The sequence below is a fragment of the Allobosea sp. 10L422 genome, from assembly GCF_056395345.1.
On record NZ_JBFTJI010000015.1, the window covers coordinates 109,643 to 165,290 of the forward strand.

49 protein-coding genes and 1 tRNA gene (1 of these 50 only partly in view) are annotated in these 55,648 nt (G+C 66.1%); 23 read left to right on the forward strand and 27 right to left on the reverse strand.

Annotated elements, in window-relative coordinates:
- Positions 1-1,978, forward strand: partial view of a dipeptide ABC transporter ATP-binding protein gene (locus tag AC1DEZ_RS23945; protein WP_441513665.1) — the 3' portion only. 14 nt of this gene lie to the left of the window's left edge; the window shows 1,978 of its 1,992 coding nt (coding positions 15-1,992); its start codon lies off the left edge, out of view; its stop codon occupies positions 1,976-1,978.
- Positions 1,979-2,223: 245 nt separating this feature from the next.
- Here AC1DEZ_RS23945 and AC1DEZ_RS23950 read toward each other — a convergent pair.
- The 3 genes from AC1DEZ_RS23950 to AC1DEZ_RS23960 form a co-directional block, all read right to left on the reverse strand.
- Positions 2,224-2,298, reverse strand: a tRNA-Thr gene (locus AC1DEZ_RS23950).
- Between the two features lie 109 nt (positions 2,299-2,407).
- Positions 2,408-3,070 carry a ligase-associated DNA damage response endonuclease PdeM gene (gene pdeM, locus AC1DEZ_RS23955; RefSeq protein ID WP_441513715.1) on the reverse strand — a complete coding sequence of 221 codons (663 nt, stop codon included), beginning with the start codon at positions 3,068-3,070 and terminating at the stop codon, positions 2,408-2,410.
- A 53-nt stretch (positions 3,071-3,123) separates the two neighbouring features.
- Complete coding sequence (locus AC1DEZ_RS23960) at positions 3,124-5,610, reverse strand: ligase-associated DNA damage response DEXH box helicase (RefSeq protein ID WP_441513666.1); 2,487 nt, start codon at positions 5,608-5,610, stop codon at positions 3,124-3,126.
- A gap of 565 nt (positions 5,611-6,175) precedes the next feature.
- Between AC1DEZ_RS23960 and AC1DEZ_RS23965 the strand changes: the two genes are divergently transcribed.
- Together AC1DEZ_RS23965 and AC1DEZ_RS23970 are read left to right on the forward strand one after the other, a co-directional pair.
- The gene (locus AC1DEZ_RS23965) at positions 6,176-6,496 is read left to right on the forward strand and encodes a hypothetical protein (RefSeq protein WP_441513667.1); all 321 of its coding nucleotides are present in this window, start codon (positions 6,176-6,178) and stop codon (positions 6,494-6,496) included.
- A 283-nt stretch (positions 6,497-6,779) separates the two neighbouring features.
- Positions 6,780-7,328, forward strand: a complete 549-nt coding sequence (locus AC1DEZ_RS23970; protein ID WP_441513668.1) for a YqhA family protein — start codon at positions 6,780-6,782, stop codon at positions 7,326-7,328.
- A 101-nt stretch (positions 7,329-7,429) separates the two neighbouring features.
- Here the strand turns inward: AC1DEZ_RS23970 and AC1DEZ_RS23975 are convergent, their stop codons facing one another.
- Positions 7,430-8,389: a class I SAM-dependent methyltransferase gene (locus AC1DEZ_RS23975; protein ID WP_441513669.1), complete on the reverse strand. Its 960-nt coding sequence runs from the start codon at positions 8,387-8,389 to the stop codon at positions 7,430-7,432.
- Positions 8,390-8,412: 23 nt separating this feature from the next.
- Between AC1DEZ_RS23975 and AC1DEZ_RS23980 the strand changes: the two genes are divergently transcribed.
- Positions 8,413-9,483: a ligase-associated DNA damage response exonuclease gene (locus AC1DEZ_RS23980; RefSeq protein WP_441513670.1), complete on the forward strand. Its 1,071-nt coding sequence runs from the start codon at positions 8,413-8,415 to the stop codon at positions 9,481-9,483.
- A gap of 139 nt (positions 9,484-9,622) precedes the next feature.
- Here the strand turns inward: AC1DEZ_RS23980 and AC1DEZ_RS23985 are convergent, their stop codons facing one another.
- The gene (locus AC1DEZ_RS23985) at positions 9,623-10,393 is read right to left on the reverse strand and encodes an SGNH/GDSL hydrolase family protein (protein WP_441513671.1); all 771 of its coding nucleotides are present in this window, start codon (positions 10,391-10,393) and stop codon (positions 9,623-9,625) included.
- Between the two features lie 113 nt (positions 10,394-10,506).
- Between AC1DEZ_RS23985 and AC1DEZ_RS23990 the strand changes: the two genes are divergently transcribed.
- The 3 genes from AC1DEZ_RS23990 to AC1DEZ_RS24000 all read left to right on the forward strand — a co-directional run bounded on the left by AC1DEZ_RS23990 (position 10,507) and on the right by AC1DEZ_RS24000 (position 13,442).
- Positions 10,507-12,144 carry a cisplatin damage response ATP-dependent DNA ligase gene (locus tag AC1DEZ_RS23990; RefSeq protein WP_476780900.1) on the forward strand — a complete coding sequence of 546 codons (1,638 nt, stop codon included), beginning with the start codon at positions 10,507-10,509 and terminating at the stop codon, positions 12,142-12,144.
- Positions 12,145-12,292: 148 nt separating this feature from the next.
- Positions 12,293-12,973 (forward strand): response regulator, encoded by a 681-nt coding sequence (locus tag AC1DEZ_RS23995; protein ID WP_441513673.1) that lies wholly within the window; start codon positions 12,293-12,295, stop codon positions 12,971-12,973.
- A 214-nt stretch (positions 12,974-13,187) separates the two neighbouring features.
- Entirely contained in the window at positions 13,188-13,442 is a 255-nt protein-coding gene (locus AC1DEZ_RS24000) for a DUF6460 domain-containing protein (RefSeq protein ID WP_441513674.1), read from the forward strand.
- A 95-nt stretch (positions 13,443-13,537) separates the two neighbouring features.
- On the opposite strand, the gene AC1DEZ_RS24005 is transcribed toward AC1DEZ_RS24000, so the two are convergent.
- Positions 13,538-14,626 (reverse strand): quinone-dependent dihydroorotate dehydrogenase, encoded by a 1,089-nt coding sequence (locus AC1DEZ_RS24005; protein ID WP_441513675.1) that lies wholly within the window; start codon positions 14,624-14,626, stop codon positions 13,538-13,540.
- Positions 14,623-14,967, reverse strand: coding sequence for a DUF952 domain-containing protein (locus AC1DEZ_RS24010; protein WP_441513716.1), 345 nt, complete (start codon positions 14,965-14,967; stop codon positions 14,623-14,625). The genes AC1DEZ_RS24005 and AC1DEZ_RS24010 overlap by 4 nt, the downstream gene beginning before the upstream one ends.
- Positions 14,968-15,133: 166 nt before the next feature.
- Between AC1DEZ_RS24010 and AC1DEZ_RS24015 the strand changes: the two genes are divergently transcribed.
- Entirely contained in the window at positions 15,134-15,763 is a 630-nt protein-coding gene (locus AC1DEZ_RS24015; RefSeq protein ID WP_441513676.1) for a S24 family peptidase, read from the forward strand.
- 20 nt (positions 15,764-15,783) lie between these two features.
- Here the strand turns inward: AC1DEZ_RS24015 and AC1DEZ_RS24020 are convergent, their stop codons facing one another.
- The 4 genes from AC1DEZ_RS24020 to AC1DEZ_RS24035 form a co-directional block, all read right to left on the reverse strand.
- Positions 15,784-17,241 (reverse strand): sensor histidine kinase, encoded by a 1,458-nt coding sequence (locus tag AC1DEZ_RS24020; protein WP_441513677.1) that lies wholly within the window; start codon positions 17,239-17,241, stop codon positions 15,784-15,786.
- Between the two features lie 11 nt (positions 17,242-17,252).
- Positions 17,253-18,704 (reverse strand): FAD-dependent oxidoreductase, encoded by a 1,452-nt coding sequence (locus AC1DEZ_RS24025; RefSeq protein WP_441513678.1) that lies wholly within the window; start codon positions 18,702-18,704, stop codon positions 17,253-17,255.
- 102 nt (positions 18,705-18,806) lie between these two features.
- Positions 18,807-21,137: a putative bifunctional diguanylate cyclase/phosphodiesterase gene (locus tag AC1DEZ_RS24030; protein WP_476780901.1), complete on the reverse strand. Its 2,331-nt coding sequence runs from the start codon at positions 21,135-21,137 to the stop codon at positions 18,807-18,809.
- 132 nt (positions 21,138-21,269) lie between these two features.
- Positions 21,270-22,211, reverse strand: coding sequence for an enoyl-CoA hydratase-related protein (locus AC1DEZ_RS24035; protein ID WP_441513680.1), 942 nt, complete (start codon positions 22,209-22,211; stop codon positions 21,270-21,272).
- 446 nt (positions 22,212-22,657) lie between these two features.
- On the opposite strand from AC1DEZ_RS24035, the gene AC1DEZ_RS24040 reads away from it, so the two are divergent.
- From AC1DEZ_RS24040 to AC1DEZ_RS24075, 8 genes are all read left to right on the forward strand, one after another.
- The gene (locus AC1DEZ_RS24040) at positions 22,658-22,819 is read left to right on the forward strand and encodes a hypothetical protein (protein WP_441513681.1); all 162 of its coding nucleotides are present in this window, start codon (positions 22,658-22,660) and stop codon (positions 22,817-22,819) included.
- Positions 22,820-22,874: 55 nt separating this feature from the next.
- Positions 22,875-24,164, forward strand: a complete 1,290-nt coding sequence (gene murA / locus AC1DEZ_RS24045) for a UDP-N-acetylglucosamine 1-carboxyvinyltransferase (RefSeq protein WP_441513682.1) — start codon at positions 22,875-22,877, stop codon at positions 24,162-24,164.
- Between the two features lie 45 nt (positions 24,165-24,209).
- The gene (locus AC1DEZ_RS24050; RefSeq protein WP_441513683.1) at positions 24,210-24,656 is read left to right on the forward strand and encodes a DUF2948 family protein; all 447 of its coding nucleotides are present in this window, start codon (positions 24,210-24,212) and stop codon (positions 24,654-24,656) included.
- 208 nt (positions 24,657-24,864) lie between these two features.
- Positions 24,865-26,157: a histidinol dehydrogenase gene (gene hisD / locus AC1DEZ_RS24055; protein WP_441513684.1), complete on the forward strand. Its 1,293-nt coding sequence runs from the start codon at positions 24,865-24,867 to the stop codon at positions 26,155-26,157.
- A 37-nt stretch (positions 26,158-26,194) separates the two neighbouring features.
- The gene (locus AC1DEZ_RS24060; RefSeq protein ID WP_441513685.1) at positions 26,195-26,683 is read left to right on the forward strand and encodes a UPF0262 family protein; all 489 of its coding nucleotides are present in this window, start codon (positions 26,195-26,197) and stop codon (positions 26,681-26,683) included.
- A gap of 101 nt (positions 26,684-26,784) precedes the next feature.
- Entirely contained in the window at positions 26,785-27,189 is a 405-nt protein-coding gene (locus tag AC1DEZ_RS24065; RefSeq protein ID WP_441513717.1) for an arsenate-mycothiol transferase ArsC, read from the forward strand.
- A 320-nt stretch (positions 27,190-27,509) separates the two neighbouring features.
- Positions 27,510-27,779, forward strand: a complete 270-nt coding sequence (locus tag AC1DEZ_RS24070; protein WP_441513686.1) for a hypothetical protein — start codon at positions 27,510-27,512, stop codon at positions 27,777-27,779.
- Positions 27,776-29,233 carry a methyl-accepting chemotaxis protein gene (locus AC1DEZ_RS24075; protein ID WP_441513687.1) on the forward strand — a complete coding sequence of 486 codons (1,458 nt, stop codon included), beginning with the start codon at positions 27,776-27,778 and terminating at the stop codon, positions 29,231-29,233. Before AC1DEZ_RS24070 ends, AC1DEZ_RS24075 begins: the two co-directional genes overlap by 4 nt.
- Here AC1DEZ_RS24075 and AC1DEZ_RS24080 read toward each other — a convergent pair whose 3' ends face one another.
- The 6 genes from AC1DEZ_RS24080 to AC1DEZ_RS24105 form a co-directional block, all read right to left on the reverse strand.
- Positions 29,234-30,451 carry a phosphopentomutase gene (locus AC1DEZ_RS24080; protein ID WP_441513688.1) on the reverse strand — a complete coding sequence of 406 codons (1,218 nt, stop codon included), beginning with the start codon at positions 30,449-30,451 and terminating at the stop codon, positions 29,234-29,236.
- A gap of 2 nt (positions 30,452-30,453) precedes the next feature.
- A complete protein-coding gene (locus tag AC1DEZ_RS24085; protein ID WP_441513689.1) occupies positions 30,454-32,082 on the reverse strand; it encodes an ABC transporter ATP-binding protein in 1,629 nt (542 codons plus the stop codon).
- Positions 32,079-33,254 carry an ABC transporter permease gene (locus AC1DEZ_RS24090; RefSeq protein ID WP_441513690.1) on the reverse strand — a complete coding sequence of 392 codons (1,176 nt, stop codon included), beginning with the start codon at positions 33,252-33,254 and terminating at the stop codon, positions 32,079-32,081. Before AC1DEZ_RS24090 ends, AC1DEZ_RS24085 begins: the two co-directional genes overlap by 4 nt.
- 2 nt (positions 33,255-33,256) lie before the next feature.
- Positions 33,257-34,342 carry a microcin C ABC transporter permease YejB gene (locus tag AC1DEZ_RS24095; RefSeq protein ID WP_441513691.1) on the reverse strand — a complete coding sequence of 362 codons (1,086 nt, stop codon included), beginning with the start codon at positions 34,340-34,342 and terminating at the stop codon, positions 33,257-33,259.
- Positions 34,343-34,349: 7 nt separating this feature from the next.
- Entirely contained in the window at positions 34,350-36,218 is a 1,869-nt protein-coding gene (locus tag AC1DEZ_RS24100; protein WP_441513692.1) for an extracellular solute-binding protein, read from the reverse strand.
- 188 nt (positions 36,219-36,406) lie between these two features.
- Entirely contained in the window at positions 36,407-36,949 is a 543-nt protein-coding gene (locus tag AC1DEZ_RS24105) for a c-type cytochrome (protein WP_441513693.1), read from the reverse strand.
- A gap of 202 nt (positions 36,950-37,151) precedes the next feature.
- Here AC1DEZ_RS24105 and AC1DEZ_RS24110 point away from each other — a divergent pair, with 202 nt between their 5' ends.
- Both AC1DEZ_RS24110 and AC1DEZ_RS24115 read left to right on the forward strand, forming a co-directional pair.
- Complete coding sequence (locus AC1DEZ_RS24110; RefSeq protein ID WP_441513694.1) at positions 37,152-37,886, forward strand: 3-deoxy-manno-octulosonate cytidylyltransferase; 735 nt, start codon at positions 37,152-37,154, stop codon at positions 37,884-37,886.
- Positions 37,887-37,966: 80 nt separating this feature from the next.
- Complete coding sequence (locus AC1DEZ_RS24115) at positions 37,967-38,821, forward strand: prephenate dehydratase (protein WP_441513695.1); 855 nt, start codon at positions 37,967-37,969, stop codon at positions 38,819-38,821.
- Between the two features lie 39 nt (positions 38,822-38,860).
- Here the strand turns inward: AC1DEZ_RS24115 and AC1DEZ_RS24120 are convergent, their stop codons facing one another.
- The 7 genes from AC1DEZ_RS24120 to AC1DEZ_RS24150 all read right to left on the reverse strand — a co-directional run bounded on the left by AC1DEZ_RS24120 (position 38,861) and on the right by AC1DEZ_RS24150 (position 45,686).
- The gene (locus tag AC1DEZ_RS24120; protein ID WP_441513718.1) at positions 38,861-39,088 is read right to left on the reverse strand and encodes a helix-turn-helix domain-containing protein; all 228 of its coding nucleotides are present in this window, start codon (positions 39,086-39,088) and stop codon (positions 38,861-38,863) included.
- A gap of 90 nt (positions 39,089-39,178) precedes the next feature.
- On the reverse strand, positions 39,179-39,583 hold the full coding sequence (hpxZ, locus tag AC1DEZ_RS24125; RefSeq protein WP_441513696.1) for an oxalurate catabolism protein HpxZ: 405 nt from the start codon (positions 39,581-39,583) through the stop codon (positions 39,179-39,181).
- Positions 39,580-40,752 (reverse strand): amidase, encoded by a 1,173-nt coding sequence (locus AC1DEZ_RS24130; RefSeq protein ID WP_441513697.1) that lies wholly within the window; start codon positions 40,750-40,752, stop codon positions 39,580-39,582. Before AC1DEZ_RS24130 ends, hpxZ begins: the two co-directional genes overlap by 4 nt.
- Positions 40,753-40,807: 55 nt before the next feature.
- The gene (gene nudC, locus AC1DEZ_RS24135) at positions 40,808-41,764 is read right to left on the reverse strand and encodes an NAD(+) diphosphatase (protein ID WP_441513698.1); all 957 of its coding nucleotides are present in this window, start codon (positions 41,762-41,764) and stop codon (positions 40,808-40,810) included.
- Positions 41,765-41,807: 43 nt separating this feature from the next.
- Positions 41,808-42,695 carry a 3-hydroxyisobutyrate dehydrogenase gene (mmsB, locus tag AC1DEZ_RS24140; protein ID WP_441513699.1) on the reverse strand — a complete coding sequence of 296 codons (888 nt, stop codon included), beginning with the start codon at positions 42,693-42,695 and terminating at the stop codon, positions 41,808-41,810.
- A gap of 117 nt (positions 42,696-42,812) precedes the next feature.
- Entirely contained in the window at positions 42,813-43,967 is a 1,155-nt protein-coding gene (locus tag AC1DEZ_RS24145; protein WP_441513700.1) for an isobutyryl-CoA dehydrogenase, read from the reverse strand.
- A 222-nt stretch (positions 43,968-44,189) separates the two neighbouring features.
- A complete protein-coding gene (locus AC1DEZ_RS24150; RefSeq protein WP_441513701.1) occupies positions 44,190-45,686 on the reverse strand; it encodes a CoA-acylating methylmalonate-semialdehyde dehydrogenase in 1,497 nt (498 codons plus the stop codon).
- Positions 45,687-45,809: 123 nt separating this feature from the next.
- On the opposite strand from AC1DEZ_RS24150, the gene AC1DEZ_RS24155 reads away from it, so the two are divergent.
- A complete protein-coding gene (locus tag AC1DEZ_RS24155) occupies positions 45,810-46,739 on the forward strand; it encodes a LysR family transcriptional regulator (RefSeq protein ID WP_441513702.1) in 930 nt (309 codons plus the stop codon).
- Between the two features lie 196 nt (positions 46,740-46,935).
- Here the strand turns inward: AC1DEZ_RS24155 and AC1DEZ_RS24160 are convergent, their stop codons facing one another.
- The 3 genes from AC1DEZ_RS24160 to AC1DEZ_RS24170 all read right to left on the reverse strand — a co-directional run bounded on the left by AC1DEZ_RS24160 (position 46,936) and on the right by AC1DEZ_RS24170 (position 50,995).
- Entirely contained in the window at positions 46,936-48,246 is a 1,311-nt protein-coding gene (locus AC1DEZ_RS24160; RefSeq protein WP_476780902.1) for a GGDEF domain-containing response regulator, read from the reverse strand.
- Between the two features lie 90 nt (positions 48,247-48,336).
- Positions 48,337-49,341 (reverse strand): ABC transporter permease, encoded by a 1,005-nt coding sequence (locus AC1DEZ_RS24165; protein WP_476780903.1) that lies wholly within the window; start codon positions 49,339-49,341, stop codon positions 48,337-48,339.
- A 673-nt stretch (positions 49,342-50,014) separates the two neighbouring features.
- Entirely contained in the window at positions 50,015-50,995 is a 981-nt protein-coding gene (locus tag AC1DEZ_RS24170) for an ABC transporter substrate-binding protein (RefSeq protein WP_441510726.1), read from the reverse strand.
- Positions 50,996-51,227: 232 nt separating this feature from the next.
- Between AC1DEZ_RS24170 and AC1DEZ_RS24175 the strand changes: the two genes are divergently transcribed.
- The 4 genes from AC1DEZ_RS24175 to tal all read left to right on the forward strand — a co-directional run bounded on the left by AC1DEZ_RS24175 (position 51,228) and on the right by tal (position 55,586).
- Complete coding sequence (locus AC1DEZ_RS24175; RefSeq protein WP_441510727.1) at positions 51,228-52,610, forward strand: ABC transporter substrate-binding protein; 1,383 nt, start codon at positions 51,228-51,230, stop codon at positions 52,608-52,610.
- A 182-nt stretch (positions 52,611-52,792) separates the two neighbouring features.
- Positions 52,793-53,593: a carbohydrate ABC transporter permease gene (locus AC1DEZ_RS24180; protein ID WP_441511181.1), complete on the forward strand. Its 801-nt coding sequence runs from the start codon at positions 52,793-52,795 to the stop codon at positions 53,591-53,593.
- Positions 53,590-54,426 (forward strand): carbohydrate ABC transporter permease, encoded by an 837-nt coding sequence (locus tag AC1DEZ_RS24185; protein WP_441510728.1) that lies wholly within the window; start codon positions 53,590-53,592, stop codon positions 54,424-54,426. Before AC1DEZ_RS24180 ends, AC1DEZ_RS24185 begins: the two co-directional genes overlap by 4 nt.
- A 203-nt stretch (positions 54,427-54,629) precedes the next feature.
- The gene (tal, locus tag AC1DEZ_RS24190) at positions 54,630-55,586 is read left to right on the forward strand and encodes a transaldolase (protein ID WP_441510729.1); all 957 of its coding nucleotides are present in this window, start codon (positions 54,630-54,632) and stop codon (positions 55,584-55,586) included.
- Positions 55,587-55,648 lie beyond the last annotated feature (62 nt).

Here is a 55,648-nt window from a genome sequence, read left to right on the forward strand (position 1 = left end):
CGCCGTCGACAATCTGTCGATCGCCTATGCGGGCCCGGCAGGATGGACGAATGTCGTCGAAGGCGTCTCCTTCGACATTGCGCGTGGAGAAGCCTTCGGGCTCGTCGGAGAATCCGGTTCGGGCAAGTCGACGGTGGCCTATCGGCTGCTCGGCTACCAGACGCCCGGCAGCCGGGTCCAGACGGGCCGGGTCCTTTTCGATGGGACCGATCTGCTGCAGCTGGATGCGCCATCGCTGGCCGCACTGCGCGGACGAAGGATTGCCTTCGTGCCGCAGAACCCCACCACGGCCTTGAGCCCGGGCATGCGCATCGGATCGCAGATACGCGAGATGATCTCGGCCCATCGGGCCCTGGCAGACGATGTCGCCATGGACGACCGGCTGCGGGAGCTCTTTGGCTTGGTGGGGCTTCCGGACGTTGGCCGGCGCTATCCCCACGAGCTCTCCGGCGGCCAGCAGCAGCGCGTCACCATCGCGATGGCGGTCGCCTGCAATCCCGATCTTCTCGTCCTGGACGAACCGACGACCGGTCTGGACGTCACGACCCAGCGTCAGATCGTCGGCTTGCTGTCAGCGCTCCGACGCCGGATCGGCATGGCAATGCTCTATGTTACCCATGATCTTGCCCTGCTGGCCCAGATCGCCGACCGGGTCGGCGTCATGTATGCGGGCAGATTGGTCGAGACCGCCGGTTGCGAAACCCTGCTGTCCCGGCCTCTGCACCCCTATTCGCGGGGGCTGATCGCCTCCATACCCACGATCCGGCACGCCACTCTCGGCGCCACAGGCCTCAAGGGAGTGTTGAGCCGCGACCAGATGCCGGATGGCTGCAAGTTCCAGCCGCGCTGCGATGCGGCCGTTGAAGCGTGCCGCTCGGCGCCTCAGTCCCTCAGAAATGTGGATGCCGGCCATGCCGTGGCCTGCATGCGCTGGAACGAGCTTGCGCCACCCGCGCCGCCGCCGCGGCTCGGCAAGGTCCCGGACGGCGCCGGCAGTGCGACCGGCAATCTGCTGTCGCTGCAGGATCTGACGCTCTCCTACGCACGGCCCGGCTGGCTGAAAACCCTGTTCGGCGGTGAGGAGAAAATCACCGCGCGCGAGATCGAGATCGAGCTGAATGCCGGCGAGATCGTGGCTCTGGTCGGCGAATCCGGCAGCGGCAAGTCGACGATCGCTCGCGCCATCAGCGGTCGATTGGCGCCCCTGTCAGGGTCGATATGCCTGTCCGGTGAACAGCTGGAGCCGGGGCTGTCCCGCCGTTCACGCGAGCAATTGCGGCAGATCCAGTACATTTTCCAGAACCCGGACGCATCGCTGAACCCGCGCCGCAGGGTTCGGGCCATCCTTGAGCGCCCGCTCGATCATTTCGGCATCGATTTCGATGCCGCGGCGCTCGAAAACGCCCTGGAAAGCGTCGGTCTTCACGCCAATTATCTGGAGCGCTTTCCCGAGCAATTGTCCGGCGGCGAACGCCAGCGCGTTGCGATCGCGCGCGCATTGCTCGTTAAGCCGCAGCTGTTGATCTGCGACGAGATTCTGTCTGCGCTCGACGTTTCCGTGCAGGCGAAGATTGTTGAGCTGCTGGCCTCCTTGAAGGCGCAGCATGCCGTTGCCATGCTGTTCATCTCGCATGATCTGGCCGTGGTGCGCCAATTGGCCGACCGTGTGGCCGTCCTCTATCTCGGCGAACTCATGCAGGTCAGCCGGACCGACGCCCTCTTCAGCTCGCCCTGGCACCCCTATACGGAAATGCTGCTGCGTGCCGCGCCGGATCTGCGCAGGGATGACTATCGGCCGATGCCCCCGGCGATGCCCCAATCCGTCGCTGTGCAAGGCAAGGGATGCGCCTTGGCGGGCCGCTGTCCGCGCCAGGTCGACGATCGATGCGCACAAAGCCGCCCGCCAGTTCAACGCATGGCAGATGGTTTCATCCGCTGCCACATACCTTCGGCTCAGCTCATGGCAGCGGCAGGCTAGCAGGTTCCATCGCAAGCAAGGCCAGGGCGCGCTGCCGGAGGCAGGGCGAGGTGCCGTCCGCAGCGAGCCCGCGCCATCTTGTGGTCCAGGACGCCGCAATCGCGGCGCTCCGCCCGGCGTTTGCCGTGGTCGAGAAAGAAGCTTGGGGCGCTCGCGCTTGGCGGCTTGAAGCGCTGTTCGTCTCGAAGCCGGGCCGGCGAGCCCTGGCGGCGCAACGATTTTCCGAAGTTTCGGATGCTTCAGGCTGGTGCTGCCAGAGAGGATCGAACTCTCGACCTCTCCCTTACCAAGGGAGTGCTCTACCACTGAGCTACGGCAGCAGGATCGTCAGCCAACCCGCGACGCTAGCCCGGAGGCGTTTGGCGGCGCGGCTTCGTTGCGAAGCGGCGCCCTGATGCCACAACCAGGTGACGGGCGCAACCCGCTCTTTCAATCCGGCAACAATAACCGTGGATCAATTCGGAAGAGCCGGCCGTCGCCGAGGAGATGCGCGCTCAAGCCATCGCGGAACAAGGGCCGGAATGCGATGTCGCGCAGGTTGAGACCGCCGGCATAGGCGCCCATCGCCGGCATCACGCAGCGGCGCGGCGACAAGGCGAAGCAGCGGCGCCGCAAAGCCCGTCCACGCAGCCGCACTTTCGCGGTCGGGTGGAGGTGCCCGGCGATCTCCGGCCCGGTCGCGGCGCTATCCGGCTCATGGCGGAGCGTTACGCCGGACAGCATGACCGTCTCGGCGCTGTTGCCGCCCATGGCGTGGCTGATCGCCGGGTCGTGGTTGCCGGTGATCCAGAGCCAGTCGCGGCCTCGTTGCAATTCGCGCAGCGAGGCGAGCGTTGCGTGGGCGAGCCTGGCTTCGGCCTTGCGGTCGTGGAAGCTGTCGCCGAGCGCGATGAGGCGCGCCGGCTGATGGCGCCGTACCACCGTGGCAAGGGCGGTCAGTGTCGCGGTCGAATCATAGGGGGGCAGCATCACGCCGCGCGCCGCATAGGCGGACCCCTTTTCGAGATGGAGGTCGGCGACGACGAGCGTGCGCTCCTCCGGCAGCCAGAGCGCGCCGGAGAGATCGGGCACGATCGCGAGCCGGCCCAGCATGAAGGCTTCGTTCGCCTTCGACAGCGCCCTGTCCAGCCCTGGAGCGGCAACCGTCACGCCATCGCCTCTTCGGTCAGCATCGCCTCCGCCTCCGCCAGGATCTCGTCCGCCGCCTCGCCAAACACCGCCTCGCGCCCGATCTCGAGCATCACCGAGACGCCGAGCGGCGAGACATGATCGAGCGGCTGATGCACGATTCGCCCGCTGATCCGTGTCAGCATCTCACCGAGACGGCGAATGTCGAGCAGGCCTGTCGCCGCATCGGCGCGGGTGGCCTTGAGCAGGATATGATCGGGCTCGTGCCGGCGCAGCACATCGTAGACGAGGTCGGTCGAGATCGTCACCTGCCGCCCGCTCTTCTCCTGTCCGGGGAAGCGGCGCTCGATCAGCCCGCCGATGATCGCGCAGGAGCGGAAGGTGCGCTTCAACAGCGCTGATTCCGCCAGCCAGTCTTCAAGGTCGTCGCCGAGCATGTCCTGTGCAAACAAATCATCGAGGCTGAGCGCTCCGCGCGCGATCGCCGCCGACATGTCGGCGAGCGTCCAGCAGGCCATGCCGTAGTCGTTGCAGACGAAGCCGAGCGGGCGCATCCGGGCGCGCTCCAGCCGCCGCGTCAGCAGCATGCCGAGCGTCTGATGGGCGAGGCGGCCCTCGAACGGGTAGGCGACGAGATAGAAGCGCCCGCCGCGCGGAAATGTCTCGACCAGGAGTTCGCCGGGCTTGGGCAGGCGCGATTTCCGCTTCTGCGCATGCAGCCACGCTGAAACCTCCTCCGGCAGCGTATGCCAGAGACTGGGCGAGGCCAGGATGGCGCGCACGCGCGCAGCGAGAAAGGTCGAGAGCGGGAACTTGCCGCCGTCATAGGAGGGGATCTTCGGATCGGTGCCGGCGGCGGCGCGTGAACAGACGGCCTCGTTCTCGACGATGCCCTCGAAGCGCAACACCTGCCCGGCGAAGACGAAGGTGTCGCCCGCCACCATGGTTTCGGCGAAATACTCCTCGATCTCGCCCAGCACGCGGCCGCCGCGCGTGATCGTGCCGCTCTGGCCGGGCTTGCCCGCTCTTGCCCGGCCGAGCCGGACCTTCAGCATCGTCGCCTCGACGATCGTGCCGACATTCATGCGGTATTGCTGGATGACGCGCGCATTGCTGGCGCGCCACAGGCCGGCCTTGTCCTGCCGGAGTTTGGCGAAGCGCTCATAGCTCTTCAGCGCATAGCCGCCGGTCGCGACGAAATTGACGACGGCGTCGAAATCGTCGCGGGCGAGACCGGCATAAGGGGAGGCGGTCCGGACCTCCTCGTAGAGCGCATCGGCTTCGAACCCATCGGAGCAGGCGACGCCGAGGACATGTTGGGCGAGCACGTCGAGCGCGCCGATGCGTGGGGGCGGCGTGTCCTGCGCGGCTTCGTGGACAGCTTCGAGCGCGGCGCGGCATTCCAGCAGTTCGAAGCGGTTGGAGGGCACCAATAGCGCCTCCGAGGGCTCGTCCATGCGGTGGTTGGAGCGGCCGATGCGTTGGATCAGCCGGCTTGCGCCCTTCGGTGCGCCGAGATTGACGACAAGGTCGACATCGCCCCAGTCGATGCCGAGATCGAGCGTCGCGGTGCAGACCACGGCCTTGAGGCGCCCATCCGCCATCGCCGCCTCGACCTTGCGGCGCTGCTGGGCGTCGAGCGAGCCGTGATGCAGCGCGATCGGCAGATTGTCGTCGTTGAGGTTCCACAGCGCCTGGAAGGCGAATTCCGCCTGCATGCGCGTGTTGACGAAGACGAGCGTCAGCTTGTGCGTGCGGATGGCCTGATAGACCTCGGCCATCGCATGCAGCGTGGTGTGGCCGGCGATCGGCAGGTTCCGCTCAGTGTCGAGAATGCCGATGCGCGGCTTCGCGCCACCCGCGACGGTGACGAGCCCGGCCGGCGTTTCGCTGCCGCCGAGATAGCGTTGCAGATCGGCCGGTTCGCGAACCGTCGCCGAGAGGCCGACCGCGGAGACTTGCGGCGCCAGCGCCTTGAGCCGCGCCAAATCGAGCGCAAGCAAATCGCCGCGCTTGGAGGTGACCAGCGCGTGCAGCTCGTCGAGCACGATGCGACGCAAGTTGGAGAAGAAGGGCGCGGCGTCGCGATGCGAGACCAGCAGAGCGAGCTGCTCCGGCGTCGTCAGCAGAATGTCGGGCGGGCGCTGGATCTGGCGCACCCGCTTGGCCGCCGAGGTGTCGCCGGTGCGCGTCTCGATGGTGATCGGTAGCCCCATCTCGCGCACGGGTGCTTCGAGATTGCGGGCGATGTCGACGGCCAGCGCCTTCAGCGGCGAGATATAGAGCGTGTGCAGCCCGTCATGCTTGCCGTCGCGTTCGGCGAGTTCGACCAGCGAGGGCAGGAAGCCGGCGAGCGTCTTGCCGGCGCCGGTCGGCGCGACCAAGAGCGTCGAGCGACCGGCGCGGGCTTCTTCCAGCAGCGCGAGCTGATGCGGCCGCACGCTCCAGCCGCGGCTGGCGAACCAGGCCTCGAAGGCGGAAGGGAGCGGGGAGGGCGCGGCCATACCGGTCGAAGATAGGGCGAGGCGAGGGGGAACGAAAGGGGAATAAAGAGGCTATCGCTGCTGCTGGCAGCGAAGCTGGCGCCGGTTCACTGAGAGAGGTCGGAATGGCTGGTTCCGCTCCGTAGCTGACGTCATCAAGCCTCAGCCTGTGACGCGTTCCGCGAATATAGCATATCGCGGAGAATTGTTCGTTTACGCTTCCGGGCTAGGCTTCGAGCGACACTTATGGAGTTCTCGACGTGCTTGCGATCTGGGATGCAATCGAGAAATTCTTCTGCGACGTCCATACCCTCGGGAGTGTCGTATTTCGTTCTCTTTTGGTCTGCGGCTTAGGTTGGGTATTATTGCTTTTCTGCGCCGCGTCTCAGTTCGATCAATTGGGAAGGGCGGTTATGTTCCTTCTGTTCCCATTGTCCATATTTGCTCCTTATTGGTTTTCTCATAGGTATCGAACGCAGACGAAGTCCTAACCCTAACGTGGCGGCAGTTCCCGTCCCGTTGCAGACACTCGCCCCACAGGCAGATTGGCTGCTCGTCATGTCGCTAACCTCCTCATGAGACAACCATGCAAGCCTCGCGCGGTTTTTCCTCCTTCCTGGTGATCAGCGCACTGGCATGGCTGGGTCTGGTAATGCCGCTGACCGCACTGGCACTGACCTTGGCTAATCTTATTTCAGTGTCCGATTCGATGCATTTCGTCAGATTGGGAGCGGTTTTGATGTGCAGCGGAATGTGGGCATCGCAATTCTTCCGCGTTCCAGTATGGAATATTCCGCTACCGCGATTTCGAAAAGACCCTCTCTTTACGCCTAAGAAGACATTTATTTCTGGTTTGTCTGCGCTTTTATTTGCTGCAAATTTCGTGCTCAGTATCATGGGCATTTAGGTCCGTTTCCGACCCGGAGCGCGCTCGGGGAAGGTCCGGTGTCGGGCAGTTTGGCAGGCTGGCCATTCCGGGCGTCGAGAGCGTCTGTTTTCAGAGCGCTCGGCCACACGGGGTACCAAATCTTTGTTGGCAGCGTGCGGGCTCGTGGGCGCTGCGACAAGCATGGTGACCCTGACGGCCGCATTCCATCGCAAATCACCTTGTGATTGGCGTGACCGGGCAATTCTGGCAATTTGAGCCTTCGCGAAGTCCGCCCGGGGTCAGAAGCCGCAGGGAGTTCGTCATGGATCGCTTGCGTTTGACGCTTGAAGCCATCATCGCAAATTCCCGTTGGTTCCTTGCTCCATTTCTCCTCGGTCTGATACTCACCCTCGCGGCGCTGCTCTTCAATTTCGCGATCAAGCTGTTCGAATTTTTCACGCGCGCACAGATTTCCGACCCGTCCGAAATCATCGTTGGCAGCTTGAAGCTGGTCGACATTGCCCTCACGGCGAACCTGATCGTCATCGTGATTTGCTCAAGCTACGAGAATTTCTTGGCGCCGATCAACGTGCAGCAACGCCCTGCATGGCCAATGAGTCTGGCAAATGTCGGATTTTCGGGCCTGAAGCAAAGGCTGCTTGCGTCGATCGTAGCGATCGCGGCGGTGAACGTCCTCGAATGGTTCCTGGATATCGAGAACAGCGCGGATAGCATCAAGCTCGGATGGCTCATCGCGATCATGTTGGGCTTTGCGCTGACCATGCTGCTCATGGCGATCGCGGATCGCGTCGGAGAGGTTGAGCCGCCAAAGGATGAAGGACGCGCGAAGATCACCGGAGAGCGGCCGTAATCCGCGCAAGGCACTCTACGGAGCCTTGTCGTTCGACATCGTCCGAAATCTGCCGAGGTGCGAAGCGAGCGGTCCGTTGGCGCCCCGCAGCAAACCTTCCCTTATCGCCGCTCCGCCACGACCAGCAGCCCCGGCACGGGGGCTCCGCGATCCTGCCGCGTGCTGGCGGGCTCGACGAGTAGCGGGACAAGACCTGCTTCATCCAGCCTCTGCCGCAGCCAGCCCTCCGCATGCGCGAACCTTCGATCATCGCCCACGACCACGCCCTCGCCGGGATGCGTCTGCACTGTGAAGGCGAGCAGGCCGCCCGGCTCCAGCACGCGCGCGCTCTGGGCGAAGCAGGGCGCGAGATCGCCGAGATAGACGAAGACATCGGCGGCGACGACGAGGTCGGCGGAAGCGTCCGGCCGGCTGGCCAGGAAGCTCGTCAGCCCCGCGACGGCGAGCTTGTCGTAGAGCGGCGTCCCGTCGGGAGCCATCTTGGCCCGCGCCCGTTCGATCATGCGCGGCGAGAGATCGCAGCCGGCGATGAAGCCGCTTTGCTCGTGGATCGCCTCGCCCATCAGCCCGGTGCCGCAGCCGAGATCGTAGACCGTGTCGAACCGGAAGGGCCGGCCGGCGTTGCTGCAGCAGCGCACGAGCGCCGCCTTCAGCAGGGCAGGGGCGTTGTATTGCAGGGTCTCGGTGAGATGGCTGTCGAAACGGTCGGCATAGGCGTCGAAGAGCGCGCCCGAGAAGTTCTCGGACGTCGCCTGTTCGGCCGGGATCGCTCCGATGCGGGCGAGGTCGAGCCGCGCCCCGAAATGATCGTTGGGGTCCAGGTCGAGGCATTGCCGCCAGGCCGTGGCGGCGTCCTCCTTGTGGCCGAGGGCTTCCTGCGCCAGCCCGTAGAGGTGCCAGGCGGCGGTGAAGTGGTAGGCCTGCGCCAGCGTCTGGTCGAGGATCTCGACGGCGGCTTGCGCGTCGCCCTCCTTCAGCGCAGCCTCGGCCCAGCCATAGCGGCGGTCGAGCACCGGGTCGCCGGAACTCGCGAAATACGTGGTCTGGCCCTTTTCGGTCATGATTGCGGGTCTAGCCGAGGAGCATGACGCTGGCCAGACAAAGCGCCCGCTGGCGCCCTTCCGAATTGCTGCTGCCGACGCCTGCGGGGCTCTACTGCCCGCCGGCCGATGTCCATATCGATCCCGTCCGCCCCGTGGCGCGGGCCCTCGTCACCCACGGCCATTCCGACCATGCCCGCGCCGGCCATGGTGCCGTGCTTGCGACACGCGAGACACTGGCCATCATGGCGTTGCGTTATGGCGAGGGCTTCGCCGGCTCGCAGCAGGTGGCGGTGCCCGGCGAGCCGATCCGCATGGGCGAGGTCGAGTTCCGCTTCGCCCCCGCAGGCCATGTCCTCGGCTCCGCCCAGATCGCGGTCGAGAGCCGGGGGCTCCGCATCGTCGCCTCCGGCGACTACAAGCGCGAACGCGACCCGACCTGCGCGCCCTTCGAGGTCGTGCCCTGCGATATCTTCATCACCGAGGCGACATTCGGCCTGCCGGTCTTCCGCCATCCACCTGCGGCGGGGGAGGTGGCCAAGCTGCTCGAATCCGTCAGCCTCTTCCCGGAGCGCACGCATATCGTCGGGGCCTACTCGCTCGGGAAGGCGCAGCGCGTCATGGCCCTGATCCGCGAGGCCGGTTACGAACGTCCGATCTACATCCACGGCGCCGTCGAGAAGATCACCGGGTTCTACCAGTCCGAAGGCATTCCGCTCGGGGAGATCCGCATGGTCGCCGACACCGACCGCAAGACGCTGGGCGGCGAGATTGTCCTCTGCCCGCCGAGCGCGACGCAGGATCTCTGGGCGCGCCGTTTTCCCGATCCCGTCACCGCCTTCGCCTCGGGCTGGATGCGGATACGAGCCCGGGCCCGCCAGAAGGGTGTCGAGCTGCCGCTCGTTATTTCCGACCATGCCGATTGGGACGATCTGCTGGCGACGATCCGCGAGGTCGAAGCCGGCGAGATCTGGGTGACGCATGGCGAGGCCGACGCCCTCGTCCACTGGTGCGGCACGGCTGGGCTGAAGGCTAGGCCGCTGCACCTCGTCGGCTATGGCGACGAGGGCGAGGCTGATCCGGCCGGGGAGGGCGCCGATGCGGCTGTCGGCTGATTGTGTCAGCCCTCATCCTGAGGAGCCGCGCAGCCGCGTCTCGAAGGATGCTCCAGGAGCTCCCGGAGGCGTCTGGAGCATCCCTCTAGACTCCATTTCTCGCGGAATGGCTCCTCAGGATGAGGGCTCGGACGGGGATTTAGCGCGACGACGCGACGACTTGGTGCGACGGAGCGGCCATGCCGACCATGGCGTTCGCCATGTCGCGCGCGAGGCAGTCATAGCCAGTATCGCTCATATGGAAGCCGTCCGTCCACAGCGCGGCCTTGAAGGCCTCGGCGTCGGTGCGGTGCCATTCGCGCATCGCCGCATAGCGGGCGAAGACGGGCACGGCCTCGCGCCGGGCTACATCACCAACCGCCTCGACATAGGCGCCATAGCGCTGTGGGTCGCGAAAGGAGGGGAAGTACTGGGGATCGAGGATGGCGAGCGCCGGGCCGGCCTCGCGCACCATCGCGATGCCGTCGGCGACCATCGTCCTGAAGGCGTCGAGATCGCCGCCGGTGACGGCGTCGTTGGTGCCGACCTGCCAGATCACGAGGTCGTAGCTGCGTGCGGTCAGCGCGGTCTTCAGGCGGGCGAGGGTCTGCGGTGCGGTCTCGCCGCCGATGCCGGCATTGACGATCTCGATCTGCGACTTCGGCCAGGCTTTGGCGAGCAGCGCCTGCAGGCGCGCGGGATAGGTCTTGTCCTTGGCGCTGGCGCCGATGCCTTCCGTCGAGGAGGAGCCGATGGCGAGGATCGCGAGAGACTGGCCCTGCGCAACCTTGGCGGAGAGCGAGGCGAGCGTGGCGTTCGAGCGCACGATCGGCGTCTCGCGGCAGGAGAAGCTCGCCGCCTGCGCGGGGGCTCCGGCCGAAAGCGTCGCAGCGATGACAGGCAAGGCAAGGAACCGCATCGCGGCACGCATCGGCGTCTATCTCCTGGCTACCTTGCTGCCGTTAAGGTTTGCTTCATGAACGGTGTCTGAACGATGCGGTGCAACACGACGAAACGGACGCATGGTGGCGGAGAAGCGACAGCATGAACCGCTTCGCCTGGCTGCTCGACCGCCTTGGCTATGAACCGCGCCGTAACGCGAAGCTGGCGCTGATCGCGGATTATTTGCGCACCACGCCCGATCCCGACCGCGGCTATGCGCTGGCGGCGATGACGGGCGGACTCGTCTTCCGTAACGCCAAGGCGGGGCTGATCCGCGCACTGATCACCGAGCGCACCGATCCCGTCCTGTTCGCACTGTCCTACGATTATGTCGGCGACCTCTCCGAGACGGTCGCGCTGATGTGGCCGGCTCGGCACGGCGCCAATGCGGTGCCGCATCTGCCGGAGGTGGTCGAAAGCCTGCGCGAGGCCGGCAAGACCGATCTGCCACGGCTCATTGCCTCCTGGCTCGACGCGCTCGACGAAACCGGCCGCTGGGCCCTGCTCAAGCTCATCACCGGCGCGCTGCGCATCGGCGTTTCAGCTCGCCTCGCCAAGACAGCCGCCGCGAGCCTCGGCGGCGTGCCGCCCGACGAGGTCGAGCAGGTCTGGCACGGGCTGGAGCCGCCCTATGCCGAGCTCTTCGCCTGGCTGGAGGGGCGGGGGCCGCGGCCCGAAGCGCGCGATCCCGCGCCCTTCCGCCCGGTCATGCTCTCGCACCCGATCGAGGGCGGCGATTTCGACAAGCTCGACCCGGCCGAATTCTCAGCCGAATGGAAATGGGACGGCATCCGCGTCCAGGCCGTCAGTGGCCGCAAGGCGGATGGGACACGCGTCACGCGGCTCTATTCACGGACCGGCGAGGACATCGCCGCTGCCTTTCCTGATCTCGTCGAGGGGTTGACGCAGGACGGAGCGCTCGACGGCGAGTTGCTGGTGATGCGCGAGAGCTCCGTGCTGAGCTTCAACACCCTGCAGCAGCGACTCAACCGCAAGACCGTCACCGCGAAGATGCTGGGCGAGTTCCCTGCCCATATTCGCGTCTACGACCTGCTCGTCGATGGCGAGGAGGATATCCGCCATCTGCCTTTTGAGGAGCGGCGGAAGCGTCTCGATGTTTTTCTTTCGCGCCTCGGCAGTGTCCGTTTCGACCTTTCGCCCACGATTCCCTTCGCTTCATGGGAAGAGCTGACGGCGGCTCGTGCCGATCCAGCCGCGGCGGGCGCCGGCGCCGATGCCGAGGCTGTCGAGGGCTGTATGATCAAGCGGCACGACTCGCCGTATCTGCCCGGCCGCCCCAAGGGCTATTGGTGGAAATGGAAGCGCGATGCGCGGCTCGTCGACTGCGTGCTGATGTATGCCCAGCGCGGCCACGGCAAGCGCTCATCCTTCTACTCCGACTACACATTCGGCGTCTGGCGCGTGGGCGAGGATGGCGGCGAGGAACTGGTGCCGGTCGGCAAGGCCTATTTCGGCTTCACCGACGAGGAACTCATCGAACTCGACAAATTCGTGCGCAAGAACACGGTAAACCGCTTCGGACCGGTGCGGGAGGTCACGCATGAAGCGCAGGCCGGCCTCGTCTTCGAGGTTGCGTTCGAGGGGCTGCAGCGCTCGACCCGCCACAAATCCGGTCTCGCCATGCGTTTTCCCCGGATCAACCGCATTCGCTGGGACAAGCCGCCGCGCGAGGCCGATCATATCGAGGTGCTGGAAGCGCTGTTGCCGACCAATGGCTGAGGCGCAACGGGTTGCGACCTTGCGCTCAGGGTGCTTGTGATCGCTTCCCCGCCTGAGGCAAAATGTCCGGGCCGGATAAGAGCATCGACCCGAAAAGCGGAATGCGGTTTTCGGACAGAGCCGATGCAGACATTAGGGAGTGGTGGCGATGAGCAAGCAGCCTTCGACGCGGATCGTCATCGCGGACGATCATCCGCTGTTTCGCGGCGCGCTGCGCCAGGCGGTCTCGCACGCGATCGGCGGCGCCGAGGTCAGCGAGGTCGGCTCCCTGGAAGCCCTGACCGAAGCGCTGGCCAGTGGCGGCGACGCCGATCTCGTATTGCTCGACCTCACCATGCCGGGGGTGCAGGGCTTCTCGGGCTTGCTCTTCCTGCGGGCCGACCATCCGGAAATCCCGGTGATCGTCGTCTCCGCGAATGACGATCCGGCGGTGATTCGCCGCTGCATCGAGTTTGGCGCGCTCGGTTTCCTGCCGAAGACGGCCGACGTCGCGCAGATGGGCGAGGCGATCCGCGCCGTGCTCGACGGCGGCGTCTGGACCCCGCCAGGTGTCGATTTGTCGGCGCCGGTCGATGCCGAGATCGCCGACATGGTCCGCCGTCTCTCGACGCTGACGCCCCAGCAGGTGCGTGTGCTGATGATGCTGTCCGAGGGACTTCTCAACAAGCAGATCGCCTATGAGCTCGGCGTCTCCGAGGCGACGGTCAAAGCCCATGTTTCGGCGATCCTGACCAAGCTCGACGTCGACAGTCGCACTCAGGCGGTCATCGCTGCCTCAAAGATCGCCGGCACGGCCTGGGCGACGGCGGGAGCCTCGGCCACGGCCTGATGAGCGCTTCCTCACAGGCCGAGCTGTCTCCGAGAACATCGACCGTCGGGATAGGTCGCGGATCTCCGCTTCCCTGACCCGCGTTTTATGCGGGCAAGCATGGCCTCAAACGAGGCAGCGTTCAGTCCCGGTTCAAGCGCAGCCTGTTTCAGGTTAAGACAGCGCGGAAGCGCCCCGGATCGACTTGGGGCGCAACAGGATGACGATTGCTTCCATGGAACGGTTTCTCGGCGGCTCGCCCCTCAGCGTCCTCGTCCGCCTGATCTTCATTTCGCTGCTGGTCGGGGCAGCGATGGCATTCCTCGGCCTGTCGCCGCAGAGCCTCTACGAGGCGGGGGCACGCTTCATCCGCTCGATCACCGGGCTCGGCTTCGGCGCGGTGCGCGAGGTCGGCCAGTGGATAATCGCCGGCGCCCTGATCGTCGTGCCCCTGTGGCTGCTGGTGCGGCTCTTCGCGGCGCGGAAGTAAGCTGCCTTCAATCTCGGGCGAAGCAACGCTTCGACCCGAGAATCGCATGACGAGAAGTCTCGGGTTTCCGAGATGTTCGGGGCGTTGACGTCTAGTTACAGACTCTCGCCGCGGGCGATCGCGGCCGCATCGCGCCCGATCAGGGCGGTGAGGCGGGTGAGGCCGGCGCGTCGCGCCTGGGCCGCAAGTCCGGCCTTGATCTCCTTCGCTAGCCCCGGCCCCTTGAAGACCATCGCGGAGTAGAATTGCACCAGCGTCGCGCCGGCGCGGATCTTGGCGAAGGCCGTCTCGGCCGAATCGACGCCGCCAACGCCGATCAGCGGGAACTGCCCTTCGACGCGCAGGAAGGCCTCGGCCAGGATGCGGGTCGAGGCGGTGAAGAGCGGCTTGCCGGAGAGCCCGCCGGTCTCGGCCTTGGCGGCGCTGCGCAAGCTCGCCGGGCGCGTGACCGTGGTGTTGGAGACGATCAACCCGTCGATGCCGCGCTTGCGGGCGACTGCGATCATGCCGTCGAGCTCGGGCATGGTCAGGTCAGGCGCGATCTTGACGAGGATCGGCGTGCGCCGGCCGCTGCCGGCTACGTCGTCCCGTGCTGCGAGCGTACGCGCCACGAGGTCGTCGAGCGCAGCTTCCGCCTGGAGGTCGCGCAGGCCGGGCGTGTTCGGCGAGGATACGTTGATCGTCAGGAAATCGGCGAGCGGTGCCAGCCTGCGAGCGAGCGTGGCATAGTCGGCCGCGCGGTCGGCCGATTCCTTGTTGGCACCGAGATTGACGCCGACGAGCCCGCCGCGGCCGCGCCTGGCCGTTAGCCGGGCGGCGACAGCCTCCATGCCCTCGCTGTTCAGGCCGTAGCGATTGATGACGGCCTCATCCTCGATCAGTCGGAAGACGCGGGGACGCGAATTGCCGGGCTGCGGCAGCGGCGTCACCCCGCCGACCTCGACGAAGCCGAAGCCCAGGCCCAGCGCGCCGTCAATCGCCTCGGCATTCTTGTCGAAGCCAGCCGCGAGCCCGACGGGGTTCGGGAAGGTCAGGCCGAATGCCTCCGTCGCCAGCACGGGGTCGTCCGATCCGGGCTTCAGCGCGGGGGCCGCGGCCAGCGCCGTGACGGCGAGCCGATGCGCCGTCTCCGCATCCATGCGGTGGATCAGCGGCCGGGCGAGGTTAAACAGGCTGCCGATCATGCCAGATCCTCCGGGATGGTGTGGCCGCCGTCGATCCCGAGCGGCAGCGGCGCTACCCAGCGCACGGCCTTCGGATCGAGGGCAGCGTAGAGATGTGGGAACAGCGCTCCGCCGCGAGAGGGCTCGTAGCGCAAGGCCGGGCCGAGGCGCGAATCTTCGACCGCGATGAGCAGGAGTCCGTCCTGTCCGGCAAAGTGCTTTGCTGCCGTTTCCGCAAGCTGGGCTGCCGTTGAGAAATGGATGTAGCCGTCCGCGAGGTCGACGGGCGCGCCATCGAAGCGTCCATTCCGCTCCGCTTCGCGCCAGAGCGGGGCGGGGCATATCTTGTAGATCAGAGGCACCGGCAGTCTCTCGGAAACAGGTCGGGCCACGGCTTAATCCCTGGCGGGAGGATTCCGCAAGCGTTAGCCGGATTGCGGCAAGAATTGGATTGAAATCTTAGGAGATAGGGGATATTTCCTATGCTCAATCCCCGCCCGGCGACAAGAGCAATGCGAGGTCTGCGCGATGCTGTCACATGACCAGATCTGGGGGGCGATCGATATGCTCGCCCAGCGCTACGGTTTCACCGCCTCGGGGTTGGCGCGCAAGGCTGGCCTCGACGCCACCACCTTCAATCGTTCCAAGCGTGTGGCTCCGGATGGGCGCGAGCGCTGGCCCTCGACGGAGTCGATCGCCAAGATTCTGGCCGCGACGGGCGCCTCCCTCGACGAGTTCATGAGCACCGTATTGCGGCGGGAGCCCGCGCCGGCGCGCACCATCCCGCTGATCGGCTTCGCCCAGGCAGGTTCCGGCGGTTTTTTCGACGATGGCGGCTTTCCAGCCGGTACCGGCTGGGAGGAGGTCGCTTTTCCGGGCGTGGCCGACGAGAAGGCCTATGCGCTCGAGATTTCCGGCGATTCGATACTGCCGCTCTACCGCGACGGCGACACCATCATTGTCTCGCCGACAGCGACCGTGAGGCGCGGTGACCGCGTCGTGGTCAAGACGGTGGAGGGGGAGGTGCTGGCCAAGCAGCTCAAGCGCCAGACCGCGAAAACGATCGAACTCGCCTCGCTTAATCCGGAACACCCCGACCGGGTCCTGAATCACGCCGACATCGCCTTCATGGCGCGAGTGATCTGGGCGAGCCAGTAGGCGCTTGGCGCCGGGGCTCGTCAGTGGCCGTTGCTCCGACGCAGCGGCAGGGTGACCTTGAACACGGCGCCGGCGGGGCAGGGCTCGAGCTCGATCGCGCCGCCATGCAACCGGACCAGTTCGGCCGCCACAGCAAGCCCGAGCCCCGTGCCGCCTGGCGTCACCGAGCCGCGGAAGGCCTGGAAGAGATTGGCCCGCGCACGTTCGGGCACGCCTGGCCCGTTATCGATGACACGCAGGGCTACCGAGCCGTTCACCGGCCCTGCGGTCACCGCCAACAGCGGCTGGGCGTCGGCTTCCGCCCCGGCCTGGGTCAGGGCCTGGACGGAATTGCGCATCAGGTTGGTCAGCACCCGTGCCATCTGGTCGGGGTCGCAGGGCGCTATCAGTTCGGCAGGGACGCGGTTCTCGAAGCGCAGCCGCCCGTCACCGGGCAGGCCGAGCATCTCCGCCTGCTCCGTGACGAGTTGCCGCAGGGCGACCTCGCGGAGAACCGGCGGCGCCTCCGCTGCGCGGCCATAGGCGAGAGTGGCCTGGCAGAATTCGATGGCACGCCCCAGCGTCGCGATCAGCCGCGGTGCGAAGCGGCGGATCTTGGCGTCGCGGGTCTCGATGAGTTGGTCCGACATGAGCTGTGCCGCCGCCAGCATGTTGCGTAGGTCGTGGTTGATCTTGGAGACGGCGAGGCCGAGCTCGGCGAGGTGCTTCTTCGTGCGCAGTTCGTCGGCGAGCGTTTCCTGCATGCGGGCGAGCGCGCGCTCCGCCTCGCCAATCTCGTCGGCGCGCAAGGTTGGCTCGATGATGCGCTGGGGGTTCTCGGGGTCGGCCTCGAACTCCATGACGTTCGCTGCCAGACGCCGGATCGGCCCGATGATCAGGGCGTTGAGGGCGATATAGACCGCAAGCGCCGTCAGCCCGGTGATCAGCAGCGAGATCAGCAGCAGGCTCCAGGAGAATTTCAGCATCGCGCGGCGCAGAGGCGCCTCGTCGATGACGATCTCGACGAAATCGGCACCGCCGACCGCTTCGCCGACCACCCGGATCGGCATGGTGGCGGGAGAGACGAGCACCGCGACCGCTTCCTCGATCGCGTTGATCCAGGAGAGATTCCGCAGGTCGATCGAGCGCGAGACTTCCGGCGGCGGCATCGAGTCGAGGCTGAGCAGCCGGCGTGCGCCGCCGACGCGGGCGGCGATCGATCGGGCGCCGACGCCCATCAGCAGCCGGTTCTCGCTGCCTTCCGGCAGTCCGTCCTCCGGCGCGCCCTCCAGCACCAGGGCGGCGACCTGCGCTGCAGCGATCCGGTCATGCAGCCAGTTCCGCCGGAAATTCGCGATGGAGGGCAGGTAGATCACGACCTCCGCCAGCATGACGAAGAGCACGGTGAAGAGCAGCAGTTTTGCGGACAGGCCAAGGCGCGTCAGGCCGCGTGGCTGACTGATCGACAGATCGTTCCTGGGCAGGGCGGGGTGATGCATTGAAGCCAATCTTACCCGAAGCGCCGCAGAAAGCCGATCAAGCGGCGCAGGCGAGGATTTGCAGTCGACGGGACATGGAACGAGAGCGCCGCCCTGCGCGAGCCGTCCGAACGAGCAAATGTGGGCGCCACCACCGCCGCCATATCGGAAGCCGCGAGCCCAGCCTTGGCTGCGACACACCATGGCGCGATCAACTCGGCGGCACCGGCACCCACAATGGTGACACCGAGGATGCGGCCTTTGCGGTCGGTGACGAGCTTGACGAAGCCCTCGGTCGAGCCGGCGGCGCGGGCATCGGCGACTTCGGCAAAAGGCCAGCGCAGCACCTGGATCGCGCCGGCCTTGGCTCTTGCTGCGGCTTCGGACAGGCCGATCGCTGCGATCTCCGGCTGGCACCAGCCGACGCGAGGGTAATTCGCCGGGTCAATGCGGGCGGGCTGGCGAAACAGGATGCTGCGCAGCGCCACGCCGGCGTGGTCATCGCCGGCCTGGTCGGTCGCTGGCGCCGCCGCTCCGCCGGCACAGCCCCCCAGGGCGTAGACGCGGCGATTGCTTGTCCGCAGGCCCTTGTCGACGATGATGCCGGAGGCGTCATGGCTGATGCCGCCGAGGTCGAGATCGAGCGCGGCGATCTCCGGCCGGCGCGGTCCGGCCGACAGCAGATGTGAGCCCTCGACGACGGTTTCGCTCCCATCGCGAGCGAGAACGAGGCGAAATCCGGATCGGCTGCGTTCGCCTCGGATGGGTGTGGCGCCCTCGTGCACCACAAGCCCCTCGCGCAGCAGACGCCGGCGAACCAGCAGCGCCGCTTCCGCATCATGGTCGGGCAGCAATCCTTCCGGGGCGACGAGCGTCGCCGTGCTTCCGAGGCGTCGCAGGGCCTGTGCCAGTGCCGCGCCGGTCGCACCGCCGCCGAGGATGACAGGACGTTCGGGCAGGCGGGTCAGTTCGGATAGTTCGTCCGGATCAATCAGCGGCACCGTCTCGAGGCCCGGCAGTTCCGGGCGAGGCGCGCGTGCGCCGGTGGCGATGACGAAACGCCGGGCCTTGATCGCTTGCGCGCCCGCGCGGACCGTGCTCCGGCTGGCGAAGCGTGCCTCGCCTCTCAAAATGATGATCCCGAGGGCCTTCAGCCGTTCCTCGGCATGATTCGCGGCCTCTGCGGCCAGCGTACGCTGAATATGGTCGTGAAGCTGCGCCGGGCTGGCCTGCGGATCGCCAGTCTTGAGTCCGAAGCGGCCGGCTTCGCGCATCGCCTGCGCGGCCGCCCCCGCTTCGATCAGCGCTTTCATGGCCAGCGGGCCGGAACTGCCACCCAACGCACTTCGCTCGATGAGAACCACGGACACGCCGAAGGCCGCGGCAGCCGTGGCCAGCGCTATGCCGTTGCCGCCTGCGCCGATGACGCAGATGTCGGGTGTCAACGCGGCGGGGTTCGCCGCCTTGGCCGTGCCGTCGCTCACCGGATGTCCCGCTTCGCTCTCATCCTCGATCGCTGATGCGTTGTCCGGCCGACGGAATCAAGGCCGGCGCGCTCCGATCACGCGGGATTGCCCGCATAAGGCTCAAGCGACGCTGCGGTTCCCGCCTCTGCCATTGATGGTCGCGAGAGGTTCGGGCCGGCCGAACAGGAAGCCCTGGGCGCGGTGGGCCCCGAGCAACTGGACGGCGATGCGCTGCTGCTCGGTTTCGATGCCCTCGACCACGACGTTCATATGGAGCCGGCGAGCGAGCTGGCACACCGCTTCGATAACGGCCTTGGAAGCTTCGTTGGTGTGCACCTCGCGGGCGAAGCTCTGGTCGATCTTCACCTGCGCGAACGGGTAGGTCGAGAGATAGGCGAGCGAGGAGTAGCCGGTTCCGAAATCGTCGAGCGCGAAGGTCACGCCGAGCGCCCGCAATTCGTCGAGCACCGAAAGCGCCAGCTTGTCGTCCTCGATCAGCAGCGATTCCGTGACTTCGAGCATCAGCCGCCGCGATTCGAGATGCGAAGAGAGGAGCGCGCTCTTGACCGTCTCGACGATGCGGCGGGGCTCGCGGAACTGCAGCGGCGAGACGTTCACCGAGACGCTGATGCCCGGTTCCCAACTCGCGGCATCCTTGCAGGCCTGCCGGATCGCCCAATCGCCCATTGAGGCGATCAGGCCGGATTGCTCGGCGATCGGAATGAAAACGCCAGGCGGCACCATGCCGCGGGTCGGATGGCGCCAGCGCATCAGCGCCTCGCGCGAGACGATCTCCTGCGTCTTCAGGTCGATGATCGGCTGGTAATAGAGTTCGAGCGTGCCATCCGCGCAGGCCTTGCGCAGATCGACCTCGATCTCATGCCGCTCGAGCATTTCCTCGGCCATGGTCGGGTTGAAGAACATCAGTGTGTTCCGACCGGCGGACTTCGCCTTGTAGAGCGCGGTATCGGCATGGCGCAGGAGATCGGCCGGGGTGCTTCCGTCATGCGGCGCCATGGCGATACCGACGCTCGCGGTCACATAGACCGTCTTGCCCTCGACATCGAAGGCGCGGGTCATCGCATTGATCATGCGCTGCGCGATCGCCGTGACGATGGTGTGTTCGGCGGAGGGCAGGACCAGCAGGAACTCATCGCCGCCGAAGCGGGCCAGCATGTCGTTGCTGCGGATCGCGCCGCGCAGGCGGCTGGCAGTCTCCATCAGCACGTGGTCGCCGATGTCGTGGCCCAGGCTGTCATTGACCTGCTTGAAGCCGTCGAGGTCGAGATAGAGCAGCGCGAAGGCCTCGCCGGTGCGGTCGAGCCGCGCGAAGGCCTCGGCGATCTGCGTGTTGTACTCGAACCGGTTGGCGAGCCCTGTCAGCTCGTCGAAGCGTGCCATCTGCTCGATGCGCGCCTCGGTTGCCTTCCGCTCCGTGGCGTCCTCGGTCAGCATGAGGATGCCGCCTTCGGCAGCCGGCGCGAAGGTCACAACCAGCACGAGCCCGCTGCGCGTCACGACCTCGTGGCTCGCTGCTTGCTGGGTGCTCTGGACCATGGTCAGGGCCATGCGGATCTCGCGCAGTTGCTCTTGGCTGATCACCTGGCGCTCGACCAGGAAGCGCGCGATCGCCGTCAGCGGCGTGCCGGGCAGGGCCAGCGTCTCGGGCAGGCCGTAAAGCGTGCTGTGCGGCCTGTTGCCGACTGCCAGCTTGAGATTGCGGTCGAACATCGCCAGCCCGTCGATCATCGTGTTCAGGGCGGCGTCGAGAGTGAGGTTCTGCGAGTGCAGTGCCGAGGCGAGCGCCTTTGAATGCTTCGTCGCATCGCTGAGAGCCAGCAGGTTCCGATGCAGCGAGTTGGTGATCGCGATGTTCGCGGCCACGTAGAGGAAGGCGAAATAGCCGATATAGCGGTAATAGGGGTTCTGCGCCGCGATCAGCCCGATCGCCATCGGGATGCAGAAGGTCATGAGCTGCACCGCGACGAATTTGGGGCGGCCCGCATTGCGCGCGACGTAGCCGGAAGCCAGGGCGATCGTGGACGCGACCGAGGTGATGTGCGCGGCTGGGTCGTTCGTGTGAACCAGCGCGACATAGCAGCTGTAGCCCAGCACAGCGCTGAAAATCGTGGCGCCGAGGAAGTAGTCGCGATCCCAGCGGCGAGTCTGGGCGTAACTGTCGTGGGCGTGGTTCCGTCGGCGATAGGCCACGACGGTGAGGAGACGCAGGACGACGATGAGCGTCACCAGCAGGGTGAGGCCCATGAAGATGTCCATGCCGGTCGAAAGCCAGCACAAGAACGGGGTGAGAATACCGGCGATACCGCCGGGAATGATCGACGCCGGCGACGAGAAAAGCGAGCTGACCAGCAGCGTGTAGCCGGTCAGGTCGACATCGTCGGCCTTCTCGCGCCCGCCAGCTGCCATCAATCGCTTCAGCGTGCCCGACATCTACTCCTGCCTTTGCCGCGAGCGCGATCATGCACGCTAGGCTCAAACCTAGCGCATCATCAAAGGTTTCTATGGGAGCAGAGGTAAATGCTTCGTGTGACTCTAGTGCCGTACGGGACGATCCAGCCGCATTCAGACCGGTGCCAGGTGTCTTTGGTAAACGCGCGCTAACATGCGGTCCTGCGTCTGTGCGATGCGCTGCAACTTCGAGATCGCGCTGGGGCTGAGCCGCAGCATGCAGTCGGTCCAGATTTGGCCGAGATGGCCGAGTTCTTCGCGCAGGTCGCCGGAGCGGCGATTGAAGGCCGAAAAGAGCGCCGTCTTGGCTGCGTGGATCGGCAGGGCATCGGAGCAATATTTGCGGATCCAGGCTTCGCCGGTGCCGGTCGGGACGACCGCCTCGAGGCCGCCCGCCGCCATGAACTCCTGCGCGCTCATCTCCTCGCCGGAGAGCAGCATCTGCTCCGCCGCACGCTGGCCCATCCGGCGCGACAGGATCGCGACCGCGGTGATCGGGAAGTGGTTGAACTTGATCTCCGGGTAGACGAACGAGGCCTGCTCTTCGGCGATCATCACATTGCACGAGCGCGGCGCGTCGATGCCGCCGCCGATCGCCTTGGCGTGGATGGTCGAGAGGGTGATGACCAGCCCGTTGAGGCCGCCCGAATTCCAGATCGCCCCTTCCGCTGACAGCCGTGCATATTCGGCGAGCGCGGCGCGGTCGTTCTTGGCCAGGCAGTCGAGATAGAAATCGAGATCACCACCGAGCGTGAAGAACGGGCCAGCGCCGCGGAAGGCGAGGAAGCGCACCGGAGCGCGGTGATACTGGTCCGGCGCTCCCCAGAGGGCCACGATCGCGCTCTGAATCTTCACCAGGCTGTCGAGCAGCTGCAGCGTGAAGACCGGCTTCAGCTCGGGCCGGATCGTGACCCAGAGCGTCTTGATGTCCGGCTCGTAGGCGATCTCCACCTCCGGCAGGAAGCCGGCCTTGTAGCGGATCGCGTCGATGACCTCGCAGCTTTCGAGCAGGGCCGGCGAAACGGTTTCTGCTCCGATCTTCAAGGACTGCAACACGACGCCACCCCCGGAACTGCCTGATGTCGTGCAGACTAAACGAGCTTAACAAACTGTAAACGGAAACTCCCGGAAATGGTTAATAGCGTTAAGTTTTTTCCGGTGACCAAGCGTCATGCCGCCGGTCTCGGAGCGGGGAGGCGCCCTGTCGAGGCAAGAGGCGGGCCTTTGCGGAGGGGGCGGGGGGAGCAGGAAATTTCGATGGGGCGTGATATCGGGAAAGAAATTGCTGGGATCGGCGGCGCGTGCGGGATGATCGATCCAGGGGCTTCCGGGTCGGGCTTTTCCTGATCCGCAATGGCACAGTGCTTTGCCGCATCCTGAAACGGTGTCCCGGTGTGGCGGCGCTTGTCCGAAGGCGGATGTGGGGGTAACCATGGCGCCGCGAATTCGCCGCGTTCCCGCGTTCAAACAGCCAAGTTGCAAAACACCGCCGAGCTGATGCCGTGACCCGCCAGACAGCCGAGGACGAGAAGCAGGCGCGCCTTGCCGCCGCGCTCCGCGAGAACCTGAAGCGCCGCAAGGCCCAGGCTCGCGCTCGCCGCTCGGAGGAGGCGGGGACGCAGAAGCCGGCGCCGCCCGCTCAGGCCGAACCTCCCCGGTCCTGACCTCCCTTACTCACATGGGCTGCCGGGTTTCCGTGCGGCCGAGCAGGACCTGACGATGGACAAGATCCGCATCACCGGCGGCCAGCGCCTCAATGGCGCGATTCCGATTTCGGGCGCCAAGAACGCCGCCTTGCCGCTGATGATCGCGAGCCTGCTGACCGACGAGACCTTGACGCTGACCAATGTGCCGCGCCTCTCGGACGTCACCGCCCTCTCGCGCATCCTGTCCAATCACGGCGTCGATCGCACCGTCGCCGGCAAGCGCATCGGCCAGTCCGCCGAGACCGGCCAGAACATCTCGCTGACAGCGCGTCAGATCGTCGATACCTGCGCGCCCTACGAACTGGTTTCGACCATGCGGGCGAGCTTCTGGGTGATCGCGCCGATCCTTGCCCGCATGGGCGAGGCCAAGATCTCGCTGCCGGGCGGCTGCGCCATTGGCACGCGGCCGGTCGATCTGCTGCTCATGGCCCTGGAGAAGCTCGGCGCCGAGATCGTGATCGAGAATGGCTACGCGCTGGCGCGTGCGCCCAAGGGGCTGAAGGGTGGCGAGATCGTCTTCCCGAAGGTCACGGTCGGCGGCACGCACACCGCCTTGATGGCCGCGGTCCTTGCTGACGGCACCACTGTGATCGAGAATGCTGCGCGCGAGCCCGAAGTCACCGACCTCGCCGCCTGCCTCGTCAAGATGGGTGCCAAGATCGAGGGTGCCGGTAGCTCGCGGATCGTCGTGACTGGCGTTTCTCGCCTCGGCGGCGCACACCACACCGTCCTGCCGGACCGCATCGAGACCGGCACCTATGCCATGGCGGTGGCCATGACCGGCGGCGATGTCGTGCTGGAGGGCGCGCGCGCCGACCTGCTTCAGTCCGCGCTCGACGTGCTGACCAAGGCCGGTGTCGAGGTGGATGAGACCAATGAAGGCATTCGCGTGCGCCGCAACGGCCGCGGCATCGAGGCGGTCGATGTCGATACCGATCCCTTCCCCGGCTTCCCAACCGATCTGCAGGCGCAGTTCATGGCGCTGATGACCAAGGCCAAGGGCACCTCGCGCATTCGCGAGACCATCTTCGAAAACCGCTTCATGCATGTGCAGGAACTCGCCCGGCTCGGCGCGAAGATCCGGCTCGACGGCGACGTCGCCCATGTCGAGGGTGTCGAGAAGCTCACCGGCGCGCCGGTGATGGCGACCGATCTGCGTGCTTCGGTCTCGCTCGTCATCGGCGGCCTCGCCGCCGAAGGCGACACCACCATCAACCGCGTCTATCATCTCGACCGCGGCTTCGAGGCCCTTGAGGCCAAGCTCACGCGCTGCGGCGCGGTGGTTGAGCGCATCAGCAGTTGATTCTGGACTGTTGATTTTCTCGAGGCGGCTCGGCAGAACACGATCATGTCAGACGATGCCGCCGATCCACTTAAGCTCATCGCGCTCGATGCAGACGATCTCGCGGTCGTCTCGGCGCATCTTCAGGACGCGGTGCTGAAGGCCGCCGATCTTCGCTACCTGCCGGCCGAGAAGCGCTTTGCGCTCGCTTTGCGCCGGTTCGACTGGGAGGGGGCGCAGCACGGCAAGCGCCGTCGCCGGCTGGCGGCGCTGCATTTCGACCGGGTGCTCTCGGTGCGCAGCGCCAAGCTCGACAAGAACGATCCGGACAAGGTGCTGAACCTTCTCGCCATCACCTTCGACCAGGGTGATGATCCCGCTGGTGACGTAACGCTGAATTTCTCCGAAGGCGCCGCGATCCGCCTCTCCGTCGAATGCGTGGAGGCCCAGATGAAGGACCTCGGGCCGGTCTGGGAAGCCGTGGCGACGCCCGGCCATCCCAACGGCGCCTGACGAGGCGGCTCGCTCGCCAGTTTTCCGGCCCTGCCGGCTTCAAGCCGCGACAGCCTTCGTCTAAGAACGCGCCGTCATCCTGGACAGGCCGCCAAGCGGCGCCGACCGAGGATCCGTCGAAGGCCTGGGCTGCCATGATGGATTCCGGGCTTGTGCTGCGCTACGCCCGGAATGACGGCTATAAATCCGGATAAGCCCGAGGATGCCAATGCCGATCAGGCTCGACGACAGGGACGCAGGTTTCGCAGAAGGCTTCGCCGCTCTGCTGTCCGCCAAGCGTGAGGTCTCTGAGGAGGTCGATCGGATCGCGGCCGATATGATCGCCGAGGTGCGCGCAAAGGGCGACGCCGCGCTCATCGGTTACACCAGCCGCTTCGATAAGCTGGACCTCACACCGGGGACACTGCGCGTCGACGAAGCCGAGATCGACGCCGCAGTTGCTGCCTGCTCCGCCGAATTGCTCGTGGCGCTGGAGACCGCCCGCGAACGCATCGCCACCTACCACGAACGCCAGAAGCCGACGGATTCCTGGGTCAAGGATGCCGCGGGCGTCGAAGCCGGCTGGCGCTGGAGCGCGATCGAGGCGGTCGGTCTCTATGTGCCCGGTGGCACGGCGAGTTACCCATCTTCGGTGCTGATGAACGCGATCCCCGCCAAAGTCGCCGGCGTGCCGCGCATCGTCATGGTCGCCCCGACACCGCGCGGCGAAACCAATCCGCTCGTGCTCGCGGCTGCGCGGCTCGCCGGTGTCGACGAGATCTATCGCATCGGCGGTGCTCAGGCCGTCGCGGCGCTCGCCTATGGCACGGAAAGCATCGCGCCGGTCGCCAAGATCGTCGGCCCCGGCAACGCCTATGTCGCGGCAGCCAAGCGCCGCGTCTTCGGCCAGGTCGGTATCGATATGATCGCCGGCCCGTCCGAAGTGCTGGTGATCGCCGATCGCACCGCCAATCCGGACTGGATCGCGGCCGATCTGCTGGCGCAGGCCGAGCATGACGTCTCGGCCCAGTCGATCCTGATGACGGACGATGCCGCGCTCGCTGCCGAGGTCGAGAAGGCGGTCGCGGCCCAGCTCGCGACGCTGCCGCGCGCCGAGATCGCCGGCAGGAGCTGGCAGGAATTCGGTGCCATCCTGCTGGTCGCCGATCTCGAAGCGGCCGTGCCGCTGGTGGACCGCATCGCGCCCGAGCATCTCGAGATCATGACGGCCGAGCCCGAGCGCCTGGCCGGCCTCATCCGCAATGCCGGGGCGATCTTTCTCGGCGGTCATACGCCCGAGGCGATCGGCGACTATGTCGGCGGCCCCAACCATGTGCTGCCGACGGCGCGCTCGGCGCGCTTCTCATCGGGCCTCGGCGTCGGCGACTTCATGAAGCGAACCTCGCTGCTGAAATGCGGCCCCGATGGCCTGCGGGCCCTGGCTTCGGCCGCGACGCAACTCGCCGAATCGGAGGGGTTGCAGGCGCATGGCCGATCCGTGACGATCAGGCTCAATCTCTGAGCGTCGGTCACTGAGCGACGCCGCAGCGGGAGGGGCGATGCCCGACGTTTCGACTTCCAACAAGCAGTGCCTTGTCGGCGTCACACTCGACGAGAACTCGCTGGGGCGCGGCTCGCCCGATCAGGAGCATGAGCGCGCGGTCGCGATCTACGACCTGATCGAGCGCAACCGCTTCGTCGTGCCGGAGCATGATGGCGGGCCCTATCTCGCCCATCTCGCCATGGTCGAGCGGCGCCTCGTCTTCGAGGTCAAGGAAGCGGACGGCGCGGCCGTCGTTACCCACCATCTCTCGCTCAGCCCGTTCCGGCGCATCATCAAGGACTACGAGCTGATCTGCGAGAGCTACTACGCCGCGATCCGCACGGCGACGCCGACGCAGATCGAGGCGATCGACATGGGCCGGCGCGGCCTCCACGACGAGGCGGCCGGCATCCTGGCCGAGCGACTCGCCAACAAGGTGGAGATCGATTTCGACACGGCCCGCCGCCTCTTCACGCTGATCTATGCCCTCCACTGGAAGGGCTGACGCGCTTGGAGCACAGGATCTCTTCAGGCGAGGTGGAAGCCGGTTCGCGTGAAGACGATGCGGCGCAGGGCCTGCCGCGCAAGATCCAGAGCGTGCTGTTCATGTGTGCGATGAACGCCGTGCGCTCGCCCATGGCCGAGGCGCTGGCCAAGCACTTCTTCGGAAAGTCGATCTATGTCCAGTCGGCCGGTGCCCGCAAAGGCGAACCCGATGGGTTCGCGCTCGCGGTTCTCGACGAGATCGGCATCGATCTCAGCCGCCACAAGCCGAAATCGGTCGAGGAGCTGGAGGAGTGGGAAGGGCTCAACTTCGACCTGATCATCTCGCTCTCGCCCGAGGCGCATCACAAGGCGCTGGAGCTCACCCGCACCCACGCCGCCGAGGTCGAATACTGGCCGACCGTCGATCCGACGGTGTTCCAGGGCTCGCGCGAGCAGAAGCTCGAAGCCTATCGCGAAGTCCGCGACACGCTGATCAAGCGGATCAAGCAGCGTCTCCAGCGCTAAGAGGCGCATGCGCTGCCCCGCAGCGCATGCGCCTCGGCCGATCCGTCTAGCCAGGTCGAGGCTGCGCGCAACCCATTGAGGATCAGGTCGAGCGGGCGGCCGCGCCCGTGCCGGCGCCGCCCCTCATCGCAAGCAGATGAAGCGTTTAAGTGAAATTTTACGCAGTTCCGCTTGGGTTCCGGCGAGCGGCCGTCTCACATTGGTTCCAGCCTATGCCTTCAGTCCCCGTCCCGGAGCCTTGCGCGTCGCGCGAGGATAGGCTGTCGTTTTCCGGTGGCCTCGCGGTTGTCTGCCTTTGCCTGATCGTCAGCGTCGGAGCCATGGCAAGCCTGCCGCGCGCGCAGGACGGCAAAGTGCCCGGGGCGATCGTCTTTCCGCCCTGGGTCAGTGCGGCCGAAGCGATTTCCCTCAGCCTTGCGACGGGTCATCGCGTCCTGCGCAGCGGGCGGCTGCCTTCGATCGTCGTGGTCGCGCCCACGGCCCCGGCCGATGTTGCGGCCGCGCTCCCGCCGGGCGCCTGGTTCTCGCTTGTTCTGACAGGCCTGGCCGGCTGCCTCGATGCCTCCGCCGCGATGGAACCCTCGCGATGATATGGTCGCTTTCCACCGTTCGCCGCAGGGTAGCGCAGGTCCTGCTCGCGCTCGGATTCCTGCATGTGCCGCTTCTCGCGCTGGCTTTCTGGGCCCATGACGAGACCGGGCTCGTTTCCGTCGCGGTAGCGGCTTTGGCCGCTCTTCTGGCGCTGGCGTGCTACCGCCTGAACGGGCCGGCGATCGTGACCCAGCTCGTCATCGCGACGATGTTGATCGGGCAGGTCTCGATGCTGGTCTTCAGCTTTGCCGGCAATTCCTGGCAGCCGGACATGCATATGTACTATTTCGCGATCCTGGCTTTGCTCGCAGGGTTCTGCGACTGGCGGCCGATCGTGTTGGGCGCCTTGCTGACGGCGCTGCATCATCTCGTCCTGCAATATGTCTTGCCGGCTGCGGTGTTCTATCAGGGCGGCAGCTTGCTCAGGGTTCTGCTGCATGCAGTGATCGTCGTCATCGAAACGTCCTTCCTTGCTATGTTGGCGGTGATCCTGCAGCGCATGTTCACGATGAACGAGGCGAATCTCGCGCGGGCCGAAGCTGTGGCCGAGCGCGAGCGCGTCGCAGGCGAGAAGGAACGCAATCTGGCGGAAGAGCTGGGTCGCCGGGCCGGAAAACTGCGCGATGTCGTATCTGGTTTTCATGTCCAGATGGAGCAGGCCATGGCGGTGCTCGATCATTCCGCTGTCGCGATGAAGACCGAGGCCGGCGCCTTGACCAGCACCTCCGATCAGGTACGGCGGCAGACCGCGCTGGTTTCCGCCTCGGCGGCGGGTACGATGGAGAGCATCGAGCATCTCTCGGCGGCGAGCACGGAGCTCGTCGCCTCGATCGGCGAGATCGGCCGCAACGCCGGCCATTCCGCCGATGGCGCGAAATCGGCCGCCTCGCTGGCGCGCCATGCCAGTGCGGAAATCGAGAATCTCGCGCATAGCAGCGAGAATGTCGGCGCCGTGGTCGAGATCATTCGCGGCATCGCGGCACAAACCAGCATGCTCGCGCTCAATGCTACGATCGAGGCGGCGCGTGCCGGAGAGATGGGGCGCGGTTTCGCAGTCGTCGCCAGCGAGGTGAAGACGCTCTCTTCCCAGACCGCGAAGGCGACCGACGAGATCTCGCACCAGATCGGCGCGATGCAGCAGGCTTCACAGCGTTCGCTCAAGGCCATCCGCGAGATCGTCGAGTCGATCGGCGAGGTCGAGAGCGTCGCCGATGCGATCGCGCTTTCCGTCGGCGAGCAAAGCCGGGCAACCGCCGAAATCGCGCATCAGGTGCGGCTGTCCTTCCAGGGAGCACAGCAAAGCGCCGACGTCGCCGGCGGCTTCGAGGTCATGACGCAACAGACCCATGGCGCCGCTCAGCAGCTTCAGGGTGCCGCGAACGTGCTGGCTCAGCAGGCGCAGGATATCCGCCGCGAGGTCGCGAGCTTCTGCAATCGGGTCGCCGCTGCCTGACTACCAGTGGCGGCCGGGCCCGACCGGTCCGACGCCGAGGAAGACGCCAAGGCTCGCCGCGATATCGGCGAAGCTTTCGCGCCGACCGAGCGGCTCCGGCGCGATACCTGGCCCGAAGGCGAGGATCGGCACGTGCTCGCGGGTATGGTCGGTGCCGGGCCAGCTCGGATCGTTGCCGTGGTCGGCTGTGATGACGGCGATGTCGCCCGGCCTCAGCGCGGCTTCGATATGGGGCAGAAGCCGGTCGAAGGCTTCCAGCGCCGCCGCATAGCCCGGAATGTCGCGCCGATGGCCGTATTCGGTGTCGAAATCGACGAGGTTCACGAAACAGAAGCCGCCATCGTGCAGCCCGTCCCAGGCTTCGAGCGCCGCCTCGACCATGGCCGCATTGCCGAAGGGCTTGATCTCGGTGCCGGTAGCGCGATGGGCGAAGATGTCGCCGATCTTGCCGATGGTGACGACCGTGCGACCCTGCGCCGTCAGTCGATCGAGAAGTGTCTCATCCGGCGGCGGGATGGCGAAGTCCTTGCGGTTGCCCGTGCGGGTGAAGCCCTCTTCCGGCGAGCCGATGAAGGGCCGCGCGATCACGCGCCCGATCCGCAGCGGATCGACGAGACCGCGCACGACCTTGCAGAGCGCATAGAGCCGGTCGAGCCCGAAATGCTCCTCGTGCGCCGCGATCTGGAGAACGGAATCGACCGAAGTGTAGCAGATCGGCTTGCCCGTCCGGATATGCTCGGCTCCAAGCTCCTCGATGATCACCGTGCCAGAGGCGTGCTTGCTGCCGAGGATGCCGGGCAGCGCGCCTTCCTTGACGATGCCGGCGATCAGCTCCGGCGGAAAGGAGTTCTCAAGGTCTGTGAAATAGCCCCATTGGAACGGCACAGGGCAACCGGCGATCTCCCAATGGCCGGACGGCGTGTCCTTGCCCTGGCTGACCTCGACGCCATAGCCCCAGCGGCCCTCCGGTCGCGCCGGCTTGGCGGCGCCGGCGAGCGGGCGGCCGGTCGAAGCTTCGCAGGCATGAGCGAGGCCGAGCCTCACGAGGTTCGGCAGCTGCAATGGACCGCTGCGCAGTCCTTCGCGGTCGCCCCGCCCGTCCGCGCAGGCTTCGGCGATATGGCCGAGCGTATCGGAGCCGGCATCGCCATAGACGGCTGCATCGGCCGCGCCGCCGCAGCCGACCGAATCCAGCACGATCAGGAGGGCACGAGCCATGGTCAGTCCCTCACCGAGCCGCCATTGGCGGTATCGAGGTTGAGCGCGGCCGCCAGCAGCGCCTGCGTATAGGCCTCGCGCGGCTGGGCGAAGATCGCCTCTGCCGGGCCTTCCTCGACCACCTTGCCGTTCTGCATCACCACCACCCGATGCGACAGCGCCCGCACGACCTTGAGGTCGTGGCTGATGAAGAGATAGCCCAGTTTGCGCCTAGTTTGCAGGCCGCGCAGCAATTCGACGATCTGAGCCTGCACGGACATGTCGAGTGCCGAGGTCGGCTCGTCTAACACCACGAATTTCGGATCGAGCGCCATGGCCCGCGCAATGGCGATGCGCTGGCGCTGGCCGCCGGAGAACTCGTGCGGATAGCGGTCCATCGCCGCCGGATCCAAGCCCACATCGGCGAGCGCCTGCGCCACGATCTCGCGGCGGCGCTGATAGGTGAGGTCGGGTTGCTGGATGGCGAGCCCCTCAGCGACGATCTCCGCCACCGACATGCGCGGCGAGAGCGAGCCGTAGGGGTCCTGGAAGACGACCTGGAGGTTCTTGCGCTTCGGCCGCACCTGCTCGCTTGAGAGCCCGTCGATGCGGTCGCCGAGGAAGACGATCGGCCCCTCAGAGGCGATCAGTCGGAGGATCGCCAGCCCCAGTGTGGTCTTCCCCGAGCCGGATTCCCCGACGATGCCCAGCGTCTCACCCTCGCGGACCTTTACCGAGATGCCGTCGACCGCCTTCACATGGCCGGTCACGCGGCGCAGCATGCCGGACTTGATCGGGAACCAGACCTTGACCGGCCCGGCTTCGAGCAGCGTCGCAGCGTCCGTCGGGACAGGGGAGGGGCGTCCCTTCGGCTCTGCGGCGAGCAGGCGCTTGGTATAGTCGTGCTGCGGATTGGCGAAGATCTCGCTGACCGGTCCCTGCTCGACGATCTTGCCCTTCAGCATCACGCAGACCCGGTCGGCGATGCGGCGGACGATGCCGAGATCATGGGTGATGAACAGCATCGCCATGCCCAGCCGTGCCTGAAGCTCCTTGAGCAGCTTCAGGATCTGGGCCTGCACGGTGACGTCGAGCGCCGTGGTCGGCTCGTCGGCGATCAGCAACTCCGGCTCGTTGGCGAGCGCCATCGCGATCATCACGCGCTGGCGCTGGCCGCCGGAGAGCTGGTGCGGATAGGCGTCCAGCCGGCTCCGCGCGTCGCGGATGCCGACCAGTTCCAGCAGCTCCAGGGTGCGGGCGCGGGCCTTCTCTCCGCGTAAGCCCTTGTGCAGTTCGAGGATCTCGCCGATCTGGCGCTCGATGCTGTGCAGCGGGTTGAGCGAGGTCATCGGCTCCTGGAACACCATCGTGATGTCGTTGCCGCGCACCTTGCGCATCGCGTCTTCGTCGGCGGCGATCAGGTCCTGTCCGTTGAACAGCACCTTGCCCGAGGGGTGATGCGCCGCCGGATAGTTCAGGAGCTTCAGGATCGACAGGGCCGAGACCGACTTGCCGGAGCCGGATTCCCCGACCAGCGCCAGCGTCTCGCCCTTGGCGATAGAGAAGGAGACATGATCGACCGCGAGCGTCTCCCGCCCGCCCTGGCGAAAGGCGACAGAGAGGTCCTCGACGGAGAGAAGCGGCGCGCTCATGCGAAGGTCTTCCGCGGGTCGAAGGCGTCGCGCACGGCTTCGCCGATGAAGATCAGCAGCGACAGCATCAGTGCGATCACCATGAAGCCGGAGAGGCCGAGCCAGGGCGCCTGAAGGTTCGCCTTGCCTTGTGCCAGCAGCTCGCCCAGCGAAGGGGAGCCCGGCGGCAGGCCGAAGCCGAGGAAGTCGAGCGAGGTCAGGGTGGTGATCGAGCCGTTGAGGATGAAGGGCAGGAAGGTCAGCGTAGCGACCATGGCGTTGGGCAGCAGGTGGCGCCACATGATGGTGCGGTTGGAGAGTCCGAGTGCGCGCGCCGCCCGTACATATTCGAAATTGCGCGCCCGCAGGAACTCGGCGCGCACGACGCCGACCAGGGCGACCCAGGAGAACAGCAGGAGGATGCCGAGCAGCACGAAGAAGCCGGGCGTGATGATCGCGGCCACGATGATCAGCAAATAGAGCGCGGGTATCGAGGTCCAGATCTCGATCAGGCGCTGGAAGATCAGGTCGGTCCAGCCGCCGAAATAGCCCTGTATCGCGCCTGCCGCGATGCCGATCACCGACGAGAAGGCACAGAGAATGAGGCCGAACAGCACGGAGATGCGGAAGCCGTAGATCAGCCGCGCGACCACGTCCCGGCCCTGATCGTCGGTGCCGAGCCAGTTCCATTCGAGGTCGCGGCAAGTTGAACCGCCATTGCGCTCCGCGATCGGCTTGCATTGCTCGTCCTTGAGCATCCAGGTCGGCGGGGCCGGGGCGGGCACCGGCAGGTCGAGATTATGCGTGCGGTAGGAGTAGCGGATCGGCGGCCAGATCGCGAAGCCGTTGGCCGCGATCTCCTTGGCGATGACCGGGTCGCGATAGTCGGTGGTGGCGAGGAAGCCGCCGAACTTCTCTTCGGGATAGTTCACCGCGATGGGGAACAGCCATTCGTCCTTGTAGCGCACGACGAGCGGCCGGTCGTTGGCGATGAACTCGGCGACGAGCGAGAGCAGGAACAGGGCGAGGAAGAGCCAGAGCGACCACCAGCCCCGCCTGTTCGCCTTGAAGTTGTTGAGCCGGCGCCGGTTGATCGGCGAGAGCTTGAGCCAGCCCTGCGTCGCCTCGGCCGGCGCGAGCGGGATGTCGCTGCGCAGGGCCGGGGGCGGGGCGTCGATCAGCGTGTCGCTCATGCTCACGCCTCCCGGCTCTCGAAATCGATGCGGGGATCGACCCAGCTATAGGTCAGGTCGGTGATCAGATGCACGACGAGGCCGATCAGCGAGAAGATGTAGAGATTGGCGAAGACGACGGGATAGTCGCGGTTGACGATCGCCTCGAAGGACAGCAGCCCAAGCCCGTCGAGCGAGAAGATCGTCTCGATCAGGAGCGCACCGGCGAAAAGCGCATGCACGAAGGCACCGGGGAAGCCGGCGATCACGATCAGCATCGCATTGCGGAAGACATGGCCGTAGAGCACGCCGCGCTCGCTGAGGCCCTTCATCCGCGCGGTCAGGACGTATTGCTTCCTGATCTCGTCGAGGAATGAGTTCTTGGTCAGTAGCGTCGAGGTGGCGAAGGCACCGAGCGCCATCGCCAGAACCGGCAGCGTGATGTGCCAGAGATAGTCCGTCACCTTCCCGAAGAGGCTGAGCTCCCCCCAGTTGTCGGAGGTGAGGCCCCTGAGCGGGAAGATCTGCCAGAAGGAGCCGCCGGCGAAGAGCACGATCAGGAGGATCGCGAAGAGGAAGCTCGGAATGGCATAGCCGACGATGACGACGGCGCTCGTCCAGGTGTCGAAGCGCGAGCCTTCCTTCACGGCCTTGCGGATGCCGAGCGGGATCGAGATCGCATAGGAGAGCAGGGTCATCCACAGGCCGAGCGTGATCGAGACCGGCAGCTTCTCCTTGATCAGCTGCAGTACGGGGGCATCGCGAAAATAGCTGCGGCCGAAATCGAAGCGGGCATAGTCGCCGAGCATCTTCAGGAAGCGCTCATGCGCCGGCTTGTCGAAGCCGAACTGCTTTTCCAACTCCTTGATGAAGGCGGGGTCGAGCCCCTGCGCTCCGCGATAGGCTGATGCCTCGCTTTGCGCGCCGGCATCGCCCATCTGGCCGCCGCCGACACGATCGGCCGCGCCGCTGTTGGGGTTCTGGAGCTGAGAGATCACGCGCTCGACCGGCCCGCCCGGCGCGAATTGCACGATGACGAAGGAGACGAACAGGATGCCGAACAGCGTTGGCACCATCAGCGCGAGGCGCCGGACGATATAGCTCAGCATGCCCGCGTCACGCCTTTCCGATCCGCTTGGCCTTCTCGGGATCGTACCACCAGATCGCCGGCGCGCCGGAGGAGAATTTCGGCTTGGTCGCCGGCCGGTCGTACATGTCCCAATAGGCCAGCCATTCCTCGTCGTTCCACCACATCGGAATCCAGTAGCGCCCCGCCCGCAGCAGCCGGTCGAGGCATTTGGCGGTGACGACGACCTCGGCATAGCTCTTGGCCTGGCCGACCTTCTCGATCATCGCGTCGATGGCGGGGTCGCTGATGCCGGCGGCATTGCGCGAGCCTCTGGTCTTCGCCGCTTCCGAGCCATAGACGATGCTGAGCGTGTCGCTGGGGATCGCGCCGCCTGAAAGCGCCCGGCTGATGATGTCGAAATCGAACTCGTCGAGGCGGCGCTGATACTGCGCGGGATCGACGAGGCGCGAGGTGGCGTTGATGCCGAGCCGCTTGAGATTGGCCTGGAAGGGCTGCGTATGCGGCTGCAGCGCCGGGGAGGAGTCGAGGAACTCGATCTCGAAGGGCTGGCCGTTCGGCAGCTTCAGCACATTGCCGTCGCGCTTGCAGCCGGCGGCGCGCAGCATTTCGTCGGCCTTGCGCAGCAGGTTGCGATCGCTGCCCGAGCCATCCGAGACCGGCGGCAGGAAGGGCTCGCCGAAGACCTCGTTCGGCACCTTGCCCCGCCAGGGCTCGAGCAGCGCCAACTCCTCCGGCGAGGGCTTGCCGACCGCCTTGGAATCCGAATTCTCGAAATAGGACGTCATGCGCTCATAGGAGCCGAACATGATGGTCTTGCGCGTCCATTCGAAGTCGAAGGCGAGGCCGAGCGCCTCGCGGATGCGCGGATCGGCGAATTTCTCGCGCCGCGTATTGTAGATCCAGCCCTGCGAGCCGACGGGCTCGGTTTTCGGCAGGGCCTCCTTCTTGACCTTGCCTTCATGGACTGCCGGGAAGTCGTAGCCCGTGGCCCAGATGCGCGAGGTGAATTCCTCCTGGAAGGTGATGGCCCCTGCCTTGAAGGCCTCGAAAGCCACTTGCCGGTCGCGGAAATACTCCCAGCGCACCCGGTCGAAATTGTTGGTGCCGATATTGACCGGCAGATCCTTGCCCCAATAGTCCGGTACGCGTTCGAATTCGATGAAGCGGCCCTGCTCGAAGCGCCCGACCTTGTAGGCGCCCGAGCCCAGCGGTGGCTCCAGGGTCGAGGCTGTGAAATCCCGCGTCGACCAGTATTTCTCGGAGAAGACCGGCAGGCCGGCGACGACGAGGTGCAGGTCGCGTCCGCGCTTCGGCGAGAGCGTCACTACGAGGATGTCGTCACCCTCGGCTTGCGACGAGGCGAGCTCGTTGAGCAGGAGCCGGTAAGACGGATGGCCCTTGGCCTTCAGGATATTCATCGAGAAGGCGGCATCGCGCGCCGTGACGCGTGAGCCGTCATGGAAGCGCGCTTCCGGCCGCAGGCGAAAGCGATAGGTCAGCTTGTCCGGCGATACTGCGACGCTCTTGGCCAGCAGCCCGTAGAGCGAGCCGGGCTCGTCGCCCGAGCCCGCCATCAGGCTGTCGAAGCAGGCATCCATGCCAGCCGCGCCATCGCCTTGCAGCACGAAGGTGTTGAGCGTGTTGAAGGTGTCGAAGCTCTGGTTTCCGCCTGCGCGCTTGATCTGGACGGTGAGCAGGCCACCCTTCGGCGCCTTGGGGTTCACATAGGCGAAATGCGGAAAATCGGGCGGCAGGGCGAGCTCGCCGAAAGTCGAAAGCCCGTGCGATTCGGCGTCCTGCGCCAGCGCCGCTCCGGAAAGGCCGGGCAGGGCGCCCGCGACCGCAGCAGTGCCTGCGGCTTCCAGCAATCTGCGGCGTGTGATGCGCATCGCCATCGTTTCGCGTCTCCGTCTGATTCGCCGTTGTCCTATCTCGCCTGAGCCGAGGGTTACGGCAATGGTCGGCAAGAGCCGGCATTAGCCGGATTGTGCGGGCAAGCCGAAGGCGGGAGCAAGGCGAGGGCCAAACAAAAAGCCGGGCAAAAGCCCGGCTTGTCGTAGCGAATGGTCGCAGCTCCCGCCGATCAGGGCTTCGGCAGCGGCTGCGGCGAATCCGCCAGCGAATTCAGATAGGCGACGACGTCGGCGCGGGTCTCGGGCTTGCTGATGCCGGCGAAGGCCATGGCGGTGCCGGGCACGTAAGCCTTCGGGTTCTTCAGGAAGTGGTCGAGCGCGTCGGCGTCCCAGTTCTTGTCGTTGCGGCCCTTCATCGCGGCCGAATAGCCGAAGCCCTCGACGGAGCCCTCGTTGCGGCCGAAGACGCCGAAGAGATGCGGGCCGACCTTGTTGGCGCCGCCCTTCTCGAAGGTGTGGCAGGCCTTGCAGGCGCCGGTGGCCTTCTCGCCCTTGGCCGGGTCGGCCTTGACGAGGCGAACGGCGATCGGCTCCTCAGCGGCGGCTGCAGGGGCGCCACCACCCGCGGCGGCCGGCTCCTCGCTCGGCAGATCGAAGCCCGGAACGGCCGGCTTCTTCGGCGCGAAGACGATGCCCGCCGCCATGTTGAGGCTCATCACGACAAGCAGCGTGGAAAGAACCGCGCCGGCGATCTTGTTGGCTTCGATATTCATCGTATCCGAACCTTGGTGCCCTCCGCGGCCGAGGCCCGGGAGACGAGTAGCGCATAGCCGGAGTCTCGAAAGCCTCCAGCCTCCGCCGTTGCTTAACCGCTTTGCGCGCTTCATTGCAACTCGTATAAGCACGCTCCGCTTTGAGACTTTTTGACGCCGTCCGCCGCAACCAGCAGCCTCCCTGTCGAGCCCGCCCACAAACATGTCGAATCCGCTGATCCTGATCCCCGCCCGCATGCAGGCAATGCGCTTGCCCGGCAAGCCGCTCGCCGACATCAACGGCGAGCCGATGATCGTGCATGTCTGGCGCCGGGCTATCGAATCCGGCGCCGGCGACGTCGCCGTGGCGACGGATGCGCCCGAGATCGCCGCCGCCGTCGAGGCGGCCGGGGGCAAGGCGGTGATGACCAGCGCCGGCCACCAGACCGGCTCGGACCGCATCAAGGAAGCCGCGGATATCCTCGACCCGCAGCGGCGCTACGACATCATCGTCAACGTGCAGGGCGATTTCCCGACGCTGGAACCCTCGGCCATCGCCGCGGCGGTGAAGCCGCTCGCCGATCCGGCTGTGGATATCGCGACGCTTGCAGGCGTGATCACCGACGAGGAAGAGAAGGTCGCGCCGAGCGTGGTGAAGCTGATCGGCAGCGAGATCGCGCCGGGCCACATGCGTGCGCTTTACTTTACGCGCGCTACCGCGCCGGCAGGAGAGGGGCCGCTCTATCACCATGTCGGCCTCTACGCCTATCGCCGTGCCGCACTCGATCGCTTCGTCAGCCTGCCGCAATCGCCGCTGGAACTGCGTGAGAAGCTCGAGCAGCTGCGCGCGCTCGAGGACGGCATGCGCATCGACGTCATGGTCATCGACCATGTGCCGCGCGGCGTCGACACGCCCCCCGATCTCGATCGCGCCCGCGCGATCCTGAAGTCCCGCTAAGGCCGTTCCAGCAAGACCGCATCGCGGCTTTGCGTTCGGAATTGCGTCAAAACAAGAAGCTGAGGAGCCTGAGAGTCCCCATGTCCTTCGTCGTGTCCTACCAGGGTGAGCCCGGAGCCTTCTCCTCGCAGGCGGCTCTCCAGGTGTTTCCGGACTGCGAGCTTCTGCCTTGCGCTACCTTCGAGGATGCTCTCGCCGCTGTGAGCGACGGCAAGGCGCGCTACGGCATGATCCCGATCGACAATTCGATCGCAGGCCGGGTCGCCGATATCCATCACCTGCTGCCGCGTTCCGGCCTGCACATCATCGGCGAGCATTTCCTGCCGATCCGCTTCCATCTGATGGGCGTCGAGGGCGCGACGCTGGCGACGGTGAAGACCGTACAGAGCCATATCCACGCGCTCGGTCAGTGCCGCAAGATCATCCGCAAGCTCGGCCTCAAGGCCGAGGTTGCGGCCGACACCGCCGGCTCCGCCCGGCAGGTCGCCGAGGCCAAGGACCTGACCCGCGCGGCGATCGCCCCCCGCATCGCGGCGGATGTCTACGGCCTCAACATCCTGATGGAGGATATCGAGGACGAGAAGCACAACACCACCCGCTTCGTCGTGCTTTCGAAATATCCGGAATATGCCCGCCAGGGCGCGGGCAAGACCGTGACGACGCTGATGTTCCGCGTCCGCAACATCCCGGCCGCGCTCTACAAGGCGATGGGCGGCTTCGCCACCAACGGCATCAACATGACCAAGCTGGAAAGCTACATGGTCGACGGCCTGTTCTCGGCGACGATGTTCTATGCCGATGTCGAGGGCCATCCCGACGACCCGGCGCTGAGGCGCGCGCTCGACGAACTCACCTTCTTCTCCAAGGAGATGAAGATCATGGGCGTCTATCCCGCCAGCGAGTTTCGCTCCACCATCGAGGAACCGGCGGAGTAGGAAACGCTGGTCGGCGAGCCCCCCGCTTTCGCCGGGGGCTCACGAAACCGAGCCCTGGGGCGGCTCCGGCACCTCGTAGCCCTCCGCCCCATAGCTGTTGATCTTGTTGCGCAGTGTGCGGATCGCGATGCCGAGCAGATTGGCGGCATGCGTGCGATTGCCGCCGGTTTCCCGCAACGTGGCGAGAATCAGGTCGCGTTCGACATCGGCGACAGGCAGACCGACGAGCTGCTCCACGGCGGCGTGCTCAGGATCGAGGTCGTGCATGGTCACGGTCCTTTCCGAGCCCCCCAAAGCCCCAGGACCATGCAAGGGGGCGCCCTTGATGGTTAAGGAGTGGTAAAGACGGGCGCCACTTTACCAGGGGCGCGGGCCCTCCATCGTCGAGACATGGGCCGAGACGACCTTCCAGCCGAGATCGGGAAAACGCACCCAGGTCTGGCTCTGGCGGCCGATGATTTCGCGCCCGCGCACCTTGAACTCGAGGTTGACCGTGGCCAGGTCGCGGCCCAGCGTCAGAATCTCCAGCCGGATCCGCTTTTCCTTGATGCCCGGTCCCGGCGGCCGCGCGACGCGGTGGCCGTGGATCTCCTCGAAGCCGTAGCCGTTCTCGCCGAGCGCGTAGCGGATGGTGTAGGGGCTGTTCCAGAAGGAGGCGTCGAGCACGTCGACGTCCTTGTCGATGAGAGCCTGTTCGTAGCGCTCGAACAATGCGCTGATCTCGGCGACGATTTCGGGCCGGTTCGGGGTCAGGTCAGTCACGAGGCTGCTTCCATGGCTTGGGCGACGGCGATCAGGCTGGCATCGGTGCCGCGCCCGCCGATGATCGAGAGACCGATGGGAGCGCCATCCACCGTCGCGCCGGGGATGCTCACCTGCGGCGAGCCGGTGAGTCCGCCCTGGGCGCAGAGACAGGTGATGCGGTCGCGCATCGGCTGCAGCTGCGGTATCGACAGGCCGCGCAGCGGCGCCGGGAATGGCGTCGTCGGCAGGCAGAGGATCGTGCCGGGCGGCAGCAGATAGCGCAGCCGCGCCCGCGCTTCTTCGCGCATCAGCGCCGCCCAGTTTTGCTCGCTCATCGACACCTGCGAGCCGGCGAGCAGCCCGGCCGCGACGCTGAAGGCCATGCGCGGATTGTGCCGCTCGATCCAGGGCTTGAAGGTCTGCCAGGCTTCGACCGGCTGCAGGCTGCGCTGCGCCCGCGCCCAGACCGAAAGCCCCTGCGGCGCCATGATCTCCTCGCGCGCCGGCCCGATGATCCGCTCAAGCTTCCGGAGCATCGGACGCAGCGCCTCGGCCACCTGAGGATCGGCGAAGCCGAAGGCATCGACGGCGAGCAGGAGCTTCGTCGGTAGCGGTCCGGGCGCTTCGCCCAGCATGACGCTGCTCACCCGCGCGAAGGTCCCGGCATCGCGCGCGAACCAGCCCGCCGTATCCGAGCCGGGCGCCTGCGGCATCAACCCGGTCAGGTCCAGCCGGCCATGCGTCGGCCGGATGCCGTAGAGCCCGCAGAAGCTCGACGGCACCCGCACCGAGCCGCCCGTGTCGGTTCCGAGCGCGGTGTCGCACAGGCCTGCCGCGACCGCGGCGGCCGAGCCCGAGGAGGAGCCGCCCGGCACGCGCTCGGGCGCAGCGCTGTTCGTCGGCGTGCCGTCGAACGCGTTTTCGCCGAGGATGCCGAGCGAGACCTCGTCGGTGATGGTCTTGCCGACGAAATCCGCCCCTGCATCCAGCAGCGCCTGCACCGCCCAGGCATGGCGTGTCGGAATGGGGTTCGCCTTGGCCCAGTCGTGATTGCCGCCGCCGGTCGGCAGCCCGGCGACGTCGAACAGATCCTTGACTGCAAAGGTCAGTCCGGACAGCGGGCCGCCGGAATCGCCGGCAATGCGGGCGCGCGGCCCGGCTACGAAGGCGTTGACCGGGTCCGTCATCCAAGGCTCCGCAAAGGCTGTTCGTCAGTCGAGATGGCGCAGGGCCCGCAGCGTGTCAGATCCGCTCGCCTTCGAGCGCCCAGGCCCGCACCAGCGTGTTGGCGATGGCGATATGCTGCGGGCAGGCGAGGCCGTCGGGATGTGCGCCGTCCAGCATCTGCAGCACCTCTTCGCGCGGGAACCAGCGCCCGGCTTCGAGCTCGGTCATATCGAGGGTGATCTCGTCGCCGAGCGCCTCGGCGATGCAGCCGACCATGATCGAGGAGGGGAAAGGCCAGGGCTGCGAGGCGAGGTAGCGGACCTTGCCGACACGCAGGCCGGCCTCCTCCCAGCTCTCGCGGCGCACGGCATCCTCCAGCGTTTCGCCCGGCTCGACGAAGCCGGCGATGCAGGAATACATGCCCGGTGCGAAGCGGGCCTGCCGTGCCAGCAGGCAGTTCTCGCCGCGTGTGACCAGCATGATCACGACGGGGTCGGTGCGCGGGAAATGCATCGCGCCGCAGGCGGTGCATTCACGCCGCCAGCCCGCAGCCCCGGCGACGGCCGGCCCGCCGCATTGTGCGCAGAAGCGGTGGCGGGCGTGCCAGTCGAGCACGGCCTTGGCTTCGCCGAGCGGCCCGACCTCCTCCTCCGGCACCATGCGCTTCAGCGCGACCGAGCGAAGATCGGTCAGGAGCAGCTCGGCCCGCTCCTTCAGCGGCTCGATCAGGGCCTTGTCGAGCAGGCGGGCGAAGCGCGGCGCGCCGTCCTCTGCCATGCCAAGGAAGATTTCCTCGGCGGCGGGGCCGAGCATTTCGGTCTCACCATGCGTGAACCAGACCGAAAGCGCCTCGCCCTCGAGCCGCTTCAGGACGGGTGTTTCGCCGGCCACCGCCACGATCCGTGTGTCGGAGCGGTGACGCAGCGCCGTCACCGCATCATGCTTGCTGCGCAGATCCTCGCGCCGGTCGAGCCGATTGATCGCGAACCCGGTGAGGGCGGAGCGTTCGCGGCGGAGCGGGGCGTCGTTCATGTCTTGGGTCTAGACCCGCGGCACCCTGCCGCGCAAGCGCCTCTCAGGCCTCTCCGCGGCCGCGGAGTAGATGGATGATCCCAGAGAAATCCGTGCCGCCTTCGCCCCAGGCGTTGTGCAGGCCGAAGAGCTGGGCGGCCGCCGCGCCGAGCGGGGTCGAGGCCCCGGCCGCCTGCGCGGCTTCCTGCGCCAGCTTCAGATCCTTCAGCATCAGCGCCGAGGCGAAGCCGGGCTTGTAGTCGTTGTTGGCGGGCGAGGTCGGCACTGGGCCCGGCACCGGGCAATAGGTCGTCAGCGACCAGCACTGGCCCGACGAGGTCGAGGCCACGTCGAACAGCGCCTGATGCGACAGGCCGAGCTTCTCCGCCAGCACGAAGGCCTCGGAGACGCCGATCATCGAGATGCCCAAGATCATGTTGTTGCAGATCTTGGCGGCCTGTCCGTTTCCGGCGCCGCCACAATGCACGATCTTGCGGCCCATTTTGGCGAGGATCGGCTCGCCCTTGTCGAAAGCGTCGGTCGCGCCGCCGACCATGAAGGTCAGCGTTGCGCCCTTGGCGCCGCCGGTGCCGCCAGAGACGGGAGCGTCCAGCGAGAGGCAGCCGTGCTCGGCCGCCAGCGCATGCGCCTTGCGCGCGCTTTCGACATCGATGGTCGAGGAATCGATCAGCAGCGTGCCGGGCTTCACCACCGGCAGGATGTCGGCCCAGACCGAGAGCACATGCTTGCCGGCCGGCAGCATGGTCACCACGATCTCCGCATCGGCCACGGCGTCCTTTGCCGAGCCGGAGATTCCGACGCCGAGCTCGGCGGCGGCATTGCGCGAGGCCTCGACCAGATCGAAGGCTTTGACGCTGTGCCCGGCCTTGACGAGGTTCCCGGCCATGGGGCCACCCATATTGCCGAGGCCGATGAAGGCGATGTTGGTCATGGTCGTTCTCTCCCTTCGCTCGTCGTCATGGTCGGCCTTGAGCCGACCATCTCGGAAACCAGTTCTGGTCACGAGATCCTCGGGTTTGCGCTTCTCTCCCGAGAATGACGTTTTCTCTCAATTGCCCTTCGCCCGGCCGACCAGCCCGCGCGCCACGATCATCCGCATCACCTCGTTGGTGCCTTCGAGGATCTGGTGGACGCGCAGGTCGCGGACGATCTTCTCGATGCCGTAATCGGCCAGGTAGCCATAGCCGCCATGGATCTGCAGGGCATCGTTCGCTACTTCGAAGCCGGTATCGGTGGCGACGCGTTTGGCCATGGCGCAGAGCTTGGTCGCGTCCGGCGTCTTGGCGTCGAGCGCAGCCGCGGCGCGCCAGAGGAAGCTGCGGGCCGCCTCCAGCTCCGTCGCCATGTCGGCGAGCTTGAACTGCAGCGCCTGGAAATCGGCGATGGCCGAGCCGAAAGCCCTGCGCTCCCTGGCATAGCTCAGCGCCTTGTCGAGTGCTCCCTGAGCGCCGCCGATCGAGCAGGCGCCGATATTGAGCCGCCCGCCATCGAGCCCGGCCATGGCGATCTTGAAGCCGATGCCCTCCGGGCCGAGCCGGTTGGCCACCGGCACGCGGCAGTTCTCGAAGATCACGGCGCGCGTCGGCTGGGCGTTCCAGCCCATCTTCTTCTCATTGGCGCCGAAGGAGAGGCCGGGCGTGTCCTTCTCGACCACGATGGTCGAGATGCCCGAAGGGCCGGATTCGCCGGTCCGCGCCATCACGACATAAACGTCGGAGACCCCGGCGCCCGAGATGAACTGCTTCTGGCCGTCAAGGACGTAATGGTCGCCGTCCAGCACAGCCTTGGTCTTCAGAGCGGCGGCGTCGGAGCCGGCGCCGGGCTCGGTCAGGCAATAGCTGGCGAGATGCTCCATGGTGCAGAGCTTCGGCAGGAAGCGCTGGCGCTGCTCGTCCGAACCGTAGCGGTCGATCATCCAGGCGCACATATTGTGGATCGAGATATAGGCCGCGACCGTCGGGCAGCCGGTCGAGAGCGCCTCGAAGATCAGCGCCGCATCGAGCCGCGAGAGGCCGGAGCCGCCGACATCCTCCTGAATGTAGATGCCGCCCATGCCGAGTGCGGCGGCCGCGCGCATCTCCTCGACCGGGAAATGCTTCTCCTCGTCCCAGCGCGCGGCATGGGGCGCCAGCGTCTCGGCGGCGAACTCCTGGGCCATGTCGCGGATGGCGACCTGGTCTTCGGTGAGAGCAAAGGCGTTCAAGGCTGGCCCTCCTGATCAGTGAGATAGTCCCGACGCATCATCGCGCGCAATCACGACGAAAGGCCGGGCCTGTTCGCGTCGGATCGGAGCGAGGAAGGGCTGTCGGCGGATCGCGATGCGCCGGCAGCATTGATGGCGGGCCTGCTCGCGCGAAGGTAGGCGGGGAGCGAGGTTGCGGTGATCCGCAGCATTCGCTCCATCGCCCCCTCCGCCGGCCGTGCGTCAGTTCATCGTCGGGATGACGAAGCTGGCGCCGTCCTTGATGCCGCTCGGCCAGCGCGCGGTCACCGTCTTGGTCTTGGTGTAGAAGCGGATCGAATCCGGGCCGTGCTGGTTGAGGTCCCCGAAGGCGGAGCGCTTCCAGCCGCCGAAGGTGTAGTAGGCGAGCGGCACCGGGATCGGCACGTTGATGCCGACCATGCCGACCTGCACCTTCGAGGCGAAGTCGCGCGCGGCATCGCCGTCGCGGGTATAGATCGCGGTACCGTTGCCGTATTCGTGGTCGTTGGTGAGCTTCAGCGCCTCGTCATAGCTGTCGGCGCGGACGACCGAGAGTACCGGCCCGAAGATCTCTTCCTTGTAGATCCGCATGTCCTTGGTGACGTTGTCGAACAGGCAGCCGCCGACATAGAAGCCGTTCTCATAGCCCTGCATCTTGAAGCCGCGTCCGTCGACGGCAAGCGTCGCGCCTTCCTGCACGCCGATGTCGACATAGGACTTGATCTTCTCCATCGCCGCCTTGGTGACGACCGGGCCGTAATCGGCCGTGAGATCGGTCGAGGGGCCGACCTTGAGGCTCTCGACGCGCGGGATCAGGCGCTTCACCAGCTCGTCGGCGGTGGCCTTGCCCACGGGAACCGCGACCGAGATCGCCATGCAGCGCTCGCCGGCCGAGCCGTAGCCGGCGCCGATCAGTGCGTCGACCGCCTGGTCCATGTCGGCGTCGGGCATGATGACCATGTGGTTCTTGGCGCCGCCGAAGCACTGCACCCGCTTACCGTTCGCGCAGCCGCGAGCGTAGATGTATTCGGCGATCGGCGTCGAGCCGACGAAGCCGACGGCCTTGATTTCGGGATGGTCGAGGATGGCGTCGACCGCCTCCTTGTCGCCGTTGACGACGTTGAGGATGCCGGGAGGCCCGCCCGCCTCGACGAAGAGCTCGGCCAGGCGCATCGGCACGCCGGGATCGCGCTCCGAAGGCTTCAGGATGAAGGCATTGCCGCAGGCGATGGCGGGGCCGAGCTTCCAGAGCGGAATCATCGCGGGGAAATTGAACGGCGTGATGCCGGCGACGACGCCGAGCGGCTGGCGCAGCGAGTAGATGTCGATGCCGGGGCCGGCGCCGTCGGTGAATTCGCCCTTCATCAGGCTGGGAACGCCGAGCGAATACTCGACGACCTCGACACCGCGCTGGATGTCGCCCTTGGCGTCGGGAATGGTCTTGCCGTGCTCGCGGGCGAGCAGCTCGGCGAGCTCGTCATTGTTCTGGGCGATGAGGTCGAGGAACTTCATCAGCACGCGGGCGCGGCGCTGCGGGTTGACCGCGGCCCATTTCGGCTGCGCCTCGGCGGCGTTCCTGACGGCAGCATCGAGCTCGGTGGCGGAAGCGAGCGCGACCTTGCCGATCACGCTGCCATCCATCGGCTGAAAGATGTCGGAGCTGCGCCCCGAGGTGCCGGCGACCTGCTTGCCGCCGATGAAATGTCCAACCTGACGCATGGCGCCCTCCCTACGAATTGCTGGTGTCGTGATCTTGCTGACTCACTACCATTCTCGTTTGCGCACGACTATAGCGATAGTGGAACGTAGGTCGTGCGAAAACACAAATACAGGGAGGGCGCCTTGGAGCGATTCGACTGGGACGATCTGCGCTTCTTTCTCGCCGTGGCGCGCTCGGGGCGCCTGACGGCAGCGGCCCGCCGGCTTGGAGCGGATCATGCCACGGTCTCGCGCCGCATCACCTCGCTGGAGGAGGCGCTCAAGGCCAAGCTCTTCGAGCGCCGGCCGCAAGGCTACACTCTGACCGCTCACGGCGAGCGCCTGCTCGCCAAGGCCGAGAGCATGGAGACCGAGGCGCTCGCGATCCAGAGCGATATCGGCGGCGCCGACATGGCCTTGTCCGGCACGGTCCGGATCGGTGCGCCCGATGGCTTCGGCACCGCCTTCCTGGCGCCACGGCTGGCAACCTTCGCGAAATCCTATCCCGGGCTGGAGATCCAGCTGATCGCCATGCCTCGCCTGCTTTCGCTGTCGAAGCGCGAGGCCGACGTCGCGATCACGCTGGCCCCGCCCAAGGAGGGCAAGGTCGTCGCTCGCAAGCTCTCCGACTATCGTCTCGGCCTCTACGCCTCGCCGGAATACCTGGCGTCGATGCCGCCGGTGACCGCACCGGAGGATCTCTTCGAGCACCGTATCATCGGCTATATCGACGACCTGATCTTCTCGCCCGAGCTCGACTATCTCGACGAGGTCGCCAAGGGCCTGCGCGCCCATGTCCAGAGTTCCAGTGTCATCGCGCAGATGAATGCCGTGGTGGCGGGCGCCGGCATCGGCGTGATCCATCATTTCATGGCGGAGGGCGAACCGCGTCTCGTGCCGGTGCTGCCGGCGACTGTGCAGATCACGCGCTCCTTCTGGCTGCTCGTCCACGCCGATCTGAAGGATGTCGCTCGCGTACGCGCCATCGTCGACTTCATCGTGCGCGAGGCGAAAACGTCGCGGACGTTGCTGATGGGCGAGCAACGCGTGGAACACCGCGCAGCCGCCGAATAGCGGGCGCGGGGAGCCGCACGGATTTTTCAGTGGTCGTCCGACGGCACGAGAGGCCGGCCGCAGCGGTAGGCGTCGCGGAAACGATCGGACGCGATCAATTCGGCCAGAGCCGGCAAGCTCCTTCGCGACACCGGGCGCGAGGGCTGCCGGCGCGTCGTTACGCCGCCTGAAGCGAACGATCCTTCACCGGGTCGCCTTATTGAGAGGCGGTCGGCCTGGGCTCGCAAGCGTCGGCGCAGACCCGGTTCCGGCCGTTCTGCTTGGCGAGATAGAGCGCCCGGTCCGCCACGCAGAGACAGGCGTCCAGCTCGTCCCCGGCACCGATCTGGGCCACACCGAGCGAAACCGTCAGGGCGAGTGTTTCGTTGTCGACGACGAGGGGCTCGCGAGCGATGGCCTCCCGGATATCGTCGCAGAGCCGGGTGGCCTCGGCGAGCTCCGCGCCCGGGAAGAGAATGGCGAATTCCTCGCCGCCGATGCGGGCAAGCAGGTTGAAGCCGCGCTCGGCGGAGGCGCTCAGGCCACGTGCCACGGTTGCCAGCGCCCTGTCGCCGCCATCATGGCCGTAGCGGTCGTTCAGGCGCTTGAAATGGTCGATGTCGAGGATGGCGATCGAGACAGGCAGGCCCATCTCGCGCGCCTCGTCCACCAGCGTCCGGCCGCGCTCGAAGAAATGACGGCGATTGAACAGGCCGGTCAGGAAGTCGCGCGCGGCAAGGTCCTGCAACTGCCTCAGCTGCGTCAGCGTCTCGACATTGGAGGCGATGCGGCACTGCAATTCCTCGAGCACGAAGGGGCGCGAGACGAAATCATGGGCGCCTGCCTTCAGGAAGCCGGCGGAGGTCTTGCGGTCGGTCGAGGACGAGATGCCGAGAAGCCGCACATGCGGATGGAGGCGCCGGATGCGGCGCGCCAATTCGAAGCCGTCCATATCGGGCATGTAGTAGTCGCTGACCACGAGCTGGATGTCCGGATTGGCTTCCAGGATCGTCAGTGCCTCCTGTCCGGAGCCGGCCTCGACCACCGCATATTGCTGGATCGCGAGCATCCGGGCCAGCACCTTGCGGGTCGTGCGTGTGTCGTCGACGACGAGGATGCGGGTGTTTCGGTTGTTCAGCGCCCTTTTGACCGTGTTGACGAGATTGGGAAGGGCAAGTTCGTTGTCTTTCAGGACGTAGTCGATCACCTCCCGCTCCATGATCCGCCCGCGCGTGGTGAGATCGAAGGTGGCGGTGAAGACGACCGAGGGAATGCCGTGGGTGACCGTCCAGTCGAGCGCCTCGCCGCGGGGGGCATCGGGCAGGTTGAGATCGACGACCGCGATCGCGTAGGCAGCGGGGGCTGCGACGATGATCTCGCTGAGCTCCTTGAGCGAGCCGCAGGTCGTGACGGGCAACCCGGTCTCCGCTTCGAGAAACTGACGTAGCGCGAGCGAGAAGGTCCGGGAGTCCTCGATGACGAGAATCCTGCGGTCGTCGATGGTCGGATCTTGTCTGGACTGAAGCATCGGAAGAGCACCCATGCTTCATCTAGGGCGTCCTCAAGTTTAATTTTCCGTCACGGCCAGGCTGCGACTGCGTTGCCCTGCCGCGGTGTCCTAGAGGCGCCAGGGCAGGATGTTTTGGGGCAAGTGCCGCCCGAGCAGGTCGAGGGTCAGCATCGCGATCAGGATGATGGCGGAGGCGCTGACGGCGACGGCCGCCGCTTCGCCGGCGAGACCCGCCTCCTTGAGGCTGAACAGCACGACGCCGAGCGTCTCCGTGCCGGAGGACCAAAGCAACGCCGAGACGGTCAGTTCGTTGAAGGCGACGAGGAAGACCATGAGCGCCGAGACGGCCGCTGCGGGGGCCAGGATCGGCGCCACGATGAAGCGCAGCATCTGCCAGAGACTGGCGCCGTCGAGCTTCGCCGCCTCCTCGTGATGCGCCTCGATCTGGGCCATGGCTGCGACCGGCGCCTTCAGCGCCAGCGGCAGGAAGCGCGCGAGATAGGCGAAGAGGATGATGAAGGGCGTGCCGTAGATGCTCACGCCGATCAGCGGCAATGGCTTCAGGAAGATCAGGATGCAGGCGATGGCGAGGACCACGCCCGGCAGCGCATAGGGCAGTTCGATCATGAGTTCGATCGGGCGCCTGAGCTTGCCCATTCGCCGTTCCAGCGCATAGGCGAAAGCGATTGCGACGAAGGCCAGGATCACGGCGGCCGCGCCGGCGAAGAGCAGCGAATTGCGGAAGGCGCGAATCGTCACGGCCTGCCTGAACAGTACCTCGCTGAATTTGTCGAAGGTCAGCGTCTGCCAGGACAGCGCGACGCCGAGCGCCGGCGTCAGGGCCTCGCTGAGCAAGGCGAGCAGCGGCAGGCCCAGTTTCAGCGCCAGCAGCAGCCAGAGTCCGGCCGCAACGAAGGGCCGGGCGGCACCGAGGTGCCAGAACGGTTCCAGCGGGCGCTCGATCTCGACCTTGCCGCGCTGGCGGCGGGCGACCAGCGCGCCCGCGACGATGCCGAGCGCCGCCACGACGCCGACCAGCACGGCGAGCGCCGCCGTCTCGCCGAGGCTCGACGGCCCGAAGCTCGACAACCGGCGATAGATCAGCGTCGGCACGTAGCACCGGGACGACGATCCGCGCCGTGATGGTGGCGTTCGAGGCACCCTCCATCTGCGCGGCCTCGATCAACGATTGCGGGATGCTACGCAACCCCGTCCAGAGCGTGATCGCGACCAGCGGCGCATGGTGCAGGGCCATCACCAGGATGATGCCACCACGGCCAAGCAGCGGATTCGGCGTGCCGGGCGCAGGCGCGAGGCCGATCAGCGACAGGATCTGCGAATTCGGCGCGAGCAGGCTGAGGAAAGCGAGCGCGGCCACCTGCGGCGCGATCATCATCGAGAAGACGAAGAAGAAGGCGAGGGGGCGCTTGCCGCGCACATCGGTGACGCCGAGCGCCAGCGCGACGATGCCCCCGACCAAAAGAGCGCCGAGAGCGGAGAGGCAGGCGGTTTCCAGCGTATGCCAGGTCGCTGCGACGGCGGATCGGCTCGCCATCTCGGCGAAGGCGGCGTCCGGCGCGAATTGCCAGCCGGGAGCGAAGGCCGCCACGACGAGCCGGAAAAAGGGCAGCCCGCCGAGCAGCAGCGCGACCGCAACGACGAGTGCCGGCAGGCCGAGGCCGTCCGGCAGCTGCAGCAGAGGCGGGGCCGCAAGCGCGGGCTCCCGCTTCGTGTTTTGGTCGATGGCCAGCGTCATGGCGCCGGCGCCCTTAGCATGGAAGCGACCTTACTCGAAGATCGAGCTGAAGCGCTTGCGCGCCGCGGCTTCGTCGGCGAGCGCCTTGGCGGCGTCGAACGACATCAGCTTGATCGCGCTGCGGGCGGGATAGCCGGCCGGGAGGGCGACATCGGGATGGGCCGCGACATAGCCCTGCTTCAGCGCGAGCTCCTGGCCGTCCTTCGACAGCAGGAAGTCGATGAAGGCCTTGGCGGCCTCTGGATTCTTCGTGCTCTTCAGGATCGCGACCGGCTCGCTGACGGCGGAGACCCCCTCGCTCGGGAACACGAACTCGACCGGCGCGCCCTTGGCCTTCTCGCGGATCGGCATGAAGTCGACGATCATGCCGTAGAGCTTCTCGCCGGTGGCGACCTGGCGCAGGATATCGCCATTGGCGCCGGCGGCCAGCGTGCCGTTCTCCTTCAGCTTCTCATAGAAGCTCCAGCCGTCCTTCAGGTTGCTCGTCAGCGTGATCGTGTGGATCAGCGCCGCGCCGGAGTTCAGCGGGCTCGGCATGGCCAGCTGGTTTTTGGCTTCCGGCTTGGCGAGATCCGCCCAGCTCGTCGGCTTCATCGCCGCCTTGGTGTTGTAGACGATGCCGGTGGTGATCAGCTTCGTCGCGAACCACATCTTCTTGGGATCATGGACGCCGGCCGGATAGGCGGAGACATCTGCCTTGTCGTGGGCGAGCAGCCGATCGTCCTTCTTGAGGCCTTCCATCGTCACCGAATCGGCGATGAGGAGTACGTCGGCCTGCGGGGCGCCGGCCTCGAACTCGGCCTTGAGCTTCGCCATGATGCGCGGCGTTCCGTCGCGGACGAAGGTCACGTCGACCTTCGGGTATTTCGCCTTGAAAGCGTCGATCGTCTGCTGGGCGTCGGTGTTCGGCTGGCTGGTGTAGAGCACGAGCTTGCCTTCGGCCGCGAGCGCGCCGGATGCGGTGGCAAGGCCGGCCGCAATGATGAAGGCGTTCAAGGCCTTGCGCTGCATGGAACTCTCCGTCTCTGAATCGCGATTGCGAGATGGCGTTGCGCGTAGACTGTACAGATGACGGTTCGGTGAAAGCGGACCGCAAGTGGGCGCGCGGACCCGCCTGGATCGGAATTAAAAATACTATTTGGAGACCGGCGGGCCGGCTTGTTTCCTCCTGGGTTTTTCGATTAGGGTCGCCGCAAGGCGATTAAAACGTCGGATTAAAACGGTTTAAACGGGAGGTTATCTGATGAAATTGGCTCGTCATCTCGCCCTGGGAACGGCTGTGGCCGCGGTTCTCGCAGGCTGGTCCGGCGCGGCTTCGGCGCAGGAAGTCCTGACCGCCTGGTTCACCAAGGGCTTCTACAAGGGCGAAGACGACGCGTTGCTGGCGGTCGTCGACAAGTTCCAGAAGGCGACGGGCGTCAAGGTCGAGCTCTCGCTCTATGCGACCGAGGACTGCGTCACCAAGTCGGTTGGCGCCGTCGATGCCGGCACGCCGCCGGATGTCGGCTTCTGCACCACCTATGATTTCCGCACGACCGGCAAATGGGCCTATGACGGCAAGCTCGAGGACGTCTCGGACGTGCTCGAGCCGCTGAAGGCCGAGATCCAGCCGATGGCGCTCTCGACCACCTTCCTGATGAACGGCAAGGCCGGCAAGAAGTCATACTATGCCTTCCCGGTCGAGCAGCAGATGATGCACATCACCTACTGGAAGGACATGCTGGAGGAGGCCGGCTTCAAGGAGGCCGACATCCCGAAGACCTGGAACGGCTACTGGGATTTCTGGTGCGACAAGGTGCAGGGTTCGCTGCGCGCCAAGGGCAAGCGCATCTACGGCATTGGCCATCCGATGGGCATCGCCGCCTCCGACACCTTCTACTCCTTCCTGACCTTCGCCAACGCCTATAACGCCAAGGTCGTCGACGAGAACGGCAAGATCGTGCTCGACCAGCCCGAGAACAAGAAGGCGATGGTCGAGGCGGTGAAGTCCTACGCCAACATCTTCCAGCGTGGCTGCACGCCGCCGTCCTCGGTCAACTGGCTCGACCCGGACAACAACGTCGCCTTTCACAACCGCACCACCGTCGCCACGCACAACGCCACGATCTCGATCGCCGGCAAGCACATGGACGACATGAACAACCCCTCGCTCACGGCCGAGCAGCGGGCGCAGGCCAAGAAGAACTACGAGGACAACATCCGCACGGCCGAGTTCCCGCTCAAGGCCGACGGCAGCAAGATGACCAACCTCGCCGCGGTCAAGACGGCGGTGATCTTCGCCGATGCCAAGAACAAGAAGCGCGCCAAGGAATTCATGGCCTTCTTCATGAAGGACGAGAACCTGCGGCCCTTCGTCGAAGGCTCGGCCGGCCGCTGGGTCCCGACGACGCTGAAGGGCATCGAGGCGCCATTCTGGTCTGACGGCAAGGACCCGCACCGCGCGGTCGTCTACAAGCAGTACAAGGACGGCACCGTGCCGTTCCAGTTCGTCTACAACTACAACTTCACGACCGTGAACGCCGAGAACGTCTGGGCCAAGGCCGTGAATCGCGTGGTTCAGGACAAGATCCCGGCTGAGCAGGCCGTGGACGAGATGATTGCCCGCATCAAGCAGATCGCGGGCTGACACCCGCGTCCGCTTCGCTTGCCTCCTCGATCCGCCGCGGCAAGGATTGCCGCGGCGGATCTTTCACCGGGTGACAATTCCAGGGAGAGTCCATGAGCACTGCCACCATGACAGCGCCGATTTCGGCACCGCGCGAGGATAAATCGGGCTTCACGCGCGACCGCGCGATCTGGGGTTTGATCATGCTGGCGCCCTATGTGCTCGTCTTCGCTGTGATGGTGGTCTACCCGGTTGGCTATGGCCTCTGGCTCGGCCTCAACTGGAATTCCTACAAGGCGCTCTTCGCCGATCCGATCTTCCTGCGCACTGTCGTCAACACGGTCATCTTCCTGTTCGTGGCGGTGAATCTGAAGTTTCTGATCGCGCTCGGGCTGTCCGGCTTCTTCGTGCAGCAGCGGGCCTGGATCCGCTTCGTGCTGGTGTTGTTCATCCTGCCCTGGGCGGTGCCCTCGATCCCGACCATCCTGTCCTTCCGGGTGATGCTGAACCCGGAGAACGGCCTGGTGAACCAGCAGCTCTTCCAGTGGTTCGGCGTCATGGAGGGGCCGGGCTGGCTGACCGACCCGACGCTCGCCTTCGCCATGTCGATCGTCGTCCACATCTGGAAGTCCCTGCCGTTCTGGACGCTGATCCTGATCACCGGCCGGCTCGCCATCGCGCAGGACCTCTACGAGGCCGCGAGCGTCGACGGCGCCAATCGCTGGCAGCAGTTCCGCTTCATCACCTGGCCCTCGCTGGCGACGCTCTACATCACCTCGACCATGCTCTCGATGATCTGGACGCTGGGCGACTTCAACAGCGTCTACCTGCTCAACAGCGGCGGCCCGGGTGATCTCAATCACGTCCTCTCGACGCTCGGCATCCGCTATATGCGCAACAACAATCTCGATCTCGGCATCGCCTCGATCATCGTCGCCATGCCGCTGATCCTGCCGATGGTCTTCGTGATGGTGAAGCGCCTGTCGAAGGGAGCAGACGCATGAGGAAGTTCCTCGACGAAGGCAAGCTGATCCTGATCGCGATTCCCGTGCTGATCTGGACGCTGCTGCCGATCTACCACCTCTTCGTTCTGTCGATCTCGAACCAGGAATCGATGCTGGCCGGCAAGCTCTGGCCGGACAATCCGACGCTGCAGAACTTCCAGATCGTCTTCAATCAGCAGCACTACTACCTGCATAATTTCTGGCGGCAGCTGTTCAACAGCTTCTTCATCGCGATCGCGACGGGGACGATCACGCTGTTCGTCGCGACGCTGGCCGCTTTCGCCATCGCCCGGCTTAAAGTGAAGGGCGGGCGCACGATGATGAATCTCGCGCTTGCGACCTATCTCATTCCAGCCGCCTTCCTCGCCATACCCATGTACAAGGCGATGGGCTCCTACGGGCTGCTCAACACGCAGGCCTCGCTGATCCTCGCCATGGTGGCGCTGGCCTCGCCCTATGCGATCTGGGTTCTGAAGCAGGCCTCCGACAAGTTGCCCAAGGAACTCGACGAGGCCGCGGTGATGGACGGCGCCACCTCGCTCCAGCTCTTCCGGCTGGTCTATCTGCCGCTGATGAAACCCTCGATGGTGGTGATCGGCATCTACGCGCTGCTGCTGGCCTGGAACGAGTATCTCTACGCCTTCCTGCTGCTTTCGTCGGAGAAGGCGGTGCCTCTGGCGGTGGGCCTCGGTCTCTTCCTCTCGGCTGACGATGCGCCCTGGAACCTGCTTATGGCGGCGGGCCTGCTCTACGCCATCCCGCCGGCGGTGATCTATTACGGCTTCCGCAAGAACATGGTTGCCGGCCTGACATCGGGCGCGGTGAAGAGCTGAGTGCTCGGTTGCCGACGCCCGTCATTCCCGGGCGCGGCGAAGCGGAGACCCGAGAATCTCCCGAAAGAGATGCTCGGGTCGAGCCCGAGCATGATGGGAGCCGGCCATGCATGGCCGAATTGCTTCGCCCCTCTCGCAATCGTGCCGAACAGGCGTCACATTGCAGGCGTTAGCCTGACGAAGACGATTTCCAGGAAAAGACGATGACCGCTTCCAAGCTCGACCAGCTCCGCGAAATGACCACCGTCGTCGCCGACACCGGCGACATCGAGGCCGTGCGCCGCTTGAAGCCGGTCGACTGCACCACGAATCCGACCCTGATCCTCAAGGCCGTCGAGACCCCGGCCTATGCCCATCTCGTCGACGAGGCGATCGGCTGGGGCAAGAGGCAGGGCAGTGGCGAGAAGGCGGTCCATGCCGTCTGCGATCGCCTCGCCGTGACCTTCGGCACCGAACTGTCCAAGATCGTGCCCGGTCGCGTCTCGACCGAGGTCGATGCCGATCTCTCCTTCGACACGCAGGCGAGCATCGAGAAAGCCCGTGCCATCATCGCCGCCTACAAGGAGCGCGGCGTCGGCAAGGACCGTATCCTGATCAAGGTCGCCTCGACCTGGGAGGGTCTGCAGGCGGCCAAGGTGCTGCAGGGCGAGGGGATCGACTGCAATCTGACCCTGCTCTTCGCGCTGCCGCAGGCGGTTGCGGCGGCCGATGCCAAGGCCTTCCTGATCTCGCCCTTCGTCGGGCGCATCCTCGATTGGCACGTCAAGGCCGGCGGCGGTCCCTACACCGCCGAGACCGATCCCGGCGTCGTCTCGGTTCGGTCGATCTATGCCTATTACAAGACCTACGGCATCGACACGGTGGTGATGGGGGCCTCGTTCCGCAACACCGGCGAGATCGAGGCGCTGGCCGGCTGCGACCGACTGACCATCGGCCCAGGCCTGCTCGATGAACTTGCCGGCGCGACCGGCGAGTTGCCGCGCAAGCTGAAGCCGGACGCGCCCGGCAAGGCCCCGGAAAAGCTCGTGCTCGACGAGAAGGCCTTCCGCTTCGCGATGAATGAGGACGCGATGGCGACCGAAAAGCTGGCCGAGGGCATCCGCGGCTTCGTCAAGGACCTGCGCGGCCTGCGCAAGCTCGTCGCCGAAAGGCTCGGCTAAAGCCGTCATGCCGGAGCGGCGGATCGCCGCCGTCACCGGCCGCTCCAGGGGGATCGGCGCCG

What these genes read in the sequence shown, in the direction of transcription:
- AC1DEZ_RS23970 (WP_441513668.1), top strand. Translation starts at nt 6,780, where the DNA reads ATGGATCGCTTGCGTTTGACGCTTGAAGCCATCATCGCAAATTCCCGT.
- mmsB (WP_441513699.1), bottom strand. Translation starts at nt 42,695, where the DNA reads ATGACCAACATCGCCTTCATCGGCCTCGGCAATATGGGTGGCCCCATG.
- AC1DEZ_RS23980 (WP_441513670.1), top strand. Translation starts at nt 8,413, where the DNA reads ATGACGCTGGCCAGACAAAGCGCCCGCTGGCGCCCTTCCGAATTGCTG.
- AC1DEZ_RS24095 (WP_441513691.1), bottom strand. Translation starts at nt 34,342, where the DNA reads ATGCTGAGCTATATCGTCCGGCGCCTCGCGCTGATGGTGCCAACGCTG.
- AC1DEZ_RS24000 (WP_441513674.1), top strand. Translation starts at nt 13,188, where the DNA reads ATGGAACGGTTTCTCGGCGGCTCGCCCCTCAGCGTCCTCGTCCGCCTG.
- pdeM (WP_441513715.1), bottom strand. Translation starts at nt 3,070, where the DNA reads ATGCTGGGCCGGCTCGCGATCGTGCCCGATCTCTCCGGCGCGCTCTGG.
- AC1DEZ_RS23960 (WP_441513666.1), bottom strand. Translation starts at nt 5,610, where the DNA reads ATGGCCGCGCCCTCCCCGCTCCCTTCCGCCTTCGAGGCCTGGTTCGCC.
- murA (WP_441513682.1), top strand. Translation starts at nt 22,875, where the DNA reads ATGGACAAGATCCGCATCACCGGCGGCCAGCGCCTCAATGGCGCGATT.
- AC1DEZ_RS24090 (WP_441513690.1), bottom strand. Translation starts at nt 33,254, where the DNA reads ATGAGCGACACGCTGATCGACGCCCCGCCCCCGGCCCTGCGCAGCGAC.
- AC1DEZ_RS24020 (WP_441513677.1), bottom strand. Translation starts at nt 17,241, where the DNA reads ATGCATCACCCCGCCCTGCCCAGGAACGATCTGTCGATCAGTCAGCCA.
- AC1DEZ_RS23985 (WP_441513671.1), bottom strand. Translation starts at nt 10,393, where the DNA reads ATGCGTGCCGCGATGCGGTTCCTTGCCTTGCCTGTCATCGCTGCGACG.
- AC1DEZ_RS24180 (WP_441511181.1), top strand. Translation starts at nt 52,793, where the DNA reads ATGCTGGCGCCCTATGTGCTCGTCTTCGCTGTGATGGTGGTCTACCCG.
- AC1DEZ_RS24070 (WP_441513686.1), top strand. Translation starts at nt 27,510, where the DNA reads ATGGCAAGCCTGCCGCGCGCGCAGGACGGCAAAGTGCCCGGGGCGATC.
- AC1DEZ_RS24060 (WP_441513685.1), top strand. Translation starts at nt 26,195, where the DNA reads ATGCCCGACGTTTCGACTTCCAACAAGCAGTGCCTTGTCGGCGTCACA.
- hisD (WP_441513684.1), top strand. Translation starts at nt 24,865, where the DNA reads ATGCCGATCAGGCTCGACGACAGGGACGCAGGTTTCGCAGAAGGCTTC.
- AC1DEZ_RS24130 (WP_441513697.1), bottom strand. Translation starts at nt 40,752, where the DNA reads ATGACGGACCCGGTCAACGCCTTCGTAGCCGGGCCGCGCGCCCGCATT.
- AC1DEZ_RS24150 (WP_441513701.1), bottom strand. Translation starts at nt 45,686, where the DNA reads ATGCGTCAGGTTGGACATTTCATCGGCGGCAAGCAGGTCGCCGGCACC.
- AC1DEZ_RS24100 (WP_441513692.1), bottom strand. Translation starts at nt 36,218, where the DNA reads ATGGCGATGCGCATCACACGCCGCAGATTGCTGGAAGCCGCAGGCACT.
- AC1DEZ_RS24015 (WP_441513676.1), top strand. Translation starts at nt 15,134, where the DNA reads ATGCTGTCACATGACCAGATCTGGGGGGCGATCGATATGCTCGCCCAG.
- AC1DEZ_RS23990 (WP_476780900.1), top strand. Translation starts at nt 10,507, where the DNA reads ATGAACCGCTTCGCCTGGCTGCTCGACCGCCTTGGCTATGAACCGCGC.
- AC1DEZ_RS24185 (WP_441510728.1), top strand. Translation starts at nt 53,590, where the DNA reads ATGAGGAAGTTCCTCGACGAAGGCAAGCTGATCCTGATCGCGATTCCC.
- AC1DEZ_RS23995 (WP_441513673.1), top strand. Translation starts at nt 12,293, where the DNA reads ATGAGCAAGCAGCCTTCGACGCGGATCGTCATCGCGGACGATCATCCG.
- AC1DEZ_RS23965 (WP_441513667.1), top strand. Translation starts at nt 6,176, where the DNA reads ATGCAAGCCTCGCGCGGTTTTTCCTCCTTCCTGGTGATCAGCGCACTG.
- AC1DEZ_RS24170 (WP_441510726.1), bottom strand. Translation starts at nt 50,995, where the DNA reads ATGCAGCGCAAGGCCTTGAACGCCTTCATCATTGCGGCCGGCCTTGCC.
- tal (WP_441510729.1), top strand. Translation starts at nt 54,630, where the DNA reads ATGACCGCTTCCAAGCTCGACCAGCTCCGCGAAATGACCACCGTCGTC.
- AC1DEZ_RS23975 (WP_441513669.1), bottom strand. Translation starts at nt 8,389, where the DNA reads ATGACCGAAAAGGGCCAGACCACGTATTTCGCGAGTTCCGGCGACCCG.
- AC1DEZ_RS24075 (WP_441513687.1), top strand. Translation starts at nt 27,776, where the DNA reads ATGATATGGTCGCTTTCCACCGTTCGCCGCAGGGTAGCGCAGGTCCTG.
- AC1DEZ_RS24115 (WP_441513695.1), top strand. Translation starts at nt 37,967, where the DNA reads ATGTCCTTCGTCGTGTCCTACCAGGGTGAGCCCGGAGCCTTCTCCTCG.
- AC1DEZ_RS24065 (WP_441513717.1), top strand. Translation starts at nt 26,785, where the DNA reads ATGTGTGCGATGAACGCCGTGCGCTCGCCCATGGCCGAGGCGCTGGCC.
- AC1DEZ_RS24080 (WP_441513688.1), bottom strand. Translation starts at nt 30,451, where the DNA reads ATGGCTCGTGCCCTCCTGATCGTGCTGGATTCGGTCGGCTGCGGCGGC.
- AC1DEZ_RS24160 (WP_476780902.1), bottom strand. Translation starts at nt 48,246, where the DNA reads ATGCTTCAGTCCAGACAAGATCCGACCATCGACGACCGCAGGATTCTC.
- AC1DEZ_RS24175 (WP_441510727.1), top strand. Translation starts at nt 51,228, where the DNA reads ATGAAATTGGCTCGTCATCTCGCCCTGGGAACGGCTGTGGCCGCGGTT.
- AC1DEZ_RS24085 (WP_441513689.1), bottom strand. Translation starts at nt 32,082, where the DNA reads ATGAGCGCGCCGCTTCTCTCCGTCGAGGACCTCTCTGTCGCCTTTCGC.
- AC1DEZ_RS24120 (WP_441513718.1), bottom strand. Translation starts at nt 39,088, where the DNA reads ATGCACGACCTCGATCCTGAGCACGCCGCCGTGGAGCAGCTCGTCGGT.
- AC1DEZ_RS24050 (WP_441513683.1), top strand. Translation starts at nt 24,210, where the DNA reads ATGTCAGACGATGCCGCCGATCCACTTAAGCTCATCGCGCTCGATGCA.
- AC1DEZ_RS24005 (WP_441513675.1), bottom strand. Translation starts at nt 14,626, where the DNA reads ATGATCGGCAGCCTGTTTAACCTCGCCCGGCCGCTGATCCACCGCATG.
- AC1DEZ_RS24030 (WP_476780901.1), bottom strand. Translation starts at nt 21,137, where the DNA reads ATGTCGGGCACGCTGAAGCGATTGATGGCAGCTGGCGGGCGCGAGAAG.
- AC1DEZ_RS24105 (WP_441513693.1), bottom strand. Translation starts at nt 36,949, where the DNA reads ATGAATATCGAAGCCAACAAGATCGCCGGCGCGGTTCTTTCCACGCTG.
- AC1DEZ_RS24110 (WP_441513694.1), top strand. Translation starts at nt 37,152, where the DNA reads ATGTCGAATCCGCTGATCCTGATCCCCGCCCGCATGCAGGCAATGCGC.
- nudC (WP_441513698.1), bottom strand. Translation starts at nt 41,764, where the DNA reads ATGAACGACGCCCCGCTCCGCCGCGAACGCTCCGCCCTCACCGGGTTC.